Raw genomic sequence first — 57,671 nt, 5'->3', positions numbered from 1 at the left:
GTTACCAGCATCGCCAACAGTAACGGTGTCAATGATAATTGCCTGAGCGCCAACACCCAAGCCCAGCAGTGCAAGCGCCGCTGTCACTGCAAACAGCTTTTTCATTTTTCCTCCTCCAATGTTTCGTGTTGTGACCTTTGCGGCGTCTGCTGCTCCGCTTTGGTCTGGGTCAAAAAAAGCATCTGCTAATATTATGCTCCCCCCTCCAGCGAATTTGTCAAGTGGAATTTGGCGTATGAGCGTGGGGCGGCGAACAACTGGTATTATTACCAGGATAGGTGCCGATGCATCAAACACGCATTTTCTAGGCTATAGGCTATTCTGCACTCCTCCTCAAATCCCGAAAAACCTCAATACCTCCCTGAAAACACTGTTTGCGGGCAGGAATGCCCGGTATATGTGGGTCGGGGGCAAGAATACCCCCGACCATCAACCTTTTACACACTAGAATTGACACGACCAATCACAGTTGGCAGTTGACGGTTTGCGGTTCAGGTGAGTTTCAAGATTTCCGGGGCGGCCCAACACGAAACGAACCAACTCAGTGGTTCCAAACTATCAACGTATGGTTCACAGCAGATTCTTCGCATTCGCTCAGAATGACATGATTTGGAAAGTCTTTCGGTTTTGTAAACGGTTGTCGCAATCTGAATATTGCAAAGTTCTGTTTCGAGCGCGATCAGATATCGCGCCCAAACATCAGGTTTGCATTTCAGACACGATCAGATATCACACATGATCCGGGACTCTGACTATCAAACTCTCCAACCATCAAACCAATTGTCAGATCAGGTGGCACAAGGATAAAGCATCTGCTATAATATGTGTGTATTCTCCACAAAGAAAAAGGTGATTCTCAGATGAGTGAACAGCAGAAATCCACATGGCGGACCAAAGTCGGCCTGGCAGAAATGCTCAAGGGTGGCGTAATAATGGACGTCACTAATGCCCAACAGGCAAAAATCGCGGAGGACGCAGGAGCAGTTGCAGTAATGGCTCTTGAGCGTGTCCCCGCCGACATACGTAAAGAAGGCGGAGTCGCCAGAATGTCCGACCCGCTCGTGATACAGGAAATCATGGAAGCAGTCACCATCCCGGTGATGGCTAAGGCTCGTATAGGCCACTTCGCTGAGGCTCAAGTGCTCGAAGCGCTGGGAGTGGACTATATCGACGAGAGCGAAGTTCTCACACCCGCCGACGAGTCTTTCCATATCGACAAGCATCAGTTCAAGGTTCCGTTCGTATGCGGATGCAGAGACCTCGGTGAAGCCCTAAGGCGCATAGGCGAAGGCGCTGCCATGATCCGAACCAAGGGTGAGGCCGGATCCGGCAATATAGTCGAAGCCGTCCGCCACATGCGCACTGTTACCGCTCATATGCGCAAGATTCAGAATATGCGCGAAGACGAGCTTATGGCCGAGGCAAAGAACCTGGGCGCGCCGTATGACCTGGTGGTAGAGATTCACAAAACAGGCAAACTCCCTGTGCCAAACTTCTCGGCAGGGGGTATCGCAACACCGGCTGATGCATCACTTATGATGCAGCTTGGAGCTGAGGCTGTGTTCGTAGGATCGGGTATATTCAAGTCAGAAGACCCCGCGCCGCGCGCAAAGGCTATCGTAGACGCAACCACACATTATATGGACTTCAAACTGATTGCCGAACTATCCAAGGGTCTGGGCAAGGCTATGGAGGGCATAGATATACGACAACTCGACGAGAAGGACCTTCTGGCAAACAGAGGTTGGTAAGTCATGTGCTCGGTAGTATTGGACAGTAAAACCATTCATCAAGATTCACATAACTGCAGCCCGGTGCGCATTGGCGTGCTCGGGCTGCAGGGCGATTATCAAAAACACCTCGAAATGCTGCAGATGATCGATGGTGTCGAGACTAAGATCGTCCGCACCGCTCAAGAGATCACCAATTGGTGTGACGGCCTGATTATCCCCGGTGGCGAGAGCACCACTGTGGGCAAGCTTATGGACCGCTATGGTGTGGATAAAGCTATCAGGCAGCGTGTTGCGGACGGCATGACAGTGTTCGGCACGTGCACAGGAATGATCCTGCTTTCAAAAGACATAGAGGGCAGCGAGCAGCATCGGCTGGGTCTGATGGACACGTCCGTCCGCCGTAACGCCTATGGTCGGCAGTTAGACAGCTTCGAGACAGACCTCAATATCAAATGCCTCGATGGCGGAGCGGTGCGTGCCATATTCATCCGTGCTCCTCAGATAACCAAGGTCTCGGGCGATGCTCAGGTGATGGCATGTTTGGAATCAGGAGAGGCCGTAATGGTGCGCCAGGACAACTGTCTGGCGATATCGTTTCACCCCGAACTCACTGCGGATACCCGCGTGCATGAGTATTTTGTCGAGATGACTCGTGTTGTTTCGGCAGCAGCTACGTCCATGCAAATTACTCAATAGCCACCAAGTCCACTGCCGAAACCACCGGACAGGATAAGCGATCATATACAGATTGGGATGTGCGGTGGCTTAGGACACTGGGTATCGGTCTTCATCGTAAGATCATATCGTATCGTTCACACTAGTCAGTTTGCAGTGTTGATCCAGGCGATATCACTGGAGAATACTATTGAATACTTCTACTTATCACCTCTAGTAGTCAACTCACATGCAGCAACGGGAAAGCCATATGTCTTGTACCATTCATCCTGCCGCGAAAGCTTACTATCGACCTCGTCAGTTGGAACGTCGAAACTCTGCGCAAGTTCAAGTTGGTTGAGCGAGGTAGCTGTCTTTGAACTGAAACACTGCACGTACAGCACACTCATAACAGTATTGCACGAGTAAACGACCAAACCTTGCTTCAATGACAAGTCACTTTTGGTAGTCTTGCTGATGTTTCCTGGTACAACGTAGCTGAAAGGGCGCCAGTTGGGAGTCGCATCAACGCTTCCAAGCAAACTTATGTAATCAAGCATGTTCCTTACAATAGTCTTGTCTCTCGGCGGTTTGTAGACAATTTTCAGTTTCACAGAATATATTAGTTTTATGCCTTTGCCTCTGGATTTGTAGCATGTGAGCTCAACCGCTGGATAGCCGTCTTTCGTATGCTTATTACCTTGGGCAAGTGTATACACTTTGTCACTTCGGCCTTGAGGAAACAAAACGTCATCACGCGTCGATAACGAGTTCCAAGGTCGGACATCTTTTCCATATTGGCGGTTTATTTGCATGAGAATTTTATACCGCGCAAGAGCTAATGGCTGATGGGCAATTGGCGATGATCCGGTTGATCCACAACAACTTACCTCGCTATTGCTCAATTCATGGGATGCAGTTGCATTCTCACACAAGCTTACAGTTACCAATAACATAAGCAACAGTATAAGCAATGAAACAAGTATCAATCGACGGCACAATCGATGCTGCGATAACTTGAAAAGCCTGCTTCTTGTTGCAATCACAGTGGCACCCCTTTTTCTTGTAACAATGCTCTAAGGCATCCTAGTTGCTCAGCACTTCATCTCTCTGTCAACCATAACCAAGTCCTGCTGAAGCTTGATTATCTTGCCCTCAGGATAATAGCCTTTTTTGAGTGAGACATTCGGATATATGAGGTTGTTTCTGCCTATCAGGCAGGCAGGGTTCGTCACTACATTACAGCCCGTCTGGGTGCCGTCGCCGATTATAGCTCCGAACTTGGCCAAACCGGTATCATATACTTTTCCATCTATTTCGACCTTGATTGAAGGTCGTTTGCCGGTCTCCATATCCTTTACACTTACCACGGGCAGGTTGGAAAGCACTGTCCCGGCACCCAGATTAACCCTTTTGCCGAGGATGCTGTCACCGACATACGCAAAATGCGGGCACTGCGAATAGTCAAACATAATCGCGTTTTTCAACTCGGATGCGTGGCCCACGATACAGTTGTTTCCTATAATGACGTCGCCGCGAATATAGGCACCATGGCGGATCTGGCAGTTTTTACCTATGATAGCCGGACCCTGTACGAAAGCTCCGGTCTCGACCACCGTCCCCTCGCCTATCACAACAGCATTTCGATCGTCCACATATGCACCGCTCATCACCCTGCCGAGGATCGTGTTGTCGCCATCGACGCTCATGATATGTTCAAGTGCTATCCTGCCGACTCTCGAAAGTGCTTCCCATACATACTCACAGTTATCAAACAACGATTTGAACTCAAAATCTTCGAGATCGAAAAAGTCCTGTGCTTTAAGCATTCCCAGCTCCTCTTCTATCCATCTCTCTTGGGGAAATTATAGATGCACAAGCGTGGGAGTGTCAACTGCCAATAGAATGAAGAGTGTTTGTACACTGTCATTCCGAACTTGTAATCCGAATTGCAGAATTTTATTTGTAAAGATGTAGCTGCAATTCGGATTAGTGAGGAATCTGCTTTTGAAAACTTATCAGGTTTGACAAATACTATGGTTCACAGCAGATTCCTCGTCGTTCCTCCTCGGAATGACTGGGATCGAACACATAGCACAAGCGGTTCATGCCCTACACCCTATACTCGCCACTCGCTTATCGCACCAGATAACCAAAAGCGTAAAGATGAACCAATGATCGGCAAAATTCCCTGTGCTACATGCTGCGCTATAAATGACAGAATGCACACCGAGCACACATTATGTGTCAACAACAAAACATCATGTTTATCTGACCATAGCATTCTGGGTATGGTGTTACCAATATAGATGCCTGCTAATCACTAATTGCTCAAGAATGCAGGCACATAAAGCCACAATACATAGCATTTGGCATGTCACCAGTCGGCAGGCGGCTTGGTTTTCGGTTTTTGGGCCGCTTATTGGTAATTTTGGAGGAGGAAAAGGATGAAAACATATGTACGCCTTATTCTCTCAGCTCTGATTCTCTTATGCTGGACGCCCTCTTTTGCGGTCGTCTTCGTCTCAACAACAGGCAATGACGGAAACACGGGCTTAAGCTGGGCGCAGGCAAAACGTACTATCCAAGCGGGCGCCACTCTCGCCGCTTCACAGCCCGACCTTACAGTGTGGGTCGAGAAAAATACTGTTTTGGTAACCGCATATGTGGAGAACATCACAGTTCCTACAGGTGTGCTGATCTATGGAGGGTTTGACGGCACGGAAGACCCTGCAACGTTCAATCTCGATGACCGTGTGTTTAGCCCGCCGACGGTCGTGCAACCACTTGTCTCCACAACAAGTATCTTTACGACATCCGGCACGAACCGTATTGACGGCTTCACGATTGAAAATGGCGCTGCACTGCTGGGCGGAGGAATAAAAACGACTGACGGCACCAGCCTGATAGTGGCGAACTGTATATTCAATAACACTACATCGCATTACGGTGCCGGTATTTATGCACAGGACGGTTACTTGTCGGTCAGCAATACTGAGTTCTCAAATGAATCTGCGGCAGACTCGGCAGGTAACCCTGGAGCATATGGAGGCGCAATCTATACAAATGGAGCTACTCTCATAGTTGCGGATTGCATTTTCTGGGGAGATAATGCCCAGATATATACAGTAGACCCGGGCATTACGCAAGGCGGTGCCATATATGCCGAAGGCGGCACTAGTGTCACGGTCCAGCGTTCCAAATTTACCTATTGCAACTCAAGAGTCGGCAATGTTACGATGTGTCAGTCCTATGGAGGTGCAATATATATTAAGGGCGTAAATGCGCAGATAAAGGACAACATATTCTACGACTGCGGTGCTCATGGCGCGGGTGACACTGAGACATCCTACGGCGGTGCGATAGCTTTTGAGAACCCCGGCATTCCCAATATCATCAACAATACATTCTACGGCAATTCTGTTACGCCCAACGCCGGTCTGGTCACTGACACTGACCGGCCGTATGGTCTTGGCGCAGCTATATACCTTTCCGGTTCAGGACCGGCCATTGTTCTCAACAACATCATCTCCCAATCGCGGGGAACGGCGGTCGTAAATGAAGGAATGACAGTCAACTTCAACTATAACCTGCTCTGGCATAATGCGGGCGGCGATATATTCGGGTTTAGCTTTCCATTCTATAGCACTAACCCAGCGCTCAATAAAGACTTCAATATAATGAAAGACCCGCAGTACTACGACAAATACGCAGGTGACTTTCATATCACATACGGTTCACCGGCAAAGGATGCGGGCTACAATACTGCAGCAGCGGGCACATATGACATTGACGGCGAGACCAGAATAATCAATGGGACCATAGACATAGGCGCTGACGAATTTCACGATACCGACAATGATGGTGGTGCGGATATCGTCGATCCGCAGCCACTTGTGTTCAACCTTCCGGACACGGATGCGGACGGCATATCCGACATATTCGATAATGCTCCGACCACCTCGAACCCAACTCAAACCGACTCCAACGGGGATGGAATCGGAGATGTCGATACGCCACTTTCGACCGGAGCATCACCTCTTGCTTACTATGTAGACGGCACTGTCGTATCCAGCGGTGACGGCACAACATGGGCCACGGCATTCAAGACAATACAGGAAGCCATTGATGCGGCGGACAGTCATAACCAGACTGGTTGGACGCAGAACTACGTTGTCTGGGTGCGAGGCGGTCCGGCAGGTCAGACTTACTATGAAAATATAATGATCTGGCATGGAGTGGCTGTATATGGCGGGTGGTCCGGTTTTCCAGTCTCACCCACTGACGTGCCAAGCCCGTATCCGCTGCGTGATCTGATCACCAATCAGACTACGATTAATGGTGGAGGCTTCGATTCCGTTGTTGTAATAGCGCATCTGCCTCAGGACAGATATCTTGCCGAGCCACTCAAGACTACATATGACAACACACACAGTGTGCTCGATGCATTTACGGTAACAAATGGTGACGCCGAACTGGGCGGAGGCGTGAGTATATACAAAGAGTTTGCTGATGTATCTTCATGCCAAATCAACGAAAACACAGCGGCTCTGGGCGGAGGAGTATACATCTATGACAGCTCGGCGATCATAGGGGACGGCATCACTCCGCCTCCGGCAACACTCTTGAGTGGAGACACCACGATATACGGCAACACAGCCACCGGAGTCGCCACATATGCCGGTTATGGCGGCGGCATATATACCGAACAGGGTGCGCCGACTATATTCGCCGAGCGCATAGAGGACAATACAGCGTTCTTCGGCGGTGGGATTGCATCACGTGAATCAGCTCCGATCATTGTAGAGAGCCTGATCGGATGTTCCATAATGCCAAATATTGCATTGGGTGACGGTACCGGTAACGGCAAAGGAGGCGGAATATATCTGGACAATGGCTGCGACGCCGCAATGAACAAACTCACCATAGTCTCCAATGCCGCTAATGGAGCGACAGGCCAGGGAGGCGGAATATATGACGCAGATTCCAACTTCAGGCTGAGAAACTCCATAGTCGCATTCAATACGGCAGCACATGCAGTGGCAGCACAAAGAGGCGGCGCGATATTCGCCACTGGAACCCAGCCGGTAATGACCGATCCATGGTGCTATATCACATATACTGACTTCTATAATAACTCAGCAACACAGTTCGTCGGGCTTCCCGACCCGACCAGCGCATCTCCTATACCAGAGTGCCCATTGACCAACCTGGCGGTCGATCCACTGTTTGTGGACCCGTCCACCTGCAATTACAGGCTTGATGCTGCTTCGCCGCTTATTGGAGCGGGTGATCCGGCTGACGGCTCTCCGAATATGGGTGCATTCCAGGAAGAAGACCCGCCCGTGAGCATCAGCGAAGCCAAGAAACTCGGTAATGGAGTGCTCGTGGAAGTCTCCGGCGTGGTGGTGACTGCCGTATTCGATGATGGGTTCTATGTGCAGGAACTCGACCGCATATCGGGAATTAAAGTGCGGACATACTCGCCGACTGTCAGTGTGGGTCAGATGGTGAAAGTCGAAGGAGTGATGACCACCACCGGCATAGAGCGTGAGATCATGAACCCGAAGGTCACTCTATTGAAAGCCGCGGCCGGAGAACTCAAACCGCTGTGCATAAGCAATTCGGCGCTCGGTGGCGGCTCATTCGAGGGTCAAACGGGTGTATGGGGCTGGGAGATTGTTACTGGTCCCGACGGCAAAAGCGTAAAACAGTGGAAGTCGGCAAGCGGGCTAAACAACATAGGGCTGCTGGTAACCACATGGGGAACGGTGAAAGAGTTCATCAATGAGGCGCGCCCATATATGTTGATAAATGATGGGTCTCTAAACGATGTGAGGGTGTATCTGCCTGATGATGCGCTTGACCCGGAGATCGGAAAGACGGCTGTCGTGACCGGGATATCGACTATTGTGTCGAATGACAGCGGTTCGACACTCAGAGCTGTCAGGTCGAGAACGAGATCGGACCTGACATACTACCCGCAGTGAAAGCCTCCGGCGGGTAAATGATCTAGCCCGGATTTATGCGTGAAGCGCATAATCCGGGTCTCCGAGAGCATTATTCACGCTTCTCGTGAATAATGCAGACTAAAACGGCGCGAGGATGCTTCTCGTGCCGTTTTTCTATGTTTTCAGGAAGAGATATTTCTACGATCTCCGAATCCCTACCCCATTTTGGCTTTAAGGCGGTCACCTACCTGTTTGTTCGTATTTTCGTTACTCGTGCGTTTAACCCTGGATTGTTTTCATCGAAATGGTCATGCGGCGTGATAGGTGTGTTATACTATACGGTCGACGTAATTGATTTGTATGACGAGGGGCAAATGAAAAAGAATATCGGCACATATCGCACTGTCTTCGAGCTTGTTCTGATAGTGCTTCTGGTGATATCGACCGCGCATAAAGAAGTGCGCACGCAGTCGTGGCGTGGTGAGGTCATATATCGTGTCCCGACAAAAGAGAAAGTCTGTGCGCTCACATATGATGATGGACCTCACCCTAAGTATACTCCCGAGATACTGGCTATTTTGAAAAAGTATAACGTGAAGGCCACATTTTTTATGATCGGCAGTGACATGCAAAAATATCCCGATGTCGTTCAGGATGTGCTCGAACAGGGCGATGTGATCGCGAACCACACATATACTCATCCTCACAATATTGAAGTTGACACTCAGGCCCAGGTGATCAAAGAGCTCGAAAAATGCGAGGATGTGATCGAGCAGATGACTGGCAAGCGGGCGCTTTTGTTCAGGCCGCCGCGCGGTATGATCGATGGCATGGTCTTCAGTATAGCCGAAGAAGAAGGCTATCGGACCGTGCTCTGGACTGTATGTGCGGATCATCATGACGCGCCGACCCCTGAAGCGATGGCGAAGCGTGTGATTCAACATATTCGCCCGGGAACCGTAATACTCGCGCACGACGGATCATTTCCCAGCAGGTGGAAAGATGTCGCAGCCACGCCTCTGATAATAGAGGGATTAAAGAAGAAAGGCTATCGTTTCGTGACTGTGCCGGAGCTGATCGAGATAGGCAAAAACAGCAGCGAACCAAAGTTCAGTCTGTGGCCGTTTTAGTCCGGGATTCTCATTTGGTCGATTCTTCCTGCACAACCTCCACTATGCGGCCGTCCAAGCGAGATACCGTGCAAATTCCATTCACGCACACCATCGCTCCATCCGCCAAATCCGACGGCGCCGCGAATGGAGAGACCACCTGCACTCCACCAGCCAGTGAGCCGTCCGATATCACAAACGAACAGCCGCTGCTCGCAGACAGCCCGGATACCCTGCCCCAGACCCTCACGGGCAGCCAAATGTTGGATGCGCCGGTCAAATCCGCATTGCATCCGCCAAGCGACTTGTTGCTCATAGCAAACCTGCGCACACTGCCGCCGCTTGTCTGCCCCGTAATAGCTGCGCGCCATATCACGGGTCCATAATATCGTTCGTCCTGTCCCAGAATGCCGGTTGCTGTGACAATCTCGCCAACCGCTGCGCTCGACTGCCCCGCAGCCGGGACAACACGCACGCAGAGCACACCGCCGTCATGTTGAAGATAGAAGCTGTTATCCGGGCTTACGCCAGTCACGGTGCCGGAAAATCCTATATATGCGCCCTGTTGATACTTTAGGACATCGGCCGAACCGGCTGATGCAGCCAGCATTATACAATTAGATACGGACGAATGCTCACCGGTCGTGAACTCCGCTCTGACGGCGGCATAATACACGCCATATTCAGTAACGCTGAAGGAGGCATTAACCTCCGCGCCCGGGTCGGCACTGGTCGCCACAGTGCATGCCGATGATGCCTGGTCCCAGTTATCATCGGTAATTGCAGCCTGGTCAGAAATACGCACCTCATATGATGTCACAGGGTTGGAGGTCGTGCCTATGGCAGTCCATGCCAGATCTATATCTGTGCCGTTTATTCTCTCAGCTCTGAGGTCACTTATCTCTTCAGCCGGCTTCAGCCAAGCTCCCCAGAATATCTGATAGTTGGTCAGACCGGACACCCAGGTCACCAGGTCATCGCACACACGCAGGTTATATTGATCGCCGGTTGCATTTGTCACCACAAACTCTTCACCGCTCTGCCAGTCATAGCCGTATATATCGATCCCGGTCGATGAGTAATTGCGCGCATCTTGCCAGAATATTGTGTTGCGACCTGCCTCGGGATGCGGGTCGTCAGCCGAAGTGAGGGCGACCTGCCTAACCTCGCCGGTAGATAAGTCCATACCCATAATCAGCCAATCATCGCCCGACTGCTGCGCCCAAGCGACCATGTCGGCGCATACCGAAGGCTCGTATGCATCGCACTGCCGGATCAAAAACTCGCCCGTGCCTCCGAAATATCTGCCGCATATACCGGTGATCCCCGACGGATATTGAGCCTTATAGACCAGCAGATTGCCATCGTGTGCAAACTGGCTCTTTTGGGTGTCGCTTGCGCACATCAGCAATATCTCACCACTGCTTACATCCACGGTATAGAGGTCAACCGGTGTAATGCCGTTGATAGCATCATCTCGATATTCGCCAAAATAGCATATATTGCCCACCATACCGCAGCCCACTTGGTTCAAGGTGCTTGATTTCGTGATATGCCAGACCTGACTGTCTACATCATGCGAGACCAGCCTATCGAGACCATCGATATGATCGACATATGCCAGCCACTTGATTGCCGATCCGAGCGGAATCCATTCACCAGTCATGGCTTCTTTGAGGTTGAGCTTTGTGCGTGTGGTGGAGCTGTAGTAATAACAGACTCGCCCGGCGGCGAGGTCCTCGGTAATCATCAACCAGTCACCGAAGCGCTGCCACACCAGCACATTCTTGCCCTTTGTAAAGAATTTGAATGGTGTTGCGGTAGACGCCGAAACCGGAGATGACACAGACAGCAGCATAATCGACACGAGCATATGTGATATGCGCAAATTTCCCTCCTGCCTGTCATGCCCCGTGATATGTATGCCAGATTCGTACCATAGGATGGTTTTATCGACTATATTACCGGGTTTTTAGAAAATAAGATTAGTGCGATTCTTTATGGGTATTATAGAGCTAGCGCTTATTGAAAGGTGGGCATAAATATGTCGATACGCACTGTAAAAGTGTGTGAGGAATGCGGGAAACAGACCACTAACGGTGACTCATGGCTTGTAATGTCGAGCATCGAAATCAGATATGCAGGATCGAATAAGGAGCTATTCTGCTCGAATATAGACCTTGACCTGTGTTCACCGGGCTGTCTGCTGCGTTACATCTCTCGCAATCTCGAACATGCTCAGTCTCGCAACATAGCCGACAGGGACGCTGCTGACATCAGAAAACTTGCAGCCGGCCGGGCAGCATAGCTCATCCGGCTTTATAATGTGGAACGACGGAGTTGGCCGCATGCGGCCGACACTGAATGCCCACGCTCCATGCGCTGCGTGACGTCGATGCCATTATTGTCGAGCACCTCACGAAACGCGGCAATCGACTTCTTTGACGGCTTTTTATATGGCTTGCCGGGGACTTCATTATATGGGATCAGGTTCACATGACAGAGCATCCCCTTGAGCAGAGTTGCAAGTCTTTCCGCATGCGACGGGCTGTCGTTTACGCCGGATATCAGCAGATATTCAAATGTGATCCTGCGGCTGGTTCGGTCAACATATTGCCTGCATGATTCGATCAGGTCACGCAGTGGAAACTTTTTTGCCAGTGGAATCAGACTCTGGCGCAGATCATCATCGGGAGCATGCAGTGAGATTGCAAGTGTGAGTTGAAGGTCCATCCCGGCAAGTTTCCTGATGACAGGCGTGATACCGACAGTGGATATGGTGAGTCTGCGCATGGATATCCCAACCTCGTCATTGAGCAGATGGACAGCCCTGAGCACATTTTGCATATTCATAAGCGGCTCGCCCATGCCCATGAAAACGACATGCGTCACCCTCGATGCGGCCTGCTCCTGCAGTGTGAGCACCTGGTCGACAATTTCACCGGCTGTGAGGTTTCTGATAAGCCCACACATGGCTGTGGCGCAGAACATGCAGCCCGCCGAACAGCCGACCTGGCTCGACACACACACGCTCAGGCGATCCGCATAAGGCAGTAGGACTGTCTCTATCGTCTCACCGTCAGCGAGTTCCAGCAAAAACTTTGTGGTTCCGTCGGACGACTTCGACCGGCGCAGTATATGTGAGCGATAGATCGTGCATGAACCTGATAACTGTTCGCGCAGGGCTGCGGGCAGATTGGTCATCTCGTCAAAAGTGCGAATGCCCTTTTTATAGAGCCAGTCCGTAAGCTGCCTGCCCCTGAAAGTAGGATGGCCGAGCTGTTTGCAATATGACTCCAGCTCGGCTCTGTCACGTCCGAATAGTTCCATAGTGTTTGTAGTATACCTGAGGAGATAGCGAGTAAAATTCTCTTTCGGGTGCGATCGGATATCGCACCCGAACACCGAACACCGAAACAACAAACAAACCTTTGCGTTTTGTCATTTCCGCGAATGCGGAAATCCAGGCACTTAAGCTATATTGTGGTGCAGCCTTTTGGATTCCCGATCAAGTCGGGAATGACATGGTTGGACACTCAGCATTATTCTCCAACCTTAAGCACCTGTTATCTATTTCCTATTTCCTGTTACCTATTTCCTGTCTTAATACGATTCCATCAGCTTCTCGCTGATTATTTCTTCTTTGCCATCCGAATCGACTTCCCTGAAAAAGCAGCTCCGATAGCCTTCATGGCATGCTGCGCCCTTCTGATCGACCTTGACGAGCAGGCAGTCTTTATCGCAGTCAACATAAACATTTTTAACGGCCTGGATATTGCCGGATGTCTCGCCCTTTATCCAGAACTTCTGCCTTGACCGGCTCCAGAATGTGGTCCTGCCGGTGGTGAGTGTGGCCTTCACTGCTTCGCGGTTCATATAGCCGACCATGAGTACGTCGTTGTTCTCATAGTCCTGCACCACTGCGGCGACCAAGCCGTTTGAGTCATATTTCAGGCTATCTAAAAAGTCATCCATTAAGATAAGTCCTCCCCGGAAATCAATGCCCGATTCTTCTATATATATGAAAGTGCAGCATTTTGGTAAATACACACATTTATATTTTACACGAAACAGGCCTGCTTGGGTAGGAGTGTGGCGCTATGATCGCTAATTAGCCATTTAGTGGAGGTGAGGCGTATGCCTATACTTTGGGGCAGGAAATATGCCAGGCAGGAACTGCTCGATAGAGTCGGCGACATATCCCAGGTCGGCGGAGCCAGAAAGATCATGTTCGATGACGGTCCGCATAAGGGTGTCGAGGCTGTCGAGTTTCGCACAGGCAGTGGGCTGAACTTTACGGTGGTGCCGGGCAGAGGCATGGATATCACCATAGCTGAACATAACGGCAGGCCGCTTTCATGGCGAACAGCGGCTGGTGAACTCACCCCGGCGCTCTATGAAGAACCTGGACTCGGATGGCTCAGGTCATTTCCAGGCGGACTTGTCGCGACATGCGGGCTGACATATCTTGGCTCGCCATGCGAAGATATGGGCGAAAGCCTCGGCATACATGGGCGCATAGCCAACACTCCCGCCTCGAATGTCTATGTGGACGGCGAGTGGTATGGGGACGAATACAAGATGTGGGCTATTGGCAAGGTTCGCGAGTCACGCGTGTTTGGCGAAAACGTGACGCTCAGGCGCAAAGTGTCGGCACTGCTTGGCGAGAGCAAACTGTCGATCCATGATATCGTCACAAACGAGGGTCCGCGAAGGACCCCGCACATGATTCTGTATCACATAAACGGCGGTTTTCCGGCGCTCGACGAGGGTTCTCTGTTTATCTCACCCACACTTCATGCAGCGCCCCGCGATACTGACGCTGAGGTCGATGAGGAGCATTTCTATAGAATGGATGCTCCAACGGCAGGCTTTGTCGAGCGATGCTATTATCACGAGATGGCAGCCGACCCGGACGGTTGGGTGCAGGCTGCGCTGATCAACAAGAACATGCCCGCAGGCGATGTGTTCGGGTTTTATGTGCGGTATAACAAAAGCGAACTGCCGAATTTCATCGAGTGGAAGATGAATGGAACACAGGAATATGTGGTGGGGATGGAACCGGCGAACTGCCTGGTGGAAGGCCGGGCAAAGGAGCGCGAGCGCGGCACTCTGCAGTTTTTGAAGCCCGGCGAGTCACGCGAATATCATATCGAGATAGGCGTGCTTGCCGATGCGGACGAAGTTGCGGAGTTTGAAGATAGCGTATCACAGATCAAAGGCTCTTAGTTCAACAATGGGTAAAAGAAATCCTTGGGATGAAGTAGCTCAGGTTTATGAGGAAAACCGGCCTTCGTATCCGGAACAGCTCATAGATGACCTCATCGATAAAGCTCAACTCACTACGGATGATCGGCTGCTGGAAATCGGTGCAGGCACCGGCAAGGCGACAACTTTACTTGCAAAAAGGGGCTTTCAGATTCATTGTATCGAACCAGGTATGAACCTGGCTGGCATTTTGACTCAGAAATGCTCATGCTATCCTAAAGTAAGCATTGATATAGCTTCTTTTGAAGAGTGGATACCTGCCGGTGATATGAAATTCGATCTCATCTTCAGTGCACAGGCTTTTAACTGGCTTGAGCCAGATATCAGATATCGTAAGTGCCGCCAATTGTTGAAAAATGGCGGGTATCTCGCGCTGTTCTGGTATGGTCATGACAATGAGCCATGGGAATCCGATATCGCTTACTCTGGCATGTTTCAACACCCTCAAGTCTTCAAGTATCATATGGAGTCGACCCTTGATTGCGAATCGTATATCAAGACCATGGAATCTACATCGACTTATGCTCTCATGGGTAAGGAGGCAAAGTCCGAGATGCGTGAGCAGGCTTTGAATGATATACGGCAACAGGGCGGTTTTGTGAATACAAGCCTGAACTACCAATTGTACCTGGCAAAAGCGATTTAGCGGCATATATGATTAACATCAAGTGGTGAATGAATTTGAATTCTGAAAAACTTAACAATATGAGCAGGGAAATATCCTCGCCGGTGCCTTTCTGGTTCTTAAATGGCCGAATGGACGAATGGCACATCGTTCGTGAGTTCGATATGATGCATGAAAAAGGCATTGATGAGGTCATCGTGCATCCACGCTACGGGTTGCAGTGCGAGTATCTTTCGGATGAATGGTTCGACCTCTTCGGATTATGCGTGCGTGAGGCTAAAAAGCGCGATATGCATGTGTGGATCTATGACGAGTTCAACTGGCCGAGCGGCACCGCCGGGATGACCGTCCAGCAGCATGACCCCGACTATCGCAGCAAGTATCTGCATGTGGATGCAAAGCCGATCTACGAGCTGGATATCGACACTTTCGAGCCTGGACTTTATATGTTGGCGGCAAATATAGAAGGCGGTAATGTCACAAAGACCCGACTGCTCGCCGATATCGCCGCCGTCAAGGCTCTCACCGGCGACTGGACTATATTCAACTGCACTCTCGAATATGACCCGTTCTATGTAGACACTCTCTCATATGCGGCGGTAAATTGCTTCAAGACAGTTACATATGACGAGTATTTCAAGCGATTCGGTAACGAGTTCGGCAAGACTATACGCGCGATTTTCACTGACGAGCCGTCGATCTACTGGGTCAGTGTGGGTTATGATGACTGGAATCTGCCGTATACTCACGATTACTTCGAGACGTTTGAATCACGGTTCGGATATAGCCCGGCTCAGATGATCCCATATCTCTTCTACGCCGGACGTGAGGGAACAGCGTTCAGGGCGGATTACTGGGACCATGCGGGTTTCCTGTTCAACCAGAGGTATCATGCCAATTTGGGCGGCTGGTGCCGCGAGCACGGCGTGGTTTATACGGGTCACAACAACAACGAAGAGCCTCTGCGCTACCAGATACGCTTTCAGGGCAATATGTTCGACACTATGCGCAATGAGGACATCCCCGGTGTCGATCATCTGACCAAGCAGACCCTTGGCAACTGGTATAATTCGATCATCGGCCACAAGATATGCTCGTCCGAGGCTCATATATCCGGCAAAGCGCGGTGCATGAGCGAGAGCTTCGGCATCATGGACTGGGACACCACATTCACCAACCTAAAGCGCGTCACGGATTGGCAATACGCCCTGGGCATCAATCTGATGGTCCCGCATGCGATCTTTCACACCATCTCGTCCACATGCAAGCGGGAGTCACCGCCCAGCTTTTTCTATCAGTCGCCTCACTGGGACGACTTCGACTATTACACCGGCTATCTGCGCAACTTGGAGAAGATGCTCTGCGGCGGCAGACATATATGCAAGGTGGCGGTGATGTATCCGCTGAGCGGCTTATGGTCCAGCTATCAGACTGATGCTGCGACACCCAGTTTCCTGCAGATCGATAACTTCCTGAACTCGCTGTGCCTGGAGCTGATAAAGAACCAGATCGACTTCGACCTGCTCGACTTCAAGGCCATATCACATGCCGACATTGAAAACGGCAGGATGAAGCTGGCTGACGAGGAATATGAGGTGCTGATCGTGCCGTCCTCGCCGTATATGCGCCCGGATGAAGCGACTCTACTCAGGAAGATAGCAGCCTCGGGCGTGAACACCACATTCTTCCACACAGCAATGGAGCCTCAGCCTCAGAACCTGCCCAACGCCACGGGCGGCGCGAGCTTCGTGCGCTCGGAAGAACTGGTCTCATATGTTGAGATCCTGCGCAAACAGCTTAACGACGACGTGCAGATAACAGGCGGCGGAGCGGACGATATTATGGCCTATCGACGCGAAAAAGACGGCCATAAGATCACATTCCTGCTCAACAGGTCCGAGAAACACCGCAAAGTGATGGCTATGCTCAAGGACTATCCCGACGCCGCAATATATGATCAGGAGACCGGCGAATACACGAAGATCGAGGGCAAAAAAGCCGGACCGAAGACCCAGATGGAACTACGTTTCCAGCCGAACCAGTCATATTTCATCGTAAGCGGCATGCCGGACGCCAAGCCCAGGCCGAATCTGTCGAAAGAACCTGTGCCGGTAGAAATAAAGGACCTGCATGTCGAGGTTACTTATAATGTCGCTTCGATCTATCATTTTGGATATCAGGGCAAGGGCGACGGGTCGGAACCAATGGAGATTGATGTGCGCACTGACCCGAGGTATATACCTGTGAACTGGGTAGCCGATGCGCCCGACTTTAGTCAGTATGCCGGGACGTATGAGGCAAAGGTCGAAATAAACTGCCCGACTGAAGGTATCGAGATGATAGTGGATAAGGACTTTGCAAACTGCGAGGTATACGTCAACGACAAGCGTGTCGAGTTCACTGAGTGCTGCCATGGCTCTGCCGACAGTTTCCTGACCGACTTTATGGACATACATGCTGATGTCGGCAGCATGCTCCGCACAGGTGAGAATAACTTTAAGATCATATCGCCTACAAAGCTCAGCGAACCACTGCGGCTGGTCGGCAATTTCAGCGTGCATATAGCAGGCAAAGACATCGTAATCAATCCGACGGGTGAGGTAAACCCGTTCAGACTCGAAATGGACTACCCGTTCTACTCCGGCACGATAATATATAAGGCGTCATTCGAGCTTGATAAAGATTATCCGTCGCTTATACTCAACCTGCATGACGTGCGTGATTCGGCGGAAGTCATCGTCAACGGAAAATCGGTCGGCAAAAGGTTGTGGGAGCCGTATACGCTGGATATCTCGAAATTTGCGCATGTCGGGCCAAACAACCTCGAGATAAAGGTCAGAAACAATATGGCCAACCTGATCCAGGGCAACCCTCGTGCGTTGGGTCTGCAGCATATGCCGGATTTGTCGGGGTTTGAATAGGTCATGAGAACATACTCAGCCAGCGCAATAGTCCTGCGTAGGATCGACCTGGGCGAGAAGGATCGAATCCTCACCGTATACGCCCGCGAGCAGGGCAAGCTCTCGGCTGTGGCAAAGGGCGCAAGGCGCGCGGGCAGCAAACTGGCTGGAGTCAGTGAGCCGTTCACATATGCAAAGATGTTTTTGTCGACCGGCCGTGACCTGGATGTGCTCACACAGGCGGAGATAAGAGAGTCTTTTCCAAACGTGAAGCGGTCTATCGAGGGGATCGCATATGCGGTCTACATGATGGAACTGACAAACAGCTTCGTGGACGAGCGGCAGCCCAACCCGGACCTCTTCGACACTCTGCTGAGCGCAATGTATATTCTGGAGAGCGGCGCGAATCCCGAGATCACCGCTCGATATTTTGAAATTCACTCACTCGCCATACTGGGGTATGAGCCTCATTTCGAGGCGTGTCTTAGGTGCGGCAAGAAGATCGGACGCGAGCGGGTCGCGTTCAGTCCGGCGCTGGGAGGCATAGTCTGCGCGCATTGCGGCATGGCTCCAAATGACGCGATATGGGTCCCCGGAGCAATCGTCTCATATGCGCAGGCGCTGAAGAACGCCGAGCCACAAATGCTCAAGAGCTTCAAGTTTCCCAAGGGCGCTCTGCGTGACCTTTCAAATGTTCTGAGGTGGCATATTCGATATCGACTCGAACATGATCTAAAGAGCACGGATTTTATTGACTCGATAATGCACATGGAGTAAACTGAACAATATGCCGTTTTCGCGGCATTGCATTTTCATATATTATGAGGGGAAAAATGACTCAAGACTCGACACTCTACCTCGCGCCGGTGCCGAAAAAGCTCTCTGTGCGACAAGGCGAATTCGATCCCACAGGTAAAAAATACATTCAGTTCGTCTCTGACGAACCCAGTTGTCTCATGCCTGCTGCAAAGCAGACAGGCTTTGATCTGGAAGTCACGGCGAGCCCACTCGCGCCCAAAGGCTCTGTCGGGCTGCAATTTATCGTAGACGAGACATCTGGCATTCCTGTCGACGGCTACAAGTTGGTCATCAAACCCGATATGATCGAGATCACTTCTTCCACTCCCGCGGGCGCTTTCTACGGCGCATGCACTCTTAAGCAGATTGCCCGGCAGTCAGGCAAAAAACTGCCGTGTCTGGCCATATCAGACTGGCCGGATATGGCCGAGCGCGGCGTCATGCTCGACATCAGCAGGGACAAGGTCCCAACAATGGAGACCCTATATCATCTGGTAGACCTGCTTGCGGACTGGAAGATCAACCAGTTTCAGTTATACACCGAGCACACATTCGCATACCTCGCTCACCCGAGTGTCTGGGAGCATGCATGTCCGATGACCGGTGAGCAGATACTCCAGCTCGACGCCTACTGCCGCGAAAGGTTCATCGAACTCGTTCCCAATCAGAACTCCTTCGGCCACCTCCGCAGATGGCTCACGCATGACAAATACCGCCCTATGGCCGAACTGCCCCACGGCGGAATGACGGACTGGGGATACATGGATGAACCATACAGCATCAGCCCGGCGAGCAAAAAGAGCCTGCCTTTCTTGGCCGGTCTATATGACGAACTGCTCCCACACTTTACAAGCTGCAGTTTCAATGTCGGCTGCGATGAGACCGTCGACCTCGGCTTTGGCCGCAGCAAAAAACTCTGCAAAGAACGCGGTGCCGACAGAGTCTATCTCGATTTCTTGATGGATATCTATAAGCTGGTCACCGAGCGCGGTCGCACCATGCAGTTCTGGGGTGATATCATAATCCGCCACCCCGAACTGATACCCGAACTGCCCAATGATATTGTCGCGCTGGAATGGGGATATGAAGCAAAGCACCCGTTCGCAGAAAACTCGGCCAAATTCGCCGACTCCGGCATACCTTTCTATGTCTGTCCTGGCACGTCGGCCTGGAGCACACTTACCGGCAGGACCGACAACGCCATAGGCAACATCGCAAACGCAGCCAAAAATGGATTCGCAAACGGAGCCGTGGGCATGTTAAACACCAGTTGGGGCGACAACGGCCACTGGAACCCGAACTCGGTCGAGTATCTCGGGTTTATGGCCGGGGCAATGGCTTCATGGAACTCAAAACCCGATATGAAAAAGACAATTGCCCAAAACCTCTCGATCCATGCATTCGGCGATATGACGCTCAAGTCCGGCAAGGCATTCTATGACCTCGGTAATGCGTATATGGTATTTAGGAAGCGTGCTTTTAATTGCGCAATCCCATGGATTGTGCTGTTCAGGGATAAAGAAAACGATCCGCTGCTCAAACACATCAAATCGGAAGACTTTGATGTGCTCGAAGGCTTCCTCAAGGACATTGAGAAGAACCTTGCAGGCGAGAAGATGACTTCGTGCGACGCCGATCTGGTGCGCCAAGAGCTTAAGTTCCTCTTCAATATTATGCACCTATCCACAAAAGCAGGAAAATGGCGACTGGGAGGACCAAAGCCGAGCGGATTCGATGCAGAGGGCGAAAAGATTAAGGACGAACACCGCAAGGTATGGCTGCTGCGAAACAGACCTGGTGGTCTTGAGGACAGTATAAGCAATATAAAAGTGTGAGACCTTCAACGTCTGGAGGATGAATATGGCTCGGCGGGAATCCGCACTCTCGGTACGCCGGGCATTAACAATACGAAGCTGCTTTAGGAAGCCCCGGATTATACGGATAATGCATAATCCGGGCTAGCAGCATCTTCTATTTTCAACACATAATCTCGCAACCAAGCCCCGGCCTGTCTGACACTTTGAGAATAGGTCCTCGTCTTGCAGCCCCACCCTTTACAGGCTGATCGGCGATCAGCATATCGGAGTCCAGGTCAAAGACTGTAAATGCATTTGTTCCACAGCCTATGTGGCATGCCGCCGACTGGCCTATCTTGGATTCGAGCATACAGCCGAACATCAGCCCCAGCTTCGCTGCACGGCATATCGACTTGATCTCCAGCGCTCCCACCATGCCGGACTTCTGAATCTTGACATTTACGCCCTTTGCAGCTCCGTAGTGTATGATATCGATCACATCAGACGGACTTTGAGCAGACTCATCGGCAAATACAGGCACGCTGGATCTCTCCGTAACGAGGCGCATCCCATCCAGGTCGGCTGCATCCACGGGCTGCTCGAATGCTCTGATATTTAGACCCTGACCAAGCAGTTCGTCTATAAACTCAACCGCTCTCGCAGGAGTAAAGCCCTGGTTGGCGTCTATTATGAACCTGCACCCAGGCGCGCCCTCGGCAATCGCTTTCACCCGTGCAATGTCTTCGTCTTCGCGCTTGCCGACCTTGATCTTAAACTGCCTGAAACCTATGCCGGCCATTTCAATAGCCTTTTCGCGGGCATGCTCGGGACTGCAGATTGGTATGGTGACGTCCGTCTCGATCCTCAAAGGCGCGCCGCCCAGATACGCATATAAGGGTATGCCGAGACTCTTGCAAAACGCATCAAAAATTGCCATTTCGATCCCGGCTCTGGCAGATCTTCCATACGGCAGCACTTCGGCAAGTTTCTTCGATGAAAGCCTATACTCGTTCAGCCTTGCTCCACGAAGCGCACTTGCAGCCGCAGAGATATCGTTGATTACGCTCGTGATGTCCTCGCCGGTCACATATCGAACGGGTGTAGCCTCTCCGTAACCAGTCGTGCCGCCCGATATCAACTCCACAATGACAACAGGCGAAGACGTGGCTGTGCGTTGTGAGGTCTCAAATGTCTCTTTTAGCGGCAGGTCAATACAGCGCGCATTTATATCATCAATACACTGCATATTCAGATTATACCGCACAGCGCGAGTCTTTTTTTTGCATAATAGGCATTTTGAGCATGAACGTCGATCCCACGCCAACTTTGCTGCTTACGCTTATTTCCCCGCCCAGGAATCCGGCAAGCCGTCTTGCTATAGCAAGGCCTAAGCCTGTGCCAACATTACTCGCGCTTCCACGGCTGAATTCCATAAATATTTCTTCCAACTCGCCCTCAGGAATGCCGACACCTGTATCGCTTACCGAAATGGATATGAACTTAGCGTTTTTGACGGCTTTGATAGTAACACCGCCGCTTTGAGTAAATTTAATGGCGTTGGAAAGCAGGTTTACCACGATCTGCCCCAGCTTTTGCTCATCTGTTATAATGACGGGCAGCTTTTTGGGGATGCTTACGCTGACACTCAATTTTTTATTTTGAGCAAGAGGCATCATATTACAGACGATCTGACCCAGCATCTCCTCGACATTGACATTTCCACACTCCAGACGCATTCTTCCTGCATCGAGCCTGCTTAAGTCTAATAGGTCATTGACCATCGCCAGGAGCTTGTGCGAATTGCCCACAACCCTGCCTAATTGAGCCTTTTGACGCTCGGACAATGGCTCCTGAGTGTCTTCCAAAAGCAGTTCCGCAAAACCTATGATGGATGTCAGAGGGGTCCTCAGCTCATGCGAGACATTGCGGAAGAAACGATTCTTCTCCTCAATCGCTGCCATTGCCTTTGAATTTTGTGCCTGCAGTTCCTCGGACCTTGTGCGTATTTCCTGTTCAAGACGCATTCGCTCTGACATATCCTTGAGCACAGCCTCATAGATGTCGGCTTTGCTGTCGTACGTAAAAAACATCTGAACCGGTATGATGCTGCCGTCCTTTTTCAAAATTTGCCCAAAATTCATCATCATGCCGGTGGTGCGAAGTGTATCCGAGGTCTTGAGCGTCCTTTCAAGTTCATGCTGCGGAGATATGCTGAATACACTCATACCAGTAATCTCTCGTTCCTTGTACTGGGTGCATTCCAAAAATTTGTGGTTTGCAGCCAATATCTCCAGCTTTCCATTGCATATGAACATCAAATCATCTGAATTATTGACAAGACGTTTATAGCGCGCAAGCTCGGACTCAGTCTCCCATGCCTCCGTGATATCTTGAACAAGCTCAAGCACGTATTTAACCTCACCGGATTCATTGAAAACAGGCGCAGTCGCAACTTTATAATAATGAGTTCCTCTTGAGGCTGAACCGACGCGAATGTTTCCTGATTGTGGCTTGCCGGTCTCAAGCGTCTGTTTAACCATACAGCCGGCACATATATTGTTGCTGGACCAAATCTCTTTGTGACAGACTTTGCCGACAATATTTGCATGACCACACATTTTGCTCAGCATATTGTTGTGCCAGGCAACCGTCATATCACTGCTGATAAGCACGAACGCAGCCGATACGCTGTTTATCACATCCACAATGGTATTGTCAACTATTTTAAGTCTTTCTTCAAGTTCACGACGATCCCTGTTCACGATGTCCGACAGGAATGCTGCGGAAATTTTCTCCGTGAGTGAATCTGCAACTATCCCCATAATATAGCCGCATGATTTTAACATGTTTCGAGTCACAGGCTTTGGCGGAGAACCAGCAAGGCATCCCTTTAGATAAGATTTTCCACGATAGCGGAGCCATACGGGATATGCTACAGCCATCATGCCGTCTTCATTGCTACAATGTTGAACTTTACCGGTCTCAATTGACTGTTTTGCAAGTGGGGCTACACACGCCAGACCGGCTGGTTCATCAAGACCGTAAAGATCGTCAAGCGTATATAAGTTGGAGTCTTGACTGACAAATATGGCGGCTTCCGACAATCCGTCCATACGAAAAGCATTTACAATTTCCATTGCCTGGTCTTGCTGCAGAAGATCTGTGATCCGTACATTTTCTGGATCACAAAGAGGATTATCAGGAGAGTATTGTTGATCTAAAGTCCTTACCAACTACTATGCCCTCATATTACATTGACTCTCAGCCTTTATTCAAAATGATAACAATATTATCGGGCAATGTCAACAGTTGTCGCGCACTGTGACCTTCATTATCGCATATCTAAAACCTATCTGTTTATTAAGTGCAGGACCCCGATTCTGATGTAGCTTACACCGATCGTCACTATCAATACACCCATAAGTCGGCTTACCAGAGCGGTCCCGGAATCACCTATAACACGATGAATGACGCCAGTAGCCATAAAAGTAATCAGGCATATGAACATGGCAATGAGCGCGGCTATGCTCGTTATCCAGACTCCATGGATCGTTGCCAGAACGACTGCCACGGTAATTGCACCCGGACCTATCAAAAGCGGCGATATCAACGGCACAATTGCGGCGCGATATTCCTCGGACTGGTCTGAGCTGACTCTGCCATGAACTACAAGATTGATAGCTATAATTACCAGCAGTAGACCGCCGCCGATGCGCATGTCATCGAGTGTGATATTGAACAGGGACAACATAAACGTGCCGGTAAAAATGAACACCAGGAGCAAAATGGTGGCTCCGATTATTACTCGGTATGTAAGGCCGCGCCTCTCCTTTGTGCTCAGGCAAGAATCCAGGCTCACCAGGATAGGCAGTGCTCCCAGTGGGTCGAGCACTATGATAAACGCAACCGCAAGTGTCCCCAACTCAGTTATAAATGATTGGAAATCCATATAAGGTGCGTGACTAATAGTCCGTTTCCTCAGCCAATGGGTCGAAGATGCCGTCCACCTCCAGATGGCTGATCACATCGGTGACGCCCGGTATCCACCATGCCACGCACTCGGCCTCCACTTTCTGCGCATACGATGCCACCCTGCCCTTCAGCGTCACAACACCGTCTCTTGCCTCGACATCTATCGGGTTGGCATCCACGTCAATATCGCGGATTAGGAACTGCTTGACGGAGTGTCGCAGCTCTTCATCGCTGCGGTCAATATAATTGCGAATCACAAGCTCGTCGACGACCCGATCTATACCTGTGGCGGCCTGCAAATCTTCCCATGCGGCTTTTTTTTCGGCTGCGCTGTCGACAGTGCCGGTCAGATATACCACCCCATCATCGACATGCACACTTATCTCGCTCAGGTCGATACGCGAATCGTTCCTCAGTGTAACAGTGACTTGTTCCTCAATCTGCCTGTCTTTGTGCGTGACCATTGAGTGAAGCCCTCCATCGTATACAACATCCGGTGAAGGGTTACCCCAGGGTCATCATGACAAAACTTGACTGATGCGCGTCATTCTTCCTCATCCATGTCGATCTTTATGGAGCCGCTGACGTTGGTGCCTTCCATCTTCTCTTCACCCTTTTTGAGTGTAAAAGTTACCCGATCCAGCGTCTCAAACGTCTGGCCGTTCTCGTCTACGGCCTTTACATGCCCGATGAGCGTGAGCTTCTCGGCCTTGACATCATATATCGCCTTATCCGCGCTAGCCGCCCTCTTCTCCTGCTTGAAGTAGACACCACCGGTGCCCGTTGCAACCTTTTTCTTATACTGATATTCGAGCTTGGGGCATGATATCGTGGTCGGTTCTTTGAGTTTGGATTTCATATCCTGGCTGCCTTTGTCCTGGCGCGACTTTTGCTCTTCGGGTGTCAGTTTCGGCTTCAGGAGCATCACCACATCACCCTCGATGATGCCCAGCCTCTTGTTGAAGTCCGCAAAACCCTTTTTTCCGGTAATATCGCATTCTGGATCGGTGATTTTGATGGGACCCGGAGAGTCGGCTGTGTTTGCTTTTTGGTCAAAAAGGACTTTATCTGATGTGAGTGTGGTGTCTACATGGACGAATTTTACATTGCCGCTCAAAAGAGCAGTATTCACACCACCCCATTTTGCAACACTGGCATCCGCGCGATATGACATTTCCTCATACTTTCCTGAATTTGCCTTAGGCTTTTTTGTATCCTGAGCAGCAACCGAAACAACTGCCGCAGCCACAATTGCCGCAATTATTATGATCGCAAGCCACTTAACACGCATACTATTGCGCCTCCAGAGGATTGTTCTGAGTGCCATTGAGCTTTATCTTCACATTAACGTTCCACATCTTCAGCTCTTTGCTTTTCATGTCAACAGCCAACCTGTCGACCGAAGCTTTGCACCTATCAGTCTGAAAGCTGACTCCTCCCATGCTACGCAGCGAGGATGCCGCGGAGTTCCATACAAAACCCTCTCCGGCCACTCTCTGGCCATCCGTTCCGAGTATCTCCACACCCCTGCTAAGAGCCAGGTCCCTGCTGGAAGCGTTATAAACAGCCTTGCCTGCTTTTGCCTTGAGCACGACTTTTGAGCCGTCATATATCCTGCCGCTGTCGATCTCGCGCAGCTTTGCTATGGAACGGTTCTGACCGATCTCTACTTTTTTTGCTTTGGCACTCCACAGCTTTCCGTCATGCCCAAGTCCGACAAGGCTGACATCCTCCATTTCCAGGACAACAGCGGGAGGCTGCCTGACTATATTTTGCCGCGAATATGGCGCATAGTGCCTAAAAGCCCATGCCAATAAAGCAAGTATTACCACAGTAATCGCGGCTATTCGTTTGTGTGCTATACGTCCCATATGCAAAAAACTCCCTCCGGCCTAAGCAGGAGGGAGGACTTCTTCAAAATTAAAATGCCGGTGGTATAGGAGGATCATCATCGTCATCATCGTCATCATCACTCGAACTGGAACTTGTGATGACCGTTATGACGCCAAAATCGGTGGACGTATTGTTATATATACTGTCCGGGACAGGGATTGAACTCTGAGACAATGTCGATGAACCGCTGTATGACACCAGCAGGCTGGTCGGATAATCAGATCCTGCATTGCTTGTATCAATCGAGAAGATGTGGCTCCCAGGCAGCAGCACATCAACCGCCGCCTCCAGCCCAAGGTCAATCTCAAAGTAACCCTTAGCGCCTGTCGTTGCCGTATAGGAAGGTGTCCCAAAGCTGACCTTCACACCTGATATACCGGCAGCAGTCGAAGAACTCACTATTCTTCCGGTAAGTACCGTGTTTTTGCTGGTAAACGGCACCGGAGGCATATCCTCGCCGTCTACATAAGTTATTGTGAATGTACCAAGATCACTGACACTACCATTACGCACGGTCGCAGGAATGGTGATATTATTCGAAAGGAATGTCTGATTCCTATATTTCACAGTGTAGCTTTTTGAATAGCCGGTGCCTGCGCCGCTCGGGTCAATCTGAAGATATGCCGGAACCCCTGCTGAACTGGAACCAATGTCCAGTTGGAAATTGCCATCCGAGTCGGTCGTTGCTGTCAGAGTGGTTGTGCCAAGTCTTACAATGACATCAGCCACACCCGGCGAACCGGACTTTGTGCTTACCACTTTGCCTGTAATAATGCTGTCGCCAAGAGTGGTAGTGCCGGATGAGGAACTTCCGCCTCCCCCACCGCCGCAGCCGGATATTACAGCGATCAATCCTGCGATCACGACCAATATGAAGAATCTTTTCATTAACGACCTCTCCTCGAAAACAGCCGAAAGTGGAAAGTGGAAAGTCCAGACCCGCCGTCCAGCAGTCAGCGCAATATTGAGGCGTTTCGTCACTTCACGAAACAAGACCTCGTAAATTATACTCGACAATGACTTTGCAAGCAAGTAGCAGTCATAATCACGCAAGACCCCTACTGTGCCTATGTCTTTGACCGTGTTTTAAGAGCTATTGTTCCAGAAGCCCTGCAGCCATCTTCCCTGACTCAAGCGCCATTTCGCGCATATGTTTGGCATGCTCACCAACACTCACACCCAGCGCCTCGCGTTCATGCCATGCAGTAACAATCGCATCCCTTAATTTGCCGGCATCAGGCGAGTTCACATCCATACCCGGCCCCCGCCCTATTGAGCTTGCGAATGCTGTGATCTTCGGGTCATACGCTATAGGGACACATGCGACACCCACATCAGCCGCAAATATCAATGAGTGGAGCCGCATCCCCACCATCAGGCCGCACCCGGCAATTACAGCCTTAATGGTTCGCGGATTTCCTCCACATCCAACCATCACGCCTTTTGAGAGCTTTGTACCTACCTCCATGTCCTCTGATTCCTGCATAGGGATCACCACAGCAGTGACATCAAGCTCCTCGCACGCAGATGATATGCCGTCTATTGCTGCATGCAGCCAGTCATTGGTAATCCATGGCCTCAGTGACACACCCATGAGCGCCCTGCTCTGCAGGCCGTGTTTATCCAACAGATCGTTCGCGGCCTCCAGATCGGGTTCCACCAAAAAAGATGGGTCGCTTGTCACATGCACCGGCGGGATGCTTACACCCATGGACTCCAGAAGCGTTCTGGAATCGCTGTCGCGCACGGTAATCAGCTTCGTTTTGTTTAGAATGCGAGCTGCATACCGACGGATGTTGGGTCTGTCCAGTGGTCCGATGCCCTGCGCATATACCATCGTAGGCCGTCTGAGAAACTGCGCCAGTCTGAGTACATACAGATAATATTGCGCCGACCTTGCGCTGGTAACATCCTGGATCAGGCTGCCGCCGCCGCTGATGACCAGATCAGCTCTGCGGATCGCATTTATTACCGCGCCAGGGCTGTATCTGTGCATGGATATCACACCCGGATGCTCGGCAATCGTGCGGGTAGGATCGGCAGAGAGCACCGTGATCTCGACATCCAGACCAAGATTGCGAAACGCTGCCAGCATGCCGTCCAGCACCGCCTCATCGCCCGTGTTGCCGAACCCGTAATAGCCTGAGATTACGATCCTCTTGGACATATCATGCAGCCTGTTCACGAAAGACCCGGCAGAGAATAAGACCAATCAGTCCGCCGACAACGGCACCGTTGAGCACTCTTATCAGGCTCAGAACGATTGGCGTATGGATATGGCAGAACGTGTTGAGCGCTGAAATAAGGCCGATGGAGCCGATCACGATAAGCGGCGCAGCCCAAGCCCTGCGCCCTTTGAGCGCAAAGGCAATGCCGAGAATCACAGCAGGATAGCCGATCAGGAACTCTTTCGTTCGAGGGCGGACGTAGAGGACCTTGTCCAGAACGGCTCTGAACTTCAGCTCAAGCGGGCTGACCCCCATTCCGGCATCGTTGCCCGACCTTGCGACCATAATACCAACGATGACCAAAAGCACGGCCATAAGTCCGACCTGCCAGATCAACATCGGGTTCGACGACACTTCCTTAATCGTGCGGATAAACTTTTCTTTCTGAGCGCTCCATGTGCCCCTCACCCAGGCAATGCGAGATGCAAAGACCAGCGCAAGCACCAGCACCGGCAGCAGATGAGCGAGTTTGACACCGGCAAACTGATTGATCCGAAGCATGAAATCGCGTTCGCTGAGCAGCCCCACAATGAGCATTCCACCCGCAGCAGTCGTGATGACAGCCCCGGCAAAACGCCCGAGAGTCCGCAAATACGGCATTGGCATAGTCTTTGGCGAGTCCGGCGATCCATTAACGGCATTAATGGCCGCCAACACCGGAAACACCAGTGCCGCAAGCAGCGCCACAGCCTTCTGACCCGTGTCTCCAACCCCTGCCAGACCCGCACAACCGGCAATCAATATTATCGACCAGACCCAGGCCGCCGCTGCAGAAAGGTTAAATACCGAAAGTAACAGCAGTATCGCTCCCGCCGCTACGCCGACCCCCACAACCATGCGCACCTGTCTGGGTATCGCGAGTTCACCCGTCGCATGCGCAGACTTCAGGGTATATCCGTCTCTGCGAATGCCGCGTGCAATTGCATTCACATATTTTGCATTGTTTGAGACAATGGCGCTCGAAGATGTGTCATACATGCGCACATAAACCATCCTTACGCCTCGTTCTCGAACAGCTTTCTGGAACCGTTCGACAATGCTCGGCTGGTCCATGGTCGGCATCTCGTTTTGAGTGATGCTGTGGACTTCGATCAGGTTTGCAGGCAGGTTATATGCCAGCCTCTCTTCTCCTTTTTGCTTGGAAAACTCGACTCGCCCGAAGTAGAGGTTGTTGTGTTGAAATGCTTTGGCGGTTTCCTTGACTGATCCTTTGAACCCGAGGACCTGGTCGCCTGAAAATATCACAGTCTTGATGCCGCTTTGCCTGACATCCGCAAGAATTGCATTTACCGCGTCAGGAGTCGCGCCAGTATAGTTGACGAGCCTGGCAACGGGCATCAGACCAGCGTCGCGCACGGTCTTTATGGCATCCTCATCGAGACCGATGGGGATCTGTTCGAGATATTCCATAGGAACCGAGGCATCCAGCGTCAGATATGTAAACGACTTGCCTGAACCGTCATCAACCGGGGTGCTTATGATGCGGTCGGCAATCCTCGGCAGAGCCATTTTCAGGTGCGGGATAATACGCTCGGCCTGCCCTCCTGCAACCGCGAAATGCCGGTCACTGTATGGCACAACCAATCTGGAATCGATGGCATCGGCCATGGTCTGCTCATCTATGGCGACGCTTGTGGCTCCGGCCTGCTTGAATCTGGTTGCTGCTTCTTTTGCAGATATTCCCGAGGCGGCTGCAAGTTCCTGAATCTCTCCATAATCAAGAACAAGTTCGACAGCTTTATTCCGGGATTCCAAACGCGCTCTGCTTCCGGCGACAAAGCATGCCGCCGCAAGCCCGACGATAAGCAGCAATACTGCGATAACCTGTCTTTTCAATACGGCACCCTACTCCCATCTGCGCGAGGCATAATCGTATGTCGACTGGCGTCGACAATAGCGCCTCGGACCTTTGAGCCTGCGCCCACCAAAGATGATTATCAATATGACTCCGGCAATAAAACCGCCGACATGCGCTCCATATGCTACACCGCCGCCAACCATTCCGCCGCTTCCGGCAAGGCCAAATAGCTGTGTGGCAAACCATACTCCAAGCACGAAAAGAGCCGGCACTTCGATAAATGTCCAGAAGAAGCCCAGAAATACCAGTGTTCTGATGTCCTGTCGAGGATAGAGTATCAGGTAAGCGCCCAATACACCGGCAATGGCTCCGCTTGCGCCGACCATCGGCACTGTGGAGCTGATATTAAGAATTACTTGCCCGACTGCCGCAGCCAAGCCGCATACCAGATAAAAGAAAATGAACCGTCCATGCCCCAGGCTGTCCTCGATATTGTTACCGAATATCCACAGATAGAGCATGTTGCCGCCAATATGTACCAGGCTGCCGTGCATAAACATTGAGCTGAAAATCGTGAGCCACCTGGGATGAAGCCCGGTGTATGTTATATCGATCACCCTCTGCATGCCGTCGGAGATGACACCTATCTCCTTTGTCACTGGCGCACCGGTCATCAAAAAACTGGGGATCAATGACCAATCATAAAGTCTGCCGAACTGACCTATAGCCCCCATGCGATCATATAAATAGACCAGTATGTTAAGCAATATCAGAACATAGACCACGTATGGTCTGGTTCGTGTCGGGTTGTCGTCGGCAAGTGGGATCACGTGTCGGCCTTTCTATAAATGTACTCCTGAAACCAGCGTCATTGTACCACAATCCTCCCGGCAGGGGAAGCAGTTTCGCAAAGAGCGCCACCATAAATAGTACAATAAAGAAGGCGGGAGAAATATCCCCCGCCTTTGTGTGTTCTATATCACCCGATAAGTGCTTAGACTGTTACCGTCTCGCGTTCGTCATCGGGTGTTGAACTAGGGTTTGATGGTTCATTCGTATCCACATCAAGTCCGCCGCGCTTGCTCCAGAGTGTCGCACCAGTCAGAGCGAGCAGCGCAACTATCGTAATCGTTGCACGCACTGCATTCGACATCGGCTGTATGACAATCGGAGCCAGCAGCACCGCGACCAGGTTCATAACCTTTATCATCGGGTTGAGAGCCGGACCGGCAGTATCCTTGAACGGATCGCCGACCGTGTCGCCGACGACAGCAGCCTTGTGCTCGGGTGTGCCCTTGCCGCCGAACATACCATCTTCGATCTTCTTCTTAGCGTTGTCCCAGAGACCACCCGCGTTGGAAAGGAGAACCGCCATCAACTGACCTGTGACGATTGTTCCTGCAAGGAATCCACCGAGAGCCGCAGCACCGTTCATATCACCAAAACCCAGGCCGAAACCGACCAAGATCGGCGCGCTGACAGCCAAAACTGCAGGACTCATCAGCTCTTTCTGAGCAGCAGAAGTGGAGATAGCAACGCACTTCTGGTAGTCAGGCTTGCCCTTGTCGGAACCGCTTCGTGGATCATAGTCCATAATACCCACGATCTCACGGAACTGTCTGCGGACTTCCTGCACCAGGTCGAATGCCGCACGGGTTACCGCATTGATGGCGAATGAACTGAACAGGAACGGCACCGCGCCGCCGATCAGCAGACCGATAAAGACGTTTGTGATGTCGATGCGGATACCAACATTCAGCAGACCGGCGTCAGCCATAAATGATCTAAATAAAGCCGTAGCCGCAATAACAGCGGTTGCGATAGCCAGACCCTTGGTGAGAGCCTTGGTCGTGTTGCCCACCGCGTCGAGCTTGGCAACGATCTTTTCGGCGTTGGAGTCCTCACCCTCGTCCTTCAAAGCACCGGACATCTCGAAGATGCCGTTGGCGTTATCGGAGATCGGGCCATATGTGTCCATCGCAAGCATGAAGCCTGTGGTGGTCAGGAGTCCAAGACCGGAAAGTGCGATTCCGTAGGCAGCCATCGCAGCGTCGCCCTTGAAGAGCAGCACGCTGGCAAGGATTGCGAGACAAATCGCGACTATTCCCCAGACACTCGACTCAAGACCGGAAGCAAAACCGGAAAGTATGATCGTAGCCGGACCGGTCTTTGCAGACTTGGCGCACTCGGTGACAGGTTTGCCGTCGATTGCAGTGAAGTGCTCGGTCATCTTGTCGATGATCACGGACAGGATGATACCACTGAGGTTCGCAAGAGCAAATCTCCACCACTCGAAACCGGCAACCGGGACCTTCATCTCAAAAACGTAGTAGCTGAGGCCAAAGAAACCAATCGTCGCAAAAATCGATGCGATTATAAATCCCTTGTTGATAGGCACCATCGGGTTCATATCCATATCATCAGAACCCTTGACACTGTAGATGCCGATGATCGACGCAACCACACCCCAAGCTCTGATGAGAAGCGGGTAGACAACCAGCGCCAGACCGGCAGCACCAAGACCGAGTGTGGTCGATGCGGCGGCGCCGAGAATAATCGCGGCAACGAGAGTGACTTCATAGCTCTCGAAGATATCGGCAGCCATACCGGCGCAGTCGCCGACGTTGTCACCGACGTTATCGGCGATAGTGGCGGCATTTCGAGGATCGTCCTCAGGAATACTCTGTTCGACCTTGCCTACAAGGTCGGCGCCCACGTCAGCAGCCTTTGTATATATACCACCGCCGATCCTCATAAAGAGGGCGGCAAGACATCCACCAAAACCGAATCCAATAAGGACCTTCATCGACTCATTGCCGAAGAGGTAGAAGACAGCACAAGCACCCATCAGACCTAGACCGACTGTCGCCATACCGGAGACGCCGCCCGCGCGGAACGCCACATAAAGCGCATGCTTGAAACTCGAAAGAGCGGCATTGGCAACGCGAACATTTGCGCGCACGGCCATCATCATACCGATGAATCCCGCAAGATACGATGCGGCCACGCCGAGAATAAACGCAAAGCTCACACCAACATAGATAGGAATGACATGGAAGACGCGGTCAGTGCCGCCGAATCCCTCAACATTCTTATATAGGAATATCAGGCCGATAGCAATGATAATCACGAAGACGGACATCGTGGCTACTTGCTTTTTTAGATATGCCAGTGCGCCTTCCTGAACAGCCTTGGCTACACCGACCATACCCTTTGATCCCGGATCTTCCTTGTTGATGGCTCTAAACCACATCAACCCAAACAACAGACCGATAACCGCGCAGACAAATACCGCCAAAACTGAGGGCCACATAATGGACAGTTCCTCGAATTTCGGAAGCGTGATTGCTTCGCTGGCGAATGCCGCGGACGGTAGCACTATGCCCAGCAGAACCATCGAGACGAGCCCGATAAACATTCTGCCAAGCCTGCTATGAGTCTTGGACTCGCAGTGCATGTTTTGACTTCCCCCTTTGAAAAGTACTTATTGCCCACATTATTCACGAAGAACGTGAATAACGCTCTCGGAGACCCGTATTATGCGCTTCCCGCATAATTCGGGCTAGGCAAACAAAATGCCGCTTCTCACATTACTGCTGCGAGACCTGCGGCGTCTCTTGCAACTGGATACAACCCCGTATCCCACAAGATTATAAGGCAAGGCTGAGGCCGTGTCAAGAAAGCTGGCGCATGGAAATTGTTCAGGTTTCTACGCACGAACATACATCGCAATATGATTATGCTAGACCTCTTCACTTCAACTTTGTGCCAATTCTTTTATTGACGACAATCGCTCATTTATGGTATGATTTTCAAGTTTGGCAAAACACACCGTTTCAGACTATGGACGTTGGTGTTCCTGCACATGCGGAATTACGCCCTGGAATGATGAAGCGGGAAGATTAACCTTAGGAGGATACAGTTTTGGCATCGATTTCAATGAAGGAACTGCTGGAAGCCGGCGTTCACTTCGGTCACCGCACTCACAGATGGAACCCCAAGATGAAGAGATATATCTATGGGGGACGCAACGGAATCTACATCATCGATCTTCACCAAACCCTCAAGCTCTTTGAAGACGCACGAAAGTTTATCCAGGATGTCGCCGCAGAAGGCAAAACGATACTCTTCGTGGGGACAAAGAAGCAGGCACAGGAAGCAGTGGAGACGGCTGCAAAGCAGTGTGGGATGTATTATGTGAACCAGAGATGGCTGGGCGGAATGCTCACCAACTATCGTACCATACAGACCCGCATCGCAAGGCTCAGAGAACTCGAAAAGATGGAAGCCGACGGAATCTTCGAGCAGCTTACCAAGAAAGAAGCTGCCAAGCTCCGTGAGCAGAGAGATAAACTCGAGAGGTTCCTGGGTGGAATCAAAGATATGCCCCAACTGCCGGGCGCTATATATATCGTGGACCTCAAGAAGGAGAGAATTGCCCTTCTGGAAGCTCGCAAACTCGACATCCCGGTCGTCGCAATAGTCGACACCAACTGCGACCCGGATGAAGTCGACTATGTGATCCCCGGCAACGATGACGCAATCCGCGCTATCAAGCTCATTTCGAGCAAACTCGCCGAGGCTATCGTGGAAGTCAAGCCTGCAGCCGAAGAGGCTGAAGAGGTCGAGGAAGCAGCAGCCGAAGCAGAGGGCGAGGGTGAAGAGACCTCAGAAGAAGGCGAAGAAGAAAAACCGGAGGCTGAAGAGGAAGTCTTTATCGGCGCAGAAGGCGCTGAAGACACCCAGACAGAAGATAAGGTAGAATAACCGATTATCTGCTCAATCGCATTTGCGGTGGAGCATTGTATATATACTTGGAGAGTGAAACATGGCAATTACTGCCGATATGGTTAAGAAACTGAGAGAACAGACCGGCGCGGGCATGATGGACTGCAAAAAAGCGCTCACCGAAACAAACGGTGATTACGAAAAGGCAGTCACTCTGCTTCGCGAAAAGGGCATCGCAGTCGCAGCCAAACGCGAGACAAAGAGCGCTTCGGAGGGTCTGATAGGCTGCTTTGTCACGGGTGATAATAAAGCCGGAGCGATGGTCGAGGTAAACTGTGAGACTACATTCGTCGCCAAGACACCCGAATTCGTCGAACTGGCCAAGGGACTTGCGAAATTCGTAGCAGAGTCCGGCGATATAGCCAACCTAGATGCGATGCTCGACACACCATTCAAGGACGGCAGACCCGTCAAAGACCTGGTCAACGAGCTTATGGGCAAGATCGGCGAAAAACTGGCGGTGAACAGGTTCGTGCGCCTTGCAACCGATGGTGTGATCGGCTCTTATGTGCATATGGGCGATCAGATCGGGGTGCTTGTCGAACTTAAAGGAGCAGCAGTCTCCGATACATCACTGAGTCTTGCAAAGGATATCGCTATGCACATAGCCTGGGCAAACCCGGACTATATGAAGCGCGATGACATTGCTGCCGATGCTATCGACAAAGAACGAGACGTTCATAGACAGTGGGCGATCAAAGAAGGCAAGCCTGAGAAAATTATCGACAGGATCATCGATGGGCGGATGAAAGAGTTCTATTCCCGCGTGTGCCTGTTGGAGCAGCCTTTCATTAAGGATGAGGATCAGACCATCGAGGACCTGGTCAAGGCCGCCGCAAAAACAACCGGCGAAGACATAAAGATAGCTGGATACGTAAGATACCGCGTTGGAGAAACATCCGGTGACTGACTCTAAATCGAGCATAGACCGAAAATGGAACCGAGTCCTGCTCAAGCTGTCGGGACAGGCGTTTTCAGGTTCACAAAAACTTGGACTCTGCCCCGACACAATCGAGTCCATCGCTCTGGGCATCAAGGAAGCTAGAGAGTCCGGAGTAGAGATAGCCGTCGTGATCGGCGCGGGTAACATTATCCGCGGCGGATCGGCATCAAATAAGGGCATGGACCGGGCAACCGCTGATTATATGGGCATGCTCGGAACGGTCATCAACTCGCTGGCGCTGCAGGATGCACTCGAGAAGATGGGAGTACATACACGAGTTCAGTCGGCAATCAAAATGGCTGAAGTGGCTGAACCGTTTATTCTCAGACGAGCGATCAGGCATCTCGAAAAGGGAAGAGTGGTGATTCTGGCGGCAGGCACGGGCAATCCGTTCTTTACCACCGACACTGCCGCATCCCTTCGTGCGCTCGAAATCAAGGCCGATGCCGTGCTCAAAGCAACGAACGTCGATGGAGTCTACACAAGCGATCCGCATAAAGACAAAGACGCAGTCAAATTCGATGAGATCAGCTATATGGACGCGATCAGCCGAAACCTGGGCATTATGGATCTGACTGCTTTCACTCTGTGTATGGAGAACAACTTACCCATAGTCGTATTCGACATAACCACGCCCGGCAACATCGCAAGAGCCGCGCGTGGTGAAACAATCGGCACACTCGTAAGGGGAGGGAAGGACTCTTGACTGCAGAAGTAATTCAGGAAGCCGAAAGGCGCATGCAAAAGGCGGTAGAAGCCGCCGATCATGACTTTGCCACCATAAGGACCGGCAGAGCCAATCCGATGCTGCTCGAAGGGATCAAAGTAGATTATTACGGCACACCTACACCCATCAATCAATTGGCCGGAATCTCGGTTCCCGAGCCCAGGCAATTGCTGATCTCACCATGGGACCGCAACAGTATCGACGCGATATCCAAGGCGATCCAGAGTTCGGATATCGGAATAACGCCGCAGAGTGATGGTCAGGTGATAAGGCTCAACATTCCATATCTGACTGAAGAGAGACGTAAGGACCTCATCAAGCAGCTTCATAAGAAGTCGGAGGATCACAAGATTGCGGTACGCAATATACGCCGTGACGCAAATGAACATCTCAAGGCACAGGAAAAGAAATCGGAGATATCCGAGGATGAGATGAAGCGTGAGCAGGAAAAAATACAAAAGCTCACAGATAAATTTATTGTCGATATAGACAAACACACGGCAGCAAAAGAGGCTGAACTCAAAGAGGTATAACCCCATTTAACATCCAGGATAGAAATGTCTCGGGCGGTCTGGGACAACATAGATCAAATATAGGATGGTCGGGGGTATTCCTGCCCCCGACTTGTTTATTCAAAATTTACGTCCGGGGCAAGAATACCCCGGACGATCTGGTTTTCAATGGATACCTGCTTTTATATTGGTGATTAGGCTGTTTGCAGGCGATATATGGAGCACGAATAATTTGAGCCGCAAATCTTATACAGACTTGGACCCGGAGAGAATACCCAAGCACATCGCTGTGATAATGGACGGAAACGGCAGATGGGCCAGACGCAGGGGTCTGCCGCGCCTTGAAGGACATCGACGCGGATATAAATCACTGAAAAACTTCGTAATCAATGCGGCTGACTTCGGCGTAAAGGTCATTACGGCATATGCGTTCTCGTCCGAAAACTGGAAGCGGCCTGCTGATGAAGTCAGCGGGCTGATGAAGCTGATTCGTTATGCAGCAAAAGCCGAGCTGAACTACATGAAGAAAGAAAATGTCCGAATTATCACAAGCGGACGCTTTCATGAGCTGCCGAAGGAACTGCAGAAACAGTTCAACGAGGATTATGAGGAGACAAAAAACAACGACCGTATCATACTTAACATCGCGGTCAACTATGGCGGTCGAAATGAAATAGTGGATGCAGTGAAAAAGGCCGCGGCTATGGTTTCCGAGGGTAAGATTGCCGCGGATGATATAGATGAGAAGACGCTTACCGGCCTTATGTATCACCCTGAACTGCCCGAGCCGGACCTTATGATCCGCACTGCCGGTGAGATGCGTGTAAGCAATTTCCTGCTTTGGGAGACTGCATACTCCGAGCTATTTGTCACAGACACTCTCTGGCCTGATTTCTCTAAAGACGATCTATATGATGCGATCAAGAGCTATCAAGGGCGCACGCGTAAATTTGGCAAAGTGGTTGACGAGAGTGGAGATCACAAATGAGTGAGTCACGGCCTGTGCGTATTTCAATATTGGGTTCGACCGGGTCTATAGGAACACAGGTTTTGGATGTAGTCAAGCGGCTGGGTCATCAAAGGGTCCGCATCGTCGGCCTCGGCGCGCAGAATAATGCCGACCTGCTTATCTCGCAGGCATTGGAGTTCATGCCCAAAGCGGTCTGCATTGGAGACGGTCAGGCGAAAGATAAGGTCGAATCGACCCTAAGTAGTTGTGGGATCAGGGTCTACACCGGCAAGAACGGATTCGATGAGCTTGCCGTGGAGGATGAAACTGATAAAATAGTAGTATCGGTCGCGGGCACGCCGGGGCTTTCCCCCACCCTCAAGGCTATCGAGGCGGGTAAGGATGTGGCTCTGGCGAGCAAAGAGGTATTGGTGGCGGCAGGTCATCTGGTCATGGAGGCTGCATCGCGCAAAGGTGTGGCTTTGCTGCCCATAGACAGTGAGCACTCGGCTATTTTCCAGTGCCTCAACGGCGAGGACCGCAATAGTATTGAAAAGATATATCTGACCGCTTCAGGCGGAGCTTTCAGGGATAAGCCAAAATCCGAGTTGGCCGACGTGACTGCCGAACAGGCTCTCGCCCATCCGACATGGAAGATGGGCAAGAAGGTGACTGTCGACTCGGCCACGCTGATGAATAAGGGTCTCGAAATTATCGAGGCGAAGTGGCTCTTTGGCGTTGAGGCGGACAGGGTTGAGGTCGTGATACATCCGACAAGCATTGTGCACTCGATGGTCCGGTTTTGCGATGGATCGACAATTGCGCAGCTCGGTCTGCCGGATATGAGGCTGCCGATCCAGTATGCCCTGCTCTATCCGCAGCGGGTCGACTCGAAGCTGCCGAAACTTGATATTTTGAAAGCAGGAACACTGAGCTTTGGCGAAGTCGATATGGACAAGTTCGAATGTCTTGGGCTGGCGATGAAGGCCGCAAAAGTGGGCGGCACGCTGGCTGTTGTAATGAATGCTGCCGATGAGGTGGCGGTGGACATGTTCCTGAATGGCAGGATTGGCTTCCTGGATATTGCGAAGGTGGTTCGCAGAGCGATGGAAAGACATAAGTCAAAACCCTCGCCGTCACTTGAAGAGATATATGAAGTGGATGGAGAGACAAGGCACAAGGTTGCCGAATTTGTCTAGGCGCTGAGTTGTGCGCATCGAAAAAAAGCAGATTCCTTGTCGTTCCTCCATGGAATGACTGGAAAGAGTTCAGTTATTCGGAAATTTCCGGCTCAGCAGGAGCTTCGCCCTCCCAATAATAGACATCATGTGGATGGCGAGGTTTCCACCGAGCCATATTAGCACACGTAAAACTGAATTTTGTCTTTTAAAGGCAGCACAAATAATCAATACACATTACTAAATATCAATTCGGGAGCACCCTCTCCCCCAAGAGTGGGAGAAGGGTCGGCAGCTCAACAAACACATAGACAAATAATCAATACGCATTACTAAATACTAGATTGGAGCGGGGTTTGTTTATTGAAACGGCTGTAGCACTGGTTTTGTTGTTTGCAATATTGGTGATGTTCCATGAGCTGGGACACTTTACTGCTGCCCGGCTCGTTGGAATTCGCGTGGACGAATTCGCGTTCGGATTCGGTCCAAAGTTGATCACGCTATTCAAGCGTGGCGCCACGGAATATACGATCCATCCATTTCCACTCGGCGGGTTTGTAAAACTTGCAGGCATGGAGCCCGGCGAGGAAGATATATCTGATGGGTTTCAGGCACAGGCTATATGGAAACGGGCGCTGGTGATCTTTGCAGGGCCATTCGCCAGTTTCGTGCTCGCCGTGCTCGTGTTCGTGACGATGGGCATGTTCTGGGGCTTTTCGACCGGCACTACGGATAATCGGGTCGCTATGGTCACCCCACTATCCGTGGCTGCTAAGGCAGGCATACGCACAGGTGACCGGATCATCTCAATAGACGGCAAGACAGTCAAGAACGGAAAGGATATGACCAAGCTGATCCACAACAGCCCGGGCAAGAAGCTGAGCTTGATGATCGCGCGAAATGGCGAAAAATTCACAAAAACGGCGGTTCCCAGATGGACGATAATCTATATGAATGCCGTATGGTCATTTCCAGATGGTAAGCGTGGGGTCGTCGAAGAGATTGCCGATAAATCGAGCGCTCAAAAGGCTGGCCTTCAGGAAAAAGATAAGATCGTCTCCATAAATGGCAAAAAGATCAACAGCGGGACTGATTTCGCTGCAGCAATAAAGCAAATCGGTGATAGACAGGTAAAACTCGAGATCGACAGAGGCGGGAAGACAATTACACTGACTGCAAAACCGACCCCAAAAACTGAAAAGTTCATGGCCATCGGCCTGCTCGGATTTATGCCTGAACAAACCCTTAAAAAGGCTGGGTTTATCGAATCGGCAACCAAGGGTTTGATACTCACCAAGGATGTGGTTGTCGAAATCGTCGTTTCGCTCGGCAGCAAGAAGATAGCTGAGAACATCGGCGGTCCGCTGATGATCGCAAAAATCACACAGTCATCCGTTGCGCTCGGCACATACTCTATATTTCGACTGCTGGGGCTTTTGAGTATGAGCCTTGCGGTCATAAACCTGGTCCCGATACCCGTGGTGGACGGCGGCCATCTGGTTATACTGGCAATCGAGGCTGTTCGGCGTAAGCGCCTGACCCGGGAGCAGATGCAGACGGTCACAATGGTCGGCATATTCATACTCGGCGCGATATTCGTGACCGTGATATGGTCGGACTTGTTCAAGATATCCCAGGGGCTGGTGCCGCAATAGAGTGGAGAAGAGAGTGGAGAGTGGAGAGCAGAGAAGGCTGACGCGGAATGTTAAGGTCGGCAGTGTTGAGATAGGCGGCGATGCGCCTGTATCCGTCCAATCTATGACCAACACGCCGACTGCCGACGTGGATGCGACAGTGGCTCAGATCAAGCGCCTCGAGGTGGTTGGATGCGATATAATACGTGTCGCCGTGCCGAATATCGAGGCCGCTAAGGCTTTGAGCAGGATCAAACAGGCAATCTCGATCCCACTGGTTGCCGACATCCACTTCGACTACAAACTCGCTCTTGCAAGCCTGGACGCAGGTGTGGACAAGCTGCGAATCAACCCAGGCAATATCGGCTCGACAGACCGTGTTGAGGCTGTCGCGAAAGCGGCAAAGGAACGCGGCGTCCCGATCAGAATAGGTGTAAATGCCGGTTCAATCGACCGAAAACGCTATGGCGTGCCCACACCTGAAGCACTCGTCGAAAGCGGCCTGGACGAAGTCAGGGTCCTGGAAAAGCTTGGCTTTGAAGATATTGTGCTCTCGCTGAAGGCATTCGACGTACCTATGATGATCCATGCATACGAGTTGGCAAGTGAGCGCTGTGATTATCCGCTCCATCTGGGCGTGACCGAAGCCGGCCTCGCATGGGAGGGCACGATACGAAGCTCGGTAGGAATCGGGGCGCTGCTTGCTGAAGGAATCGGTGATACGATACGTGTATCGCTGACGGGTGACCCGGTCGAAGAAGTTAAAGTTGGCTATGAAATCTTAAACAGTCTTAGACTTAGGAGAAAGCCTTTTACTATCATCTCATGCCCGACGTGTGGTCGATGCGCTATAGATTTGACCGATATCGCCGACAAAGTTAGGCAGCGTCTGGAAGCAAATCCGCCGTCAAAACCTATAACAGTGGCGGTTATGGGGTGTATAGTGAATGGTCCGGGTGAGGCATCGCTGGCAGATGTAGGGATCGCCGGAGGCAGAGGCGCCGGTGTGCTCTTTGCTAAGGGCGAAATGCTTCGGAGTGTGCCCGAAGAAAGGCTCGTGGATGAGCTTATCAAGGAAGTGGAGAAACTCTAAATTGATTAGAAGAGCAACGGTCTCGGATGTAGCAGAACTGCAGAGGCTTATAAACCAGTTCGCGGACAAAAGCGAAATGCTGCCGCGTTCACTCAACGCCATCTACGAAAATATTCGTGATTTTGTGGTTATGGAGGATGACGACAAGCGTTTATTGGGCTGCTGCGCACTGCACATCACATGGGCAGACCTTGCTGAGGTTCGTTCACTTGCTGTGGAGCCGGGTGTTCAGGGCAAAGGTTACGGCAGGATGCTGGTTCAGGCGTGTCTGGATGATGCAAAACAGATGGGTGTGCCGAAGATATTTGCACTTACGTATGTGCCGGGTTTCTTTGAAAAGATGGGGTTTTCACATATTGATAAGGGCGCACTGCCGCATAAGATATGGTCGGACTGCATCAACTGCCCGAAATTCCCTGACTGCGGCGAAGAAGCGGTCGCTATTCAATTATGAATTTTGAGTTGTTTGACATTGATCAGTTACTGCAACTGATTGGACGACTCAGGCAGCTTTCAAACTTTTTGACTTTCTAACTTTCTAACTTTTTGACTTAATCGACCGAGGTATATATGCGAGCATCAAATTTGTTCTTTCCAACTTTAAGAGAGGTCCCTGCCGAGGCTCAAATGACAAGCCACAGGCTGCTGCTGCGCGGCGGGTTTATACGCAATGTGGCGGCTGGGATATACGACTATCTGCCGCTGGGCTACAGGGTCATAAAAAAGATCGAGAAGATCGTGCGCGAAGAGATGGACGAACAGGGTGCGCAGGAACTGCTTATGCCCACAATGGTGCCTGCTGAGCTGTATCAGGAGGGTGAAAGATGGGACCTGGACGTGCTCTTTAGGTTCAAGGACAGAAACGCACGAGATTACTCGATAGGCTTTACGCATGAGGAAGTGATAACCGATATCGTGCGGCGCGATGTTCGCAGCTACCGCGAACTGCCTCTCAATCTCTATCAGATACAGACCAAAGGGCGTGACGAACCAAGGCCGAGAGGCGGAGTCGTGCGTGGCCGTGAGTTTATCATGCTCGACTCATACAGTTTCGACCGATGTTGGAAAGATCTGGACCTCGCGTACGACAAGATGTATGTCGCGTTCTCACGAATTTTCGCGAGATGCGGATTGAATGCTGCTGTGGTCGAGGCCGACTCGGGAGCAATAGGCGGCAAGGATAGCCAGGAATATATGGTAATCTGTGAAGCTGGTGAGGACACGATCCTTATCTGTGAGTCGTGCGGATACGGCGCAAATGCCGAAAAGTGCGAGATCGGCGAGCGGCCTGTTAAGAAATCCGATGATGAGATGCTGGCTCTTGAACTGGTCGACACGCCAAATGCTCGCACGATAGACCAGGTGACCTCATTCCTCAAGAAATCGCCCAAAAAGCTGGTCAAAACCCTCATATACAGGGCCGACGGCGAGATCATAGCGGCTCTCGTGCGAGGTGACAAGGAAATCAATGAACCTAAGCTGCGGATAGCTCTGGGTGCGAAATCCGTTGAGATGGCCGACCCTGAGACCATTATGGAGCTTACCGGCGCGGAAGTCGGGTTCGCCGGACCTGTGGGGCTTAAGGGAGTCAAGATTATCGCCGACTGTGAGGTCGAGGGCATGGCGAATTTCGTGGTGGGCGCAAACAAGACGGATGCGCACTACGTCAATGTCAACCTCGGCAGAGATTTCGACGTGACGCAATACGCCGATATCCGTATTGCGACTAAAGGCGATCCATGTCCCAAGTGCAATGGAACACTCAGGGCTGAACGCGGGATGGAAGTCGGGCATATATTCAAGCTCGGCACACGATATTCCGATGTAATGGACGCGAAATTCCTGGATGACGACGGCAAAGAGAAGTCATTTATCATGGGCTGCTACGGGATGGGAGTGAGCCGGATGCTGGCAGCTATTCCCGAGGCTCACAACGATAAGGACGGCATCATCTGGCCGATCAGTGTGGCGCCATTCGAGGTGGTCGTGATCCTGCTCAATTCGGATGATGAAGACCAGTGCAATGCGGCGACACGGTTGTATGAGGAACTTCAGGAAAACGGTGTGGATGTGCTTCTGGACGAACGTGACGAACGACCTGGAGTAAAATTCAAAGACGCCGACCTGATGGGAGCATCCATCCAGGTTGTTGCGGGTCGACTTGCATCAGAAGGCAAGGTGGAGATCAGTCTCAGATCGACCAAAAATAAGGAAGAAGTCTCACTCGATGACGCCACAGCCAAGATATTGGAAATGCGTGCCGCTCTCTACCAGAAATTGGAAGAGAAAGCGCAGAAAGCTGTAGTCAAAGGGTAAGATTCGTAGATGTTGTTGACATGCTGAAATAGACCAATTCGGTGATTCTCGCCAATCACTCCATCAAATTGCATGGATTTTTGGCAATATGCTGGAACTTGAGCTTATGCTTGCCAGTATATATATAATAGCAGTAGTGCTGTTTGTATAGCATATGATACACAATCTGCGAAAAGAGGGGCTAATTTGTACGATCTGTCACTTTGGGATATGACCAGCAGGCTAATGCTGTCCATCCTGTTCGGCGCTATGATCGGAATGGAGCGCGAAACCCATGGACGCCCGGCAGGACTGCGCACGCATATACTGGTCTGCTTCGGCTCCACACTCTTTACACTCGCGTCATACCAAATTGCAGGAAAGATTTATGACCCCGCACGTGTGACCGCGCAGATCGTCACCGGTGTCGGTTTTCTGGGAGCCGGGACAATTATCCATCAAGGTAGTGTCATCAGAGGTCTGACTACGGCAGCCAGTATATGGACCGTCGCCGCAATCGGCGTTGCAACCGGGATCGGCGGCAAAATGCTCTATCTCGCAGCTATTGCTGGGATTATGTCATTCGTCGTGCTCAGTCTGGTGGCACATCTCGAAAAGATGATGACACCGCACAAGGATGAGCGGTCACTGACAATCAACACCTCAAGTGTACAGGAAGATATATGTGATATCCTGTCGGTGCTTTCAAAACACTGTCTGCGAGTGCGCATGCTCAATCGCGAAGACGATGCAGACGGCTCGGGATATACATTTACGTTTCGGCTGCGCATACCAACAGGGTTCGACGAAGAATCGTTCAATCATGACATTGCCGCAGTACAAAACATAGTCAATTACAGATGGGATTAGTCAGTTGACATGCTGATCTCTTCCGACACTATCTCAGCCGTCATCTCTATCTTCACAGTCGGCTCACCCATCACAACCCGTATTTGATGAGTCTCGCCGCCTGGAAATACAGGCAGCAGGTATGAGTCGTGGCTCATTCCGTCGACATATATCTCCTTTACACCATGCGATACGTGTTCCGGGTTTTCGACCGTGACTTCATAAGTTGCACGCCTGAAACGCCGGACTACCTTATATGAATCCCACTCTGATGGTATGCATGGATCGATCAGCAGACCCCGTATCTCCGCACGCACGCCCAGTATCCAGTCCAGAGCGACTTTCCACATCCAGGCTGCGGTGCCCGTCGTCCAACTGAACTCACCCTGACCATAATATTTTGAATCGGGACCGTGAATATATTCGCAATATACGTATGGATCGGCTTTATATGTGTCCTGGTCCTGCTCACCGCGATGAACGAACGAAACCTCTTTCCAATATTCATACGCCTGGTCGCCTCTGCCTAAAATACACTCAGCCATTATCGCCCAGGCAACCGGATGACAAAAGATTGTGCCGTTCTCTTTCGTACCGGGGGCGAACCTGGTAATTATCCCCAGTTTGGGGTCCGGCTCACGGTATGCCGGAAGGAACAATGCCGGACCATATGGCGTGTTCAGATGGTCCTTCACAGAGTTCATGCATCGAATGGCACGGTTTTTGGATGTGGCGGTCCCCATAATCATCCAGGACTGAGCATTTAGATATATACGACCCTCGATATTTCGCGATGAACCGAACGCCTCACCGTCATCACGGGTCCCCCTGATATACCACTGCCCATCCCAGAGATGCAGATTTATATTCCTTACGAGTCTGTCGCGTTCTTCCACATATTTCTGAGCCTGCGCATCGCTGCCCACAAACCACATCAGCGCCGCCACTTCGCGCAGCATCCATGCCAGGTGACCCGCAACCATGGCGCTTTCACCGCGTCCCTGCCTGCCGACATAGTCCAGGCCGTCGTTCCAGTCGGCTGCCATGATGAGTGGAATTCCGCGTTCGCTCATGTGATCGAGCGTATAATCGATGGCTCTCAAAACATGCATGCGGACTGTTTCCGACCCACTGTCATAGTATTTGACGGCCTCATCCAGAAACATCAGATCGCCCGACTCCTTCAGATACTCCACCACACCGAGCACCAGCCACATCGGATCGTCCGAATGGCCGGTCTTTGAGCCGATATTTGTCAATGGGTCCCAGTTGTGCAGGGTGCTGCCGTCAGGGAACTGGTGCTCCAGCATATAGATAACGTGCTCACGTGCCCAGGCGAGATCATTTGGAAGGACGGCAAGCATATCCTGCCAACTATCTCGAAATCCGATAATCGAGCCGCCGCCCAAGTAATATGAGTCCATCCTGGTCCAACGCGAGGTCACCCAGGACTGATACTTGTTCCAGATATTAAACGACAGGTTGAATTCGCGGCTGGGAGTCTCGGCATTTGTCCTGCCGAGATAGCCCTCCCAATATCGATTTACTTCGACAAGCCCGCGTTCGGCTTCTTCCCACTCGTTATATCTGTCTCTCAGGCTCCAGGCCGCCTCTTTATGAAAGACCACGCCGACAAGCACGTTAAAACGCGCCTCCTCACCAGGCTCAAGAACAAATCTGTGCTGCAGCGCAGCCATTATATCCCTGCCCTGACCCTGGCTGTTGCGGAGCTGCCCCTCCTCTATCGCCTGAGGATTTGAATAGTCACGATACATGCCCATGAACTCTTCTTCAAAGCAGTCATGAGCCTCAACAGGCGCACTCGACGTCATGAATGCCCACTTGTCCCACCTGGCATTGGGGTTGCCCGTTGTGCCGAGAGTTATGTTCCAATAGCGGCTGCTGACAAATATTGTGCCGTCCTCTACGCTCGATTCATTAAACAATGCGGAGAAATTGGCCTCCGTGGCATTAAAGAGATAATTTGCAAGGTCCCACTTCACATAAGGAAACGCCTGGATTTCGCGCTTCTTCCCTGAAATATTCTTGAGCGACACCATCCAGACTTCGACATCGTCCCTCGGAGGCACGTAGTATGTGATGCTGCTCTCGATGCCATTGGCGGACCTTATGATTTGCGTATAGCCGATGCCGTGACGTGCCTCGAAATTTGACGTGTCGTCACATATCGGCTGCCAGTTTGCGCTCCAGTATTCACCTGTCTCGGCGTCGCGCAGATAAATATATCTACCGGGTCTGTCCTGCAGGACGACTGTCTGTGGAAGCTCGCGAGTTACGCGGTTATAACCCGATGTCTCGAAAAATGAATGCCCGCCGCCTGTCTGCGAACATATGGCGCAGTAGCGGCCGTTGGTCAGGTAATTCGCCCATGGGCGCGGCGTATCAGGGCGGGTGATGATATACTCCCCGCCATCTTCCGAGAAATATCCGCAGCTCATGTCTCTGCCTCTCTGACTCTAAGTTCTTCGACAAAAATTTGCCGTGCTCCCGCCACGCCTGCAGCTACCAGTTGGGCGAGATTTCTGTCTTCCTCAGAATCGACTATACCCTTTAGGAAGACATCACCATTCGCCACGCGTACAGCTATCGTCTGACCCGCAAGGCGTTTGTCCTGGTTTATCGCATTGTTGACAAGCCCGGCAAGCACTTCGTCTTGTAATGTCACGCCGCGCACCCCCGTTCTAGAAGTTAGAGGTAAGAAGTAAGAGGTTAGAATTTAGCATCACATTTGTTCTTTCCCCAAGGCGGGAGGCGTGAAACAGTATGACTATGGGGCTATCGAATGGGCGATTCGCTCGATCTTGTCTGCAGGCAGGTCGGCAACAACCGTATATCGACCTGTGGAGAATATTAGTCCCTGGCCACAGTCGAGCGCTACTTTCTTTTGCGGAGTGAACTTATTCGATCTGGTTATGCTGATCGAATAGAGACCATCGGAGTAGACCATAGTGTCTTTGTCGGCACTAACCGGCACAAAGCCATGCGGGATATATGATGGTTTGGGGATATCACACTTCGAGGTCGGTCTGTTTTTCCCGGACTTTATCTTGCGTAAAGATCCGCCTTCAAATGAAATCGAGACGGTCTTCATGGAGCGTTTGACCACATTGTATGCTGTCCAATCACGAGACGCAAGGATAACATATTTGTGTTTGTCCACCCATATCTGCTTCCAGGGCATTTGTTTGACGCGCGGCTTCAGCCGCAGAATCCATGTCTCTCGCCCTGCTATTCGGTCCTGTCCTTCGACCAGCGGTATATAGTTGCGTAATATTAAAGGCTCGATATCAGTGGACTTCGTTATTTCGTAGAAGTCGTTCTTGGTGTATATTGTGGAACGGATTTTTCTGTCGAGTATTACCGTGGTATGCTCCTGTAAAGCCCCGTAACATACTTTTTGCTGTGCGCGAAGAACCTTTCGCAGCAGTGCACTGCCATTTACATGCGGAGGCTTAGGATAGATTATTATGCCGAGCGCGAGCACTGCAATCGCAATCAGTGGTATTTTGAGCTTATTTATCATCTTTGCTCACACTGATATTGGTATTGCCGAAAAGTGGATTATGCGACTCGTGATCCAGATGCTTCAATACGATGCTCATAACAGATGCATCCGCTTTTGGCAGTTTTGGTTTGGTTTCGCTCTCTTTGACCGCGAAGACTGCCCACAGCGCCACGGCAAGTGTCCATGCAATAATCGCCTTCCTTCTCTTCCGACGCTCCGAGAGCGATTGATTCTTTACCGGACCCATCTTTTGCCTCCTGGCACTTTGCAGCCACGCAAATTATAGGGATCAAGCCTGTGGGCTGTCAACCTCCGGCAATTAATAATCCGGCTCGGCGGGAGGCTCGCCCTCCTGTCACAATAGGAAAGTTAAGGCTTCTGCTGAGTCGGAAATCAGCATAGAAGCACCGGTGCAGAAATTTCTCGGACGATCAATTATTGCCTGCACGTTAATTGACGGTTTGTTGTTTATACGTGACGGGTAATTATGGGTTACGCAAACTACTGACTTTGGGAGGTATAGTATGCGACACGTGTACATAATTATGTTCGCTCTCGCCATCGTTTTCGCAGCTGCGGCACTGTCCGCACAAACATGTTGTCCGTCGACGACGCAGCCGTGCAAACCGGAATGCCCGACTTGTCCGTCATGTATTTCGGGATGCCCAGCGGCAACAAAGGCAGTTGCTTCTGCGCTGGGCTCCGGGCCGGCAGCAAATCTGCAGGGACTATGCGGTGCGGACTTCGACAAGACCTACATGCAGACTATGTATCAACTGCATACGACGATCAGCGCATTCACAACTCAAGGCATTGAACAGACGACCGACAGGTGTCTGAAGGACTTGTCCACGACTATTCGTAAAGAGCAGACCGTGATGAACGAAAAACTGGCTGCTTGGGCAAGAACATGCAATATCTGCCCGCTGCCGGTCGACTATTCAAAGGTGCAGGCGATTGTGAATACTCTGCCCAAGTGCGATGACTGTAATTTCAATGCTGAATACGCAAGAACACTCTCGATGCTGCTCTCACAGCAGCGTGACGCGGACCAAATGGCTGTGGCGCAGTCACCGACAAAGGAACTCAGGGATGCGGCGTCATGCTCACTTGCTGCTACTCAAAAAGAAATTAGCACGCTCGTCAAATGGATAGGCGACAAGGTTTGTCCTTCGACAACCTGCCCAACTCCATGTCCGACACCGTGTCCTACGCCTTGTCCGACTCCATGTCCCAAGCCATGCCCATAATGGCCTGTGGGATTTTGACATTTTATAACGCCCCGGAAAATCTCCGGGGCGTTATGCATACTCGGTAAACAATCTATGTTTCAATTGCATATTATCAGACCGTTTGTTGATTGGCATGAGAGGGAACAAAGATACCGGGGCATATAGAAAACAACAGGAGGCAGTGAAAAATGAGATACCTAGGCATCACGTTGCTGGCGTTGATGTTTGCAGCCGTTCCAACTACGCTGTTTGCGGAATGTGGATGCGAGCCGGCGTGCCCGACATGTCCAGCACCATGTCTGACATGTCCTGCCGAGCCTGCGAGTATAGGTGCAGGACCTTGTCCAGAACTTGCGGATTTGTGCGGCTGTGACTTCGACCAGGCCTTTATGCGCCTGATGTATCAACAGCACAGTGACATCGCTGCGCTTGCCACTCAAGGAATACAGTTGTCCACAAACAAGGCTATCAGAGACTTGTCGGGCAAGATACGTTATGAACAGACTAAGCAAAGCCAGAAACTGGCTTACTGGGCACAAAAACAGGGAATGTGCACCCTGACCGCGGACTATAACAGGATACAGTGTGTCATGGACAGTCTGAAGCAGTGCTGCGGTGCTGATTATAACGTTCCATACGTCAAGACAATGATCGGACTGCTGGAGCAAAACAGAGCGGCGGCACAGCTTGCTCTCTCCAAGGCGACTATGCCGGGACTTCGTGATCAGGCAAGGATTGTTGTGAACTCGACATCCAAGGAAATTGTCGCTTTACAAAACTGGCTGTCGAGATATGGTGAAGTATGTCCGGTATGCCCGTCGTCCACTGGTGCAGGACCATGCTGTCCACCGGCAACATGTCCGACATGTCCTACGACATGTCCGCCGGCAACTTGTCCGACATGTCCTACGCCTTGTCCTACCTGCCCTTAATCAGGTATGGATAGACTAAAAAACGATGCCCCGCTCATATTGTGGGCGGGGCATTACTTTTACATGTAGGTTCTTTTGTCTATTTGCTCTGAAGAAGAGCCAAATCCAACACCTCATCGGCATGATCGACCAGATGGAAAGTCATCTCGTCTCGAACATTCGATGGTATCTCTTCGATGTCATTTTCGTTTTCCCTGGGCAGGATAACCGTCCTTATGCCCGCTCTATGAGCCGCAAGCACCTTCTCCTTGACCCCGCCTATGGGCAAAACACGACCACGCAGAGTGATCTCACCGGTCATTGCAACATCCCTGCGCACAGGCCGCTTTGTGAGAGCCGATGCAATCGCAGTGGCGATAGTGACACCTGCGGACGGACCGTCTTTGGGCACGGCTCCCTCCGGGACATGGATGTGAATATCAGTGCGAGAGCTGAATTCCTCATCAATACCCAGAGTCCTTGCACGTGATCGAACGTATGTCAGAGCAGCTTGAGCAGACTCTTTCATCACATCACCCAACTGACCGGTCAGGATGAGATTGCCCTTTTCGGACTTCATCAACACGGTCTCGATGGAGATGACATCCCCGCCAAACTCAGTATATACCAGGCCGGTCACCGCAGCGATTTCATCCTTTTCTTCCGCTCTGCCGAAGTGATACTTCTGCGTGCCCAGATAGGTCTTGATATCCTTTTCGCGGACGGTGGTCTTGGTAGTCTTGCCCGTCGCCACTTCTTTGGCCACTTTGCGACAGATAGTGCCGATCTTGCGTTCCAAGCCGCGCACTCCGGCTTCGCGAGTATATTCGCGTATTATCCGCCGCAGCGCAGGCTCATATATCGAGAGCAAATCGCTTGTGAGGCCATTTTCTTTAATCTGCTTCGGCAGGAGAAAACGCTTTGCAATCTCCAGCTTCTCGTCCTCGATGTAGCCGGAGAACCTGATTATCTCCATCCTGTCTCGAAGAGCGGGCGGGATCGTCTCCAGCACATTTGCGGTCGTGATGAACATCACATCACGCAAATTGAACGGCACTTCCAGGTAATGATCGCTGAAAGAATCGTTCTGCTCGGGGTCAAGAGCCTCCAGCAGAGCCGATGACGGGTCACCCCTGAAGTCCGTGCCGATTTTGTCGATCTCATCGAGCATGAAGACCGGGTTGCGCGCGCCAACCTGTCTGATACCCTGGATTATTCTGCCGGGCAGTGCACCGACATATGTCCGCCTGTGTCCACGAATCTCTGCCTCATCACGCACGCCGCCAAGTGATAGCCTGTAAAATTTGCGTCCCATCGACTTCGCGATAGACTTGCCTATACTCGTCTTGCCGACACCTGGGGGTCCCACAAAACATAAGATCGGGCCTTTGATATCATTTGCCAACTTGCGGACGGCGAGGAACTCAAGCACTCGCTCCTTGACCTTGTCCAGACCGAAATGATCGGCATTGAGCACATTCTCGGCTCCACCAATATCCAGCGATTCCTCCGACCACAGTGCCCATGGCAGCGCAATCAGCCAATCGAGATAATTGCGTATGACGGCTCCCTCGGGTGATGCAAACGGCATCTTATCCAGCCGGTCCAGTTCCTTCATAGCCTTGGACTCGACCTCTTCAGGCATCTTCGCTTCGGCGATCCTTGTCTTATAATCATCGCCCTCACTCGCATGCCCGTCGCGGTCACCAAGTTCCTGCTGGATCGCCTTGAGCTGCTCGCGGAGTATATACTCGCGCTGCATATCACCCATCTCTTTTTCCACACGGCTGCGGATGTTGCGCTGAATATCCAGCACCTCCATCTCTTTTTGCAGCAGTGTGTTGAGCTTTTCCAGCCGCCCGATGACGTCGACCGTCTCCAGAACATCCTGCTTGATCTCGGTCTTTATAGGCAGATGAGGGATGATCGTATCGACCAGCTTGCCCGGCTCCTCTATGCCGACAACATTCATCATCAGCTCAGGCGGGATCGGGTGACCGTTATATCCGCCCTGATTCTGAACGATCTGATCGAAAACGGTGACCACGCTGCGCATCAGCGCTTCCACATTAGCCCCTGTGACTTCGGGGCTGCTGAGTATGCGGACCCTGGCCTTGAAGAACGGGTCGGTGTGAACGAACTTCGTGATCTGCGCCCTGTCGATACCTTCGAGCGTAGCACGGACCGTACCGTCCGGCACGCGCAGCACCTGCATCACCTCGACGACCGTCCCCACCCAGTATACATCGTCGGGTGTCGGGTCCTCCGTAGAAACCTCCTTCTGCGCTACCAGCAGCAGATATCGGTTCTTTTCGAGGGCATAATCGAGCGCGCGAATAGACTTTTCCCTGCCCAGAAAGAGCGGAAAAAGCATATGCGGAAAGTATACGCTGTCTCTGACCGGTAACACCGGGAGTATTCTCGGCAGCTTGCGAGGCAACTGCAGACCATCCAGCGCATGTGAAATTTCTTCCTGACTGTCATGATCCAAATAAGCCATACTACGACGCTTGCTTAACCTCGCTCAGGGTAACGAGCGTGGGTTCCTTCTTGTTGACGATAGTATCTTCGGTAATAATGCACTTCTTCACGTCCTGGCATGAAGGCAGCTCGTACATGATGTTGAGCATCACTTCTTCGATGATGGAGCGCAGTGCTCTGGCTCCCATTCCGCGCTTCATCGCCTCTTTCGATATTGCAGTCAGCGCGTCATCCGTTACGACGAGGTCGACCCCGTCGTATTCAAAGAACTTCTTGTATTGCTTGACAAGCGCATTCTTTGGCTGAGTCAGAATCTTGACCAGCGCATCCTCATCGAGCGAATCCAGAGTAGCCATCACTGGAAGCCTGCCTATGAATTCAGGGATCAACCCGAACTTCAGGAGGTCTTCGGGCAGCACATGCTTGAACATCTCGCCCGGATTTTTCTTGACCTTGCTTTTGGCCTCCGCGCGGAACCCCATCGAATTATCCGATATTCTGCGGCCAATGATATCTTCCAGACCGTCGAAAGCGCCGCCGCATATGAAGAGCACATTGGTGGTGTCGATATGGACATATTCCTGCTGTGGATGCTTCCTGCCGCCCTGCGGAGGAACAGCCGCCACAGTGCCCTCGAGGATCTTCAGCAGAGCCTGCTGTACACCCTCACCCGAGACATCACGCGTGATCGACGGGTTGTCGGACTTGCGCGCGATCTTGTCTATCTCGTCGATGTATATAATGCCGCGCTGGGCGTTTTTGACGGTGTCCTGGATGCTGCCGCCGGTGTCCGCAGCCTGCAGGAGCTTGAGAAGAATATTCTCCACATCCTCGCCGACATAACCAGCCTCTGTAAGAGAAGTGGCGTCCGCTATGGCAAAGGGAACATTGAGAATCTTGGCCAGAGTCTGCGCAAGCAGCGTCTTGCCCGAGCCGGTGGGTCCGATGAGCATAATGTTGGACTTCTGAAGCTCGACATCGGACATGTTGGAATTGATGCGCTTGAAGTGGTTGTACACAGCCACCGACAGCGACCTCTTCGCCTTTTCCTGACCGACCACATACTGACTGAGTATTCGATAAATTTCCTTGGGTTTGGGCACGGAGCCTATCGATGAAAAGTCATCGCTCTGACCGGCCTCGCCCCTTATGATGTCGTTGCAAAGCTCGACACATTCGATACATATCCCACCGTAGACACCTACGAGGAGCTTTTTAACCTGATCGCGGCTCTTGCCGCAGAGTGCGCACCTCTCACCGGTGCGATCATATCCGATCCTGGCCAAATTCGTATCCCCCTACAAAAAACGGTTGCGGGTTAAATGAGTTTTGAATTATGGATTGTGAGTTGTGTGTTCGCTCACCAAATATAAAGCTTGTCAGCGATAAAAAATCGCAGAGTTCACTTTCGGGCCGGATCGGATATCCAGCCCGAACTGAACCTATCAACTGATTCCTATTTCCTAATCCCTACTCCGACGCCGTGAGCACTTTGTCCACTATGCCGTATTCCTCAGCCTCTTCGGGTGACATATAGTAGTCGCGGTCAATGTCTTTCTCGACCTTATCGCGAGGCTGGCCGGAGTGTTTGGCCAGCAGATCGACCAGCAGTGATTTGTAGCGCAGGACTTCCTTAGCCACAATGTCTATATCGGACGGCGTGCCGTGAAAACCGGCGCTGCCCTGGTGGATCATGATCCTCGAATTCGGCAGAGCAAGGCGCTTACCCTTAGCGCCGCCGGCCAGCAGCACCGCAGCCATACTCATGGCGTGCCCCACGCACATGGTCGCAACGTCGGGCTTTATTATCTGCATTGTATCATATATCGCCAATCCGGCAATCACTGAGCCGCCGGGACTGTTGATATAAAGCTCTATATCCCGATCAGGGTCCTCTTTCTGCAGGAAAAGCATCTGAGCCATTACCAGGTTGGCAATGTCATCGTCAATCGGGGTGCCGATGAAAATAATCCTGTCCTTCAACAGCCTGGAATAAATATCATATGCGCGCTCGCCCCGCGCACTCTGCTCCACAACCATCGGTACTAGCGCCATTAGTTGAACTCCTTTCAACTATTCTACGTTTTTAATATTGGAAGCATTGACCAGAAAGTCTATAACTTTTTTGGTCAGAATTCGATTTCGGACGTCCGGCATACTCTTTGTTTTGTCTACGTAAGCCCTTATAGTCTCTACAGGAACCCTGTTTTCATCCGCCATGACCTGAAGAGCTTCCTCGACATCAGAGTCCTCGATCTTTATATCCTCTTTTGTAACGATCTCACCCAAAACGATGCTGCTCTTTAGCTCTTTCTTCGCCGACTCCTCATACTCGCTTTGCAAGTCTTCGAACTTGATATCCCTGTATTTCAGAAAGTCGTCAATCGTCAGATTGCGCTTTTTGAGATTCTTGGCAAGCTCTTCCATGTGCTTTTGCACATTATCACTTACCAATACGCCGGGAAAGTCCGCCTTGGCGTTCTCGATCACCTTGTCTACTATCTTATTCCGTACTTCGGCGTCCGCTGCGTGCTCTTCAGACTCCTGCATTGCGGATTTTATTTTGGCGCGAAACTTTTCAACTGTGTCGATCTGCTCGGAATCAGGCTCTTCACCCTCTTTTGGCGCAGGCGCAAAATTCGCTTTGACCCACTCATCGCTCAGTTCAGGCACTTTCTTTTCGTGAATCTCGCACATCTTGACCCGCCAGGGGATCGTCTTGCCGCGCAGTTCCTCTGCCTGAAAATCGTCGGGATATGTGACGCCGATGACTTTTTCATCATCCGGGTTCATCCCCGCAAGTCCATTGTTGAACTCCGGGAGAGCATCTCCGATATCGAACACATTCGACTTCATCTCGGCATTCGGATCGCTGTCGTCCTTCATCTCGACACGGACAACATCACCGACGCGCGCCTCCCGCTCATGCACTTCGGGAAACTGAGTATGTCTCTCAAGAATACCCTTAATATTCTCCTCGATGCCTTCATCGGTCACAGGCTCGACTTTTCGCTCGACGTCGATGCCTTTGTAGTCACCCAATTCGACTTTCGGTTCAAGCGGCACGACAGCCTTGAACTCAAGAGGCTCGCCAAGCTCGAATTTGATTATATCAACGTCGGCAAGAGCATACGGTTCCAGCTTGCTCTCTTCCAGAGCCTCTATATACGCGCTTTTGAGGAGCTTGTCCGCCGCTCTGTCTTTTACTCTCTCTTGATCCAGCACACGCTCCAAGACGACTCTGGGAGCCTTACCTTTTCGAAAACCGGGAATATTGGCCGCCTTGCCCAGTTCGGCATAGGCATCGTCAACGGCTGCATCCACTTTCTCTGCATCAACCTTGATATGCAGTTCCACCTCGCAAGGGCTTTTCTGCTCCTGCTTCACCAACATGTCTGTTCTTCTCCAATCTAGCCAGCATTATTCACGATGAACGTGAAATTTGCTGCAGAGTGTTTTTTGTATGGCCTGAATAACTCGTATTCGCGAATTATTCAGGCTAGATTTGCACACAAAAAAAGGATACAGGACGTTAGGCACTCGCCGCACATGCGTGCTTAGTGTCCGCTATCCTATACCCATTTTGTTGAATCTGGAGCGGGGGACGGGACTCGAACCCGCGACATCCACCTTGGCAAGGTGGCGTTCTACCACTGAACCACCCCCGCACGCTAATCCATATCCTATTTTACCGGCTGTGGTGGGCGAGAGGAGAGTTGAACTCCTACGCCTTGCGGCACTAGATCCTAAATCTAGCGTGTCTGCCATTCCACCACTCGCCCGTGAGTGGTGGACGATCAGGGACTCGAACCCTGGACCAATGGATTA

48 protein-coding genes and 2 tRNA genes (1 of these 50 running past the window's edge) are annotated in these 57,671 nt (G+C 51.3%); 23 read left to right on the top strand and 27 right to left on the bottom strand.

Features of this window, described 5'->3' with window-relative positions; translation table 11 throughout:
• Positions 1-105: the 5' portion of a formylglycine-generating enzyme family protein gene (locus LLG46_10320; GenBank protein MCE5323693.1), read on the bottom strand. 924 nt of this gene lie to the left of the window's left edge; only the first 105 of its 1,029 coding nucleotides appear in the window; the start codon lies at positions 103-105; its stop codon lies off the left edge, out of view.
• A 755-nt stretch (positions 106-860) separates the two neighbouring features.
• On the opposite strand from LLG46_10320, the gene pdxS reads away from it, so the two are divergent.
• On the top strand, positions 861-1,751 hold the full coding sequence (gene pdxS / locus LLG46_10315; GenBank protein MCE5323692.1) for a pyridoxal 5'-phosphate synthase lyase subunit PdxS: 891 nt from the start codon (positions 861-863) through the stop codon (positions 1,749-1,751).
• A gap of 63 nt (positions 1,752-1,814) precedes the next feature.
• Positions 1,815-2,429, top strand: a complete 615-nt coding sequence (pdxT, locus tag LLG46_10310; protein ID MCE5323691.1) for a pyridoxal 5'-phosphate synthase glutaminase subunit PdxT — start codon at positions 1,815-1,817, stop codon at positions 2,427-2,429.
• 179 nt (positions 2,430-2,608) lie between these two features.
• On the opposite strand, the gene LLG46_10305 is transcribed toward pdxT, so the two are convergent.
• Together LLG46_10305 and LLG46_10300 are read right to left on the bottom strand one after the other, a co-directional pair.
• Positions 2,609-3,133 (bottom strand): hypothetical protein, encoded by a 525-nt coding sequence (locus tag LLG46_10305; protein ID MCE5323690.1) that lies wholly within the window; start codon positions 3,131-3,133, stop codon positions 2,609-2,611.
• Between the two features lie 348 nt (positions 3,134-3,481).
• Entirely contained in the window at positions 3,482-4,216 is a 735-nt protein-coding gene (locus tag LLG46_10300) for a glucose-1-phosphate thymidylyltransferase (GenBank protein ID MCE5323689.1), read from the bottom strand.
• A 618-nt stretch (positions 4,217-4,834) separates the two neighbouring features.
• Here LLG46_10300 and LLG46_10295 point away from each other — a divergent pair.
• On the top strand, positions 4,835-8,377 hold the full coding sequence (locus LLG46_10295) for a right-handed parallel beta-helix repeat-containing protein (protein ID MCE5323688.1): 3,543 nt from the start codon (positions 4,835-4,837) through the stop codon (positions 8,375-8,377).
• A gap of 335 nt (positions 8,378-8,712) precedes the next feature.
• Positions 8,713-9,468, top strand: a complete 756-nt coding sequence (locus LLG46_10290; protein MCE5323687.1) for a polysaccharide deacetylase family protein — start codon at positions 8,713-8,715, stop codon at positions 9,466-9,468.
• Positions 9,469-9,478: 10 nt separating this feature from the next.
• On the opposite strand, the gene LLG46_10285 is transcribed toward LLG46_10290, so the two are convergent.
• On the bottom strand, positions 9,479-11,335 hold the full coding sequence (locus tag LLG46_10285) for a hypothetical protein (GenBank protein ID MCE5323686.1): 1,857 nt from the start codon (positions 11,333-11,335) through the stop codon (positions 9,479-9,481).
• A 156-nt stretch (positions 11,336-11,491) separates the two neighbouring features.
• On the opposite strand from LLG46_10285, the gene LLG46_10280 reads away from it, so the two are divergent.
• The gene (locus LLG46_10280) at positions 11,492-11,755 is read left to right on the top strand and encodes a hypothetical protein (protein MCE5323685.1); all 264 of its coding nucleotides are present in this window, start codon (positions 11,492-11,494) and stop codon (positions 11,753-11,755) included.
• Positions 11,756-11,766: 11 nt separating this feature from the next.
• On the opposite strand, the gene rlmN is transcribed toward LLG46_10280, so the two are convergent.
• Together rlmN and hisI are read right to left on the bottom strand one after the other, a co-directional pair.
• Positions 11,767-12,777 carry a 23S rRNA (adenine(2503)-C(2))-methyltransferase RlmN gene (gene rlmN / locus LLG46_10275; protein ID MCE5323684.1) on the bottom strand — a complete coding sequence of 337 codons (1,011 nt, stop codon included), beginning with the start codon at positions 12,775-12,777 and terminating at the stop codon, positions 11,767-11,769.
• A 273-nt stretch (positions 12,778-13,050) separates the two neighbouring features.
• Positions 13,051-13,422, bottom strand: coding sequence for a phosphoribosyl-AMP cyclohydrolase (hisI, locus tag LLG46_10270; protein MCE5323683.1), 372 nt, complete (start codon positions 13,420-13,422; stop codon positions 13,051-13,053).
• Between the two features lie 162 nt (positions 13,423-13,584).
• On the opposite strand from hisI, the gene LLG46_10265 reads away from it, so the two are divergent.
• From LLG46_10265 to LLG46_10245, 5 genes are read left to right on the top strand one after another with little or no spacing between them, the layout of a single operon-like run.
• Positions 13,585-14,676 (top strand): aldose 1-epimerase family protein, encoded by a 1,092-nt coding sequence (locus LLG46_10265; GenBank protein MCE5323682.1) that lies wholly within the window; start codon positions 13,585-13,587, stop codon positions 14,674-14,676.
• A 7-nt stretch (positions 14,677-14,683) separates the two neighbouring features.
• Positions 14,684-15,361: a class I SAM-dependent methyltransferase gene (locus tag LLG46_10260; GenBank protein MCE5323681.1), complete on the top strand. Its 678-nt coding sequence runs from the start codon at positions 14,684-14,686 to the stop codon at positions 15,359-15,361.
• Positions 15,362-15,396: 35 nt separating this feature from the next.
• Positions 15,397-18,261 carry a hypothetical protein gene (locus LLG46_10255; GenBank protein ID MCE5323680.1) on the top strand — a complete coding sequence of 955 codons (2,865 nt, stop codon included), beginning with the start codon at positions 15,397-15,399 and terminating at the stop codon, positions 18,259-18,261.
• A gap of 3 nt (positions 18,262-18,264) precedes the next feature.
• On the top strand, positions 18,265-19,017 hold the full coding sequence (recO, locus tag LLG46_10250; GenBank protein ID MCE5323679.1) for a DNA repair protein RecO: 753 nt from the start codon (positions 18,265-18,267) through the stop codon (positions 19,015-19,017).
• Positions 19,018-19,073: 56 nt separating this feature from the next.
• The gene (locus tag LLG46_10245; protein ID MCE5323678.1) at positions 19,074-20,873 is read left to right on the top strand and encodes a family 20 glycosylhydrolase; all 1,800 of its coding nucleotides are present in this window, start codon (positions 19,074-19,076) and stop codon (positions 20,871-20,873) included.
• Positions 20,874-21,015: 142 nt separating this feature from the next.
• Here LLG46_10245 and LLG46_10240 read toward each other — a convergent pair whose 3' ends face one another.
• The 11 genes from LLG46_10240 to LLG46_10190 form a co-directional block, all read right to left on the bottom strand.
• A complete protein-coding gene (locus tag LLG46_10240; protein ID MCE5323677.1) occupies positions 21,016-22,080 on the bottom strand; it encodes a dipeptide epimerase in 1,065 nt (354 codons plus the stop codon).
• 7 nt (positions 22,081-22,087) lie between these two features.
• Positions 22,088-23,971: a PAS domain S-box protein gene (locus LLG46_10235; protein MCE5323676.1), complete on the bottom strand. Its 1,884-nt coding sequence runs from the start codon at positions 23,969-23,971 to the stop codon at positions 22,088-22,090.
• Between the two features lie 212 nt (positions 23,972-24,183).
• Complete coding sequence (locus tag LLG46_10230; protein ID MCE5323675.1) at positions 24,184-24,783, bottom strand: MarC family protein; 600 nt, start codon at positions 24,781-24,783, stop codon at positions 24,184-24,186.
• A gap of 13 nt (positions 24,784-24,796) precedes the next feature.
• Positions 24,797-25,270 carry a BON domain-containing protein gene (locus tag LLG46_10225; protein MCE5323674.1) on the bottom strand — a complete coding sequence of 158 codons (474 nt, stop codon included), beginning with the start codon at positions 25,268-25,270 and terminating at the stop codon, positions 24,797-24,799.
• 80 nt (positions 25,271-25,350) lie between these two features.
• Complete coding sequence (locus tag LLG46_10220) at positions 25,351-26,097, bottom strand: hypothetical protein (GenBank protein MCE5323673.1); 747 nt, start codon at positions 26,095-26,097, stop codon at positions 25,351-25,353.
• A 1-nt stretch (position 26,098) separates the two neighbouring features.
• Positions 26,099-26,677, bottom strand: a complete 579-nt coding sequence (lptC, locus tag LLG46_10215) for an LPS export ABC transporter periplasmic protein LptC (GenBank protein MCE5323672.1) — start codon at positions 26,675-26,677, stop codon at positions 26,099-26,101.
• A gap of 49 nt (positions 26,678-26,726) precedes the next feature.
• Positions 26,727-27,587 (bottom strand): hypothetical protein, encoded by an 861-nt coding sequence (locus tag LLG46_10210; protein MCE5323671.1) that lies wholly within the window; start codon positions 27,585-27,587, stop codon positions 26,727-26,729.
• A 205-nt stretch (positions 27,588-27,792) separates the two neighbouring features.
• Positions 27,793-28,866, bottom strand: a complete 1,074-nt coding sequence (gene csaB / locus LLG46_10205; GenBank protein MCE5323670.1) for a polysaccharide pyruvyl transferase CsaB — start codon at positions 28,864-28,866, stop codon at positions 27,793-27,795.
• Between the two features lies 1 nt (position 28,867).
• Positions 28,868-30,763: a DUF5693 family protein gene (locus tag LLG46_10200; protein MCE5323669.1), complete on the bottom strand. Its 1,896-nt coding sequence runs from the start codon at positions 30,761-30,763 to the stop codon at positions 28,868-28,870.
• 9 nt (positions 30,764-30,772) lie between these two features.
• Entirely contained in the window at positions 30,773-31,555 is a 783-nt protein-coding gene (locus LLG46_10195; GenBank protein MCE5323668.1) for a rhomboid family intramembrane serine protease, read from the bottom strand.
• 164 nt (positions 31,556-31,719) lie between these two features.
• Positions 31,720-34,182 (bottom strand): sodium-translocating pyrophosphatase, encoded by a 2,463-nt coding sequence (locus LLG46_10190; GenBank protein MCE5323667.1) that lies wholly within the window; start codon positions 34,180-34,182, stop codon positions 31,720-31,722.
• Positions 34,183-34,649: 467 nt separating this feature from the next.
• On the opposite strand from LLG46_10190, the gene rpsB reads away from it, so the two are divergent.
• The 11 genes from rpsB (at position 34,650) to LLG46_10135 (ending at position 45,714) form a co-directional block, all read left to right on the top strand.
• Entirely contained in the window at positions 34,650-35,492 is an 843-nt protein-coding gene (rpsB, locus tag LLG46_10185; GenBank protein MCE5323666.1) for a 30S ribosomal protein S2, read from the top strand.
• 61 nt (positions 35,493-35,553) lie between these two features.
• Positions 35,554-36,423 carry a translation elongation factor Ts gene (gene tsf, locus LLG46_10180; GenBank protein MCE5323665.1) on the top strand — a complete coding sequence of 290 codons (870 nt, stop codon included), beginning with the start codon at positions 35,554-35,556 and terminating at the stop codon, positions 36,421-36,423.
• A 13-nt stretch (positions 36,424-36,436) separates the two neighbouring features.
• Positions 36,437-37,162, top strand: a complete 726-nt coding sequence (gene pyrH / locus LLG46_10175) for a UMP kinase (GenBank protein ID MCE5323664.1) — start codon at positions 36,437-36,439, stop codon at positions 37,160-37,162.
• A 32-nt stretch (positions 37,163-37,194) separates the two neighbouring features.
• Positions 37,195-37,716, top strand: coding sequence for a ribosome recycling factor (gene frr / locus LLG46_10170; protein ID MCE5323663.1), 522 nt, complete (start codon positions 37,195-37,197; stop codon positions 37,714-37,716).
• Between the two features lie 211 nt (positions 37,717-37,927).
• Positions 37,928-38,683, top strand: coding sequence for an isoprenyl transferase (locus LLG46_10165; protein MCE5323662.1), 756 nt, complete (start codon positions 37,928-37,930; stop codon positions 38,681-38,683).
• Positions 38,680-39,843, top strand: a complete 1,164-nt coding sequence (locus tag LLG46_10160; protein ID MCE5323661.1) for a 1-deoxy-D-xylulose-5-phosphate reductoisomerase — start codon at positions 38,680-38,682, stop codon at positions 39,841-39,843. Before LLG46_10165 ends, LLG46_10160 begins: the two co-directional genes overlap by 4 nt.
• Positions 39,844-40,178: 335 nt before the next feature.
• The gene (gene rseP, locus LLG46_10155; GenBank protein MCE5323660.1) at positions 40,179-41,477 is read left to right on the top strand and encodes an RIP metalloprotease RseP; all 1,299 of its coding nucleotides are present in this window, start codon (positions 40,179-40,181) and stop codon (positions 41,475-41,477) included.
• 13 nt (positions 41,478-41,490) lie between these two features.
• Positions 41,491-42,549 carry a flavodoxin-dependent (E)-4-hydroxy-3-methylbut-2-enyl-diphosphate synthase gene (gene ispG / locus LLG46_10150; GenBank protein MCE5323659.1) on the top strand — a complete coding sequence of 353 codons (1,059 nt, stop codon included), beginning with the start codon at positions 41,491-41,493 and terminating at the stop codon, positions 42,547-42,549.
• A 1-nt stretch (position 42,550) separates the two neighbouring features.
• Positions 42,551-43,003 (top strand): N-acetyltransferase, encoded by a 453-nt coding sequence (locus LLG46_10145; protein MCE5323658.1) that lies wholly within the window; start codon positions 42,551-42,553, stop codon positions 43,001-43,003.
• Between the two features lie 116 nt (positions 43,004-43,119).
• A complete protein-coding gene (locus LLG46_10140; protein ID MCE5323657.1) occupies positions 43,120-44,865 on the top strand; it encodes a proline--tRNA ligase in 1,746 nt (581 codons plus the stop codon).
• Positions 44,866-45,051: 186 nt separating this feature from the next.
• Positions 45,052-45,714 (top strand): MgtC/SapB family protein, encoded by a 663-nt coding sequence (locus LLG46_10135; GenBank protein MCE5323656.1) that lies wholly within the window; start codon positions 45,052-45,054, stop codon positions 45,712-45,714.
• Here LLG46_10135 and LLG46_10130 read toward each other — a convergent pair.
• From LLG46_10130 to LLG46_10115, 4 genes are all read right to left on the bottom strand, one after another.
• Positions 45,711-48,152, bottom strand: coding sequence for a glycosyl transferase family 36 (locus LLG46_10130; GenBank protein ID MCE5323655.1), 2,442 nt, complete (start codon positions 48,150-48,152; stop codon positions 45,711-45,713). The genes LLG46_10135 and LLG46_10130 overlap by 4 nt on opposite strands.
• On the bottom strand, positions 48,149-48,379 hold the full coding sequence (locus tag LLG46_10125; protein ID MCE5323654.1) for a BON domain-containing protein: 231 nt from the start codon (positions 48,377-48,379) through the stop codon (positions 48,149-48,151). Before LLG46_10125 ends, LLG46_10130 begins: the two co-directional genes overlap by 4 nt.
• A 102-nt stretch (positions 48,380-48,481) precedes the next feature.
• Complete coding sequence (locus LLG46_10120) at positions 48,482-49,237, bottom strand: hypothetical protein (GenBank protein ID MCE5323653.1); 756 nt, start codon at positions 49,235-49,237, stop codon at positions 48,482-48,484.
• Positions 49,227-49,466: a hypothetical protein gene (locus tag LLG46_10115; GenBank protein MCE5323652.1), complete on the bottom strand. Its 240-nt coding sequence runs from the start codon at positions 49,464-49,466 to the stop codon at positions 49,227-49,229. Before LLG46_10115 ends, LLG46_10120 begins: the two co-directional genes overlap by 11 nt.
• 277 nt (positions 49,467-49,743) lie before the next feature.
• Between LLG46_10115 and LLG46_10110 the strand changes: the two genes are divergently transcribed.
• Together LLG46_10110 and LLG46_10105 are read left to right on the top strand one after the other, a co-directional pair.
• A complete protein-coding gene (locus tag LLG46_10110; protein MCE5323651.1) occupies positions 49,744-50,469 on the top strand; it encodes a DUF4142 domain-containing protein in 726 nt (241 codons plus the stop codon).
• A gap of 170 nt (positions 50,470-50,639) precedes the next feature.
• Positions 50,640-51,383: a DUF305 domain-containing protein gene (locus LLG46_10105; protein MCE5323650.1), complete on the top strand. Its 744-nt coding sequence runs from the start codon at positions 50,640-50,642 to the stop codon at positions 51,381-51,383.
• A 79-nt stretch (positions 51,384-51,462) separates the two neighbouring features.
• Here the strand turns inward: LLG46_10105 and lon are convergent, their stop codons facing one another.
• From lon to LLG46_10075, 6 genes are all read right to left on the bottom strand, one after another.
• Positions 51,463-53,862, bottom strand: coding sequence for an endopeptidase La (lon, locus tag LLG46_10100; GenBank protein ID MCE5323649.1), 2,400 nt, complete (start codon positions 53,860-53,862; stop codon positions 51,463-51,465).
• A gap of 1 nt (position 53,863) precedes the next feature.
• Positions 53,864-55,129, bottom strand: coding sequence for an ATP-dependent Clp protease ATP-binding subunit ClpX (gene clpX / locus LLG46_10095; GenBank protein ID MCE5323648.1), 1,266 nt, complete (start codon positions 55,127-55,129; stop codon positions 53,864-53,866).
• A 184-nt stretch (positions 55,130-55,313) separates the two neighbouring features.
• Positions 55,314-55,898, bottom strand: coding sequence for an ATP-dependent Clp protease proteolytic subunit (locus tag LLG46_10090; protein MCE5323647.1), 585 nt, complete (start codon positions 55,896-55,898; stop codon positions 55,314-55,316).
• Between the two features lie 18 nt (positions 55,899-55,916).
• Complete coding sequence (gene tig / locus LLG46_10085) at positions 55,917-57,236, bottom strand: trigger factor (GenBank protein ID MCE5323646.1); 1,320 nt, start codon at positions 57,234-57,236, stop codon at positions 55,917-55,919.
• A gap of 200 nt (positions 57,237-57,436) precedes the next feature.
• Positions 57,437-57,511: transfer RNA gene (locus LLG46_10080), tRNA-Gly, on the bottom strand.
• Between the two features lie 30 nt (positions 57,512-57,541).
• Positions 57,542-57,625 (bottom strand) — tRNA-Leu (locus tag LLG46_10075).
• Positions 57,626-57,671: the final 46 nt, after the last annotated feature.

The sequence above is a fragment of the bacterium genome, assembly GCA_021371935.1.
Classification (GTDB): domain Bacteria; phylum Armatimonadota; class UBA5829; order UBA5829; family UBA5829; genus UBA5829.
This window is presented reverse-complemented; position numbering and strand designations above follow the sequence as displayed.

Excerpts from the sequence above, each read along its gene's own strand:
- pdxS (MCE5323692.1), top strand. The coding sequence starts at position 861 with ATGAGTGAACAGCAGAAATCCACATGGCGGACCAAAGTCGGCCTGGCA.
- LLG46_10300 (MCE5323689.1), bottom strand. The coding sequence starts at position 4,216 with ATGCTTAAAGCACAGGACTTTTTCGATCTCGAAGATTTTGAGTTCAAA.
- LLG46_10295 (MCE5323688.1), top strand. The coding sequence starts at position 4,835 with ATGAAAACATATGTACGCCTTATTCTCTCAGCTCTGATTCTCTTATGC.
- LLG46_10290 (MCE5323687.1), top strand. The coding sequence starts at position 8,713 with ATGAAAAAGAATATCGGCACATATCGCACTGTCTTCGAGCTTGTTCTG.
- LLG46_10280 (MCE5323685.1), top strand. The coding sequence starts at position 11,492 with ATGTCGATACGCACTGTAAAAGTGTGTGAGGAATGCGGGAAACAGACC.
- rlmN (MCE5323684.1), bottom strand. The coding sequence starts at position 12,777 with ATGGAACTATTCGGACGTGACAGAGCCGAGCTGGAGTCATATTGCAAA.
- hisI (MCE5323683.1), bottom strand. The coding sequence starts at position 13,422 with ATGGATGACTTTTTAGATAGCCTGAAATATGACTCAAACGGCTTGGTC.
- LLG46_10265 (MCE5323682.1), top strand. The coding sequence starts at position 13,585 with ATGCCTATACTTTGGGGCAGGAAATATGCCAGGCAGGAACTGCTCGAT.
- LLG46_10260 (MCE5323681.1), top strand. The coding sequence starts at position 14,684 with ATGGGTAAAAGAAATCCTTGGGATGAAGTAGCTCAGGTTTATGAGGAA.
- recO (MCE5323679.1), top strand. The coding sequence starts at position 18,265 with ATGAGAACATACTCAGCCAGCGCAATAGTCCTGCGTAGGATCGACCTG.
- LLG46_10245 (MCE5323678.1), top strand. The coding sequence starts at position 19,074 with ATGACTCAAGACTCGACACTCTACCTCGCGCCGGTGCCGAAAAAGCTC.
- LLG46_10240 (MCE5323677.1), bottom strand. The coding sequence starts at position 22,080 with ATGCAGTGTATTGATGATATAAATGCGCGCTGTATTGACCTGCCGCTA.
- LLG46_10235 (MCE5323676.1), bottom strand. The coding sequence starts at position 23,971 with ATGGAAATTGTAAATGCTTTTCGTATGGACGGATTGTCGGAAGCCGCC.
- LLG46_10230 (MCE5323675.1), bottom strand. The coding sequence starts at position 24,783 with ATGGATTTCCAATCATTTATAACTGAGTTGGGGACACTTGCGGTTGCG.
- LLG46_10225 (MCE5323674.1), bottom strand. The coding sequence starts at position 25,270 with ATGGTCACGCACAAAGACAGGCAGATTGAGGAACAAGTCACTGTTACA.
- LLG46_10220 (MCE5323673.1), bottom strand. The coding sequence starts at position 26,097 with ATGCGTGTTAAGTGGCTTGCGATCATAATAATTGCGGCAATTGTGGCT.
- lptC (MCE5323672.1), bottom strand. The coding sequence starts at position 26,677 with ATGGGACGTATAGCACACAAACGAATAGCCGCGATTACTGTGGTAATA.
- LLG46_10210 (MCE5323671.1), bottom strand. The coding sequence starts at position 27,587 with ATGAAAAGATTCTTCATATTGGTCGTGATCGCAGGATTGATCGCTGTA.
- csaB (MCE5323670.1), bottom strand. The coding sequence starts at position 28,866 with ATGTCCAAGAGGATCGTAATCTCAGGCTATTACGGGTTCGGCAACACG.
- LLG46_10190 (MCE5323667.1), bottom strand. The coding sequence starts at position 34,182 with ATGCACTGCGAGTCCAAGACTCATAGCAGGCTTGGCAGAATGTTTATC.
- tsf (MCE5323665.1), top strand. The coding sequence starts at position 35,554 with ATGGCAATTACTGCCGATATGGTTAAGAAACTGAGAGAACAGACCGGC.
- frr (MCE5323663.1), top strand. The coding sequence starts at position 37,195 with ATGCAAAAGGCGGTAGAAGCCGCCGATCATGACTTTGCCACCATAAGG.
- LLG46_10160 (MCE5323661.1), top strand. The coding sequence starts at position 38,680 with ATGAGTGAGTCACGGCCTGTGCGTATTTCAATATTGGGTTCGACCGGG.
- LLG46_10140 (MCE5323657.1), top strand. The coding sequence starts at position 43,120 with ATGCGAGCATCAAATTTGTTCTTTCCAACTTTAAGAGAGGTCCCTGCC.
- LLG46_10130 (MCE5323655.1), bottom strand. The coding sequence starts at position 48,152 with ATGAGCTGCGGATATTTCTCGGAAGATGGCGGGGAGTATATCATCACC.
- LLG46_10120 (MCE5323653.1), bottom strand. The coding sequence starts at position 49,237 with ATGATAAATAAGCTCAAAATACCACTGATTGCGATTGCAGTGCTCGCG.
- LLG46_10115 (MCE5323652.1), bottom strand. The coding sequence starts at position 49,466 with ATGGGTCCGGTAAAGAATCAATCGCTCTCGGAGCGTCGGAAGAGAAGG.
- LLG46_10110 (MCE5323651.1), top strand. The coding sequence starts at position 49,744 with ATGCGACACGTGTACATAATTATGTTCGCTCTCGCCATCGTTTTCGCA.
- LLG46_10105 (MCE5323650.1), top strand. The coding sequence starts at position 50,640 with ATGAGATACCTAGGCATCACGTTGCTGGCGTTGATGTTTGCAGCCGTT.
- lon (MCE5323649.1), bottom strand. The coding sequence starts at position 53,862 with ATGGCTTATTTGGATCATGACAGTCAGGAAGAAATTTCACATGCGCTG.
- LLG46_10090 (MCE5323647.1), bottom strand. The coding sequence starts at position 55,898 with ATGGCGCTAGTACCGATGGTTGTGGAGCAGAGTGCGCGGGGCGAGCGC.
- tig (MCE5323646.1), bottom strand. The coding sequence starts at position 57,236 with ATGTTGGTGAAGCAGGAGCAGAAAAGCCCTTGCGAGGTGGAACTGCAT.